Below are 57,671 nucleotides of genomic sequence, written 5' to 3' on the forward strand. Positions count from 1 at the left end.
TTTGCGCCTCTCTGCTGTTGTGCCCCATCTCCTCGTCGGCGGGTGTCCACTTTCAGGATGAACCATTGATGCTGCTGGCTGTAGGGGCGAGCGGCCTGTGTCAGAGGACCGAAGGTCCCAACAGCCCAGCGCTTATCCGGATCTGGAACATGCCTCTCCGATCTGCCGCACCCACGCGGGTATCAGGGCGTGAAGACGATCCGGGCCTTGACCGTGCCTCGCAGCACGTCCTGGATCGCATCGTTCACGGTGCTGAGCGGGCGGGTCTCGTAGATCACCCGCGTACGTCCGGCCGCGTGCAGGGCGAAGACCTCCGCCAGATCAGCGCGAGTGCCGACAATCGATCCGATCACCGACGTGCCGTTCAGAACGGTCTCGAACACCGGTATGTCGATGTTTGCCCTGCGCCGGAAGAGCGACGAGCACCAGGCGTCCGCCCCGGCGCAAGCTCGCGTATGCCGCGGCGTAGGATGCGTTGTCCACGGCCAGCCCGATCGCCGCGTCGGCGCCGCCATGCTCCCGCAGCACCTTGGCCGGATCTTCGGTGCGCGCATCGATGACGATGTCCGCCCCGAGCTCACGTGCCAGTTCGAGCTTCTCGTCGGTGATATCGATGGCGGCGACGGTGGCGCCGGCGATCTTGGCGTACTGCACCGCGAGATGCCCCAGTCCACCGACGCCGGAGATGGCCACCACGTCGGTAGGGCCGACATCGGCAACCTTGAGCGCCTTGTACGTGGTCACACCGGCGCAGGTCAGTGGTGCCGCTTCAGCCGCGGTGATACCTTCCGGGACCCGGGCGGCGAAGTCCGCCCAGGCGAGCATGGATCCGGCCCACCCGCCGTCGACCCCGTAACCGGTGTTCTGCTGCTGCAGGCACAACGTCTCCCAGCCAGTGAGGCAGTGCTGGCAGCGCCCGCACGCCCAGCCCAGCCACGGAACCGCCACCCGGTCGCCGATCGCCAGGTGATCGCGAGAGCGGGCAAGCCGAGCAGGGCCGAACGTCCTGGCTCCGGTCGCTTTGGCCCTCCACGTCGCCGGCCGGGAGCGGTCCGCGTCGTTGGGCCCTCGGGGTACTAGTCCGCGGATGAAGATGGCCGCGCCGCGTACTCGGCGCCGGCCCGGCGCGCAAGGAACTCCGACAGCGGGCCGGGGAGTTCGGCGACTCGTCCGCCCCAGTCGTACACCACCGCCGTGCCCGCGATCAGATCGTGCAACGCCCTGTGCTCCCGCTGGACCAGCGCCAGCGCGAACCCGAGTCCGGCCACCAGCCCGCTCAGCGGAAACACCAGAGTGCGCAGGAGAGCTCGCCCAGCTGACAATGTCGCCCCGTCGGCTTTGACCACCCGCAGGCCGACGATCCCTTTGCCCGGCGTGCGCCCAGCGATAGCCAGGCTCAAGTACACGTACAGGAATGCCCAGACCGCCAGCGCGACGGTCCACCCGGGCCCGGTCCGGTCATCCGCCAGTGCTCCACCGATCAGGGTTCTGGTGAGCAGATCGAAGCCGGCGAGCCCGGCGGTGAACGAGCCGAGCACGATGCCGACGTCCAGGAGGGCACCCGCCGCCCGGCTGACGACACCCGCGTAGTGTCCGGTGACACGGAGCCGGGGAACGACGACGCTCATGTGGCACGCTCCTCGATCAGTTTGGCCGGGCCGAGCGGCTGCTGAGCGGAGTCACGGCCAAAGAGGCGGTTCACGATCCGGTCGAGTACCACGTCGAGGCCGACAATTTGGCGCCGGGCGAGATCCAGCGCCGATCCGGCGACCCGCCCGGTGCTCTCGGCCACGATCTCCGGCACGCCCGCACGACGCACGGCCGCTTCGAGGTCGACGTTCTCCAGAGCCGCGTCGAAGTCGACCCGGGCGAGCAACCGGTTGACATCGACACGATCCATCAGCCGGTCGACGTCTACCCGATCGAGCAACGTATTGACGTCCACCCGGTCGAGGAGGTGGTTGATGTCCACCCGGTCGAGCAACCGGTCGATGTCAACACGATCGAGCAGTTCGTCGACGCCCACCCGGTCCAGAAGGTGGTCGACATCCACCCGGTCCAGCAACCGGTTGACGTCCACGTGGTCGATCACGGCATCCGGGCCGACGGTTTCCACGACCCGCCCGGTGACAGCTCCGGCCAGCCGTCCAAGACGCCCTTTCGGCTTGTGGTCAGAATCCGGTCCAACGCTCATGGGCCCGCCCAACGATCGAGATGCCGGTGTCGCGCGGACACCGGTGTCTTTACCGCCCAGACTCTACCGAGCCACGGCCCGGATACCCGGTACCTCAAGCGTTTCCTGCCGTGCCGACGGCTCCGGGTATCATCACCGCGTTGCCCAGCCGAAAGTGAGAACGTGCGTACGTTCACCGCCGTTGTGAATCCCGCCGCCGGGAACAGAAGACGCACAGCGGCCGGCCGCGTGCGCCACGTCGTTCAACGGTTACGCGAGGCCGGCGCCGCGGTGCGGGTGGAGACCACCCGAAGCCTGCAGCACTCGGACGAGATCGCCTCGGCTGCCGTCGCCCGCGGTGACGTGGTCCTGGCCGTGGGTGGCGACGGCACTGTGGGCCGGCTGGCCGGCACAGTGGTACGGACCGGTGGGGTGCTCGGCATTCTCCCCGCGGGCCGTGGAAACGACTTCGCCCGGCAGCTGGGCCTGCCGACGGATCCCGATGCCATCGCCAAGCTACTGCTCCGCGAGTCCGAGCCACAACTGGTCGACGTGATCGAAACCGCGGGGACGATCGTCGTCGGCAGTATCTACACCGGAATCGACGCGATCGCCAACCGCCATTTCAACCGGGTTCGCCCGCTCGGCGCGGCCGGTTATCACTACTCTGCTGGACGCGCGCTGCTGACCTGGCGAATGGCAACGTACCACGTGACCGTCGACGGCACCGAGCACAACGCCCGCGGCTACACCGTGGTGCTCGCCAACTCGGGTTTCTACGGAGACGGCCGGCACGCCGCGCCGGACGCGCGGGTCGACGACGGCCTGCTCGACATCGTCATCCTGCGCGACGTCTCCAGGTGGGGCTTCGTCTCCATCGCCATGAAGGAGCTGTACTCCGGGGCACACCTCAAGCGCCCGGAGGTGGAAGTGCTACGCGGCCGTGAGGTCCGGGTCGAGGCCGACCGTGAGCTTCCGTACGGCGGCGACGGCGAACTGCTGAGCACGCTGCCGGTCACCGCCCGCGTATTGCCGGGCGCGCTGCGCGTGCTAGCCAGCTAGGGGCTCCGGCATTGTGGAATCTCTCCATGGTGTGGCGGGCATCAGCGAGGCAGGCCGATGGCGAAGCCTCTCCGATTCGAGTCTGCTGGGCGAGGAGAGATTCCACAATGCCGGAGCCGCTCACACCTAGTCCACGTACGCGTATGCTGTACGGTTACGCCGTATGCCCCGGCCGAGATCGCTGACCTCTGCCGACATCGCCGCGGCCGCCCTGGCGGTAGTCGATCGCGGCGGGCTGTCCGCCTTGTCCATCCGCGCGGTCGCCGGTGAGCTGAACATGGGCACCATGTCTCTCTACCGCTATTTCGACGACCGCCATCAGCTCGAAGCTCTTCTGGTCGACCATGTCTTCGGCTCGCTCAGCCACGATGTCCAGCCCGGAGAACCATGGCGGCAACGCATCACCGAACTGCTCGAGCGGTTCCGGGCGACGGCGTCGTCACACCCGGCGGTGGTGCCTTTGCTCCTCATCCATCGTTCCACCGCTAAGAACGTGGCGCCGTGGGCAGAGGCGCTCCTCGCGGCCCTCGCCGACGCCGGGCTCAGCGGGCACCGCCGTTGCGTCGCCTTCCGGATGCTGACCAGCTACGTCATCGGCGTCATCCAGACCGAGCACCTGGGCCCGCTGCCCGGCTGGGGCGAAGCCGCGGGGCGCGAACTCTCCTGCGACGAGTATCCGTTGCTGGCGCAGAACGCGACGCCGGACCGAGACCAGCGCACCGACGAAGAATTCCGGGCAGGTTTGTCCATCATCTTGACCGGATTGGACACCACCGAGAACCGTTGAGTACCCACCCGAAGATCCCCTGATCACCCCGCCGACGCCACCCTTTCGCATCCAATATCGAACCGTCACAGTGAAGGTAGGAGTCTCGTATGGAAATCACCACTGACACCGTCGCCCTCGTGACCGGTGGCGCGTCCGGGCTCGGACGCGCCACCGCTCAACGACTGGCCGCTGGCGGCGCCAAGGTCGTCATCGCTGACCTCCCGTCGTCGCAGGGCGCCGCCGTCGCCGACGATCTCGGTGCGGGTGCCACGTTCGCCCCCACCGACGTCACCAATGAAGAGCATGTCACCGCTGCCCTGGATGCCGCCGCGGACCTCGGCACGCTGCGCATCGTCGTCAACTGTGCTGGAATCGGCACCGACGTCTTCCGGGTCGTCGGCAAGAAGGGGCCGTTCCCGTACGAGGCGTTCCGCCGCACCGTCGAGGTCAACCTGATGGGCACGTTCAACGTCATCCGACTCGCGGCAGAGCGCATCATGGCGCATGAGCCGGTCGGCGAGGAACGCGGCGTGATCATCAACACCGCCTCGGTCGCGGCGTTCGACGGCCAGATCGGCCAGGCCGCCTATTCCGCGTCGAAAGGCGGCGTCGCGAGCATGACCCTCCCCATCGCCCGCGATCTCGCCCAGCACCTGATCCGGGTGACCACCATCGCGCCGGGTCTGTTCAAGACCCCGATGCTGGAGGCGCTCCCGGAGGAAGCTCAGCGTTCGCTCGGCACCCAGGTACCACACCCGAGTAGGCTCGGTCGCCCGGACGAGTACGCGGCGCTCGTCGCTCACATCGTCGCCAACCCCATGCTGAACGGCGAGACCATCCGCCTCGATGGCGCCATCCGGATGGCGCCACGCTGAGCGCATGAGAGGAACGGTGCCACATGGCACGTCACCTGCTGGACACGGACCTGTACGACGACGATCACCGCGCCTTCCGCCAGATCGTGCGCGAGTACATCGCCCGGGCGGTGACCCCTCATCTCACGCGCTGGGAGCAGGAACGCCGGATCGACCGGAAGGCGTGGCAAGCGGCCGGTCAGCAGGGACTCCTGGGGCTGGCGGTCCCGGAGGAGTACGGCGGAGCAGGGCAACCCGACTACCGGTTCCGGGCGGTGATCGCCGAAGAGCTCGCCGACGTCGGGGCTTCGTCGCTGAACATCGGGCTTGCGCTCAATGAGGACATCGTCCTGCCGTACCTGCTGGACCTCTGCACGCCCGAGCAGAAGCAACGCTGGCTTCCGGGGTTCGCGAGCGGCGAGACCATCTCCGCGATCGCCATGACCGAGCCCGACGCCGGCAGCGACCTCCGGGCGATCCGCACCACCGCCACCCGGTCAGGCGACGAGTGGGTGATCAACGGCTCGAAGACGTTCATCACCAACGGCATCCAGTCGGATCTGGTGATCGTCGTCGCCCGGACGTCGGAGCGCTCACTCACGCTTTTTGTCGTCGAAGGCGACCGTTCGGGGTTCACCCGGGGCCGCCAGCTGGACAAGATGGGCCTGCACGCCCAGGACACCGCGGAGATCTTCTTCGACGACGTCCGGGTGCCGGCCGAGAACGTGCTCGGTGCGGAAGGGCGTGCCTTCGCCTACCTGATGGAGCGCCTGCCGAAGGAACGGATGCTCATCGCGGTCGGCGCCCAGGCGGCGTCCGAGGCGATGCTGCGCTGGACTACCGCGTTTGTGCGGGAGCGCAAGGCTTTCGGCCAGCGGCTGGTGGAGTTCCAGACGGTCGGGTTCACCCTCGCCGAGCTCCAGACCGAGATCGAGGTCACCCGGGCCTACATCGACAAGGCGATCCTGGCGCTCAACGCCGGCACCCTCGGCCCGGTGGACGCGGCCAAAGCCAAGTGGTGGGCATCGGAGATGCAGAACCGGGTGGCTGCCCGCTGTTTCCAGCTCCACGGCGGCTACGGATACATGATGGAGTACCCGATCGCCCGTGCCTTCGTCGACGCTCGAGTCCAGACCATCTACGGGGGCACCACCGAGATCATGAAGGAGATCATCAGCCGGGAGATCGTCGGCCCGCGAACCTCCCCATGATCATTGGCCTTTGTCCCCATGATCGTGGGGTCAGGCGTCAATGATCATGGGAGCGCCAGCGGGTGAGGACGGAATCCACGTCACCCGGCTCCGGCCGCCCGCTCCCCCACGGGTCGGGCGCCGGCAGATCCGCCGGAGTGCGGGAGAATCGCGGCGCCGGAGCGGCCTGCGTCACACCGTCCCGCTCGATCACACCGGCTCGAGCCGCGTTGTGCGGATGGGCGGCGACCTCGTCGAACCGCAGCACCGGTGTGACGCACGCGTCGGTTCCGTTGAAGGTGTCCGCCCACTCGTCCCTGGTGCGCGAGGCGAACACCGCGGCGAACCGTTCACGCAAGGCCGGCCAATTCTCCCGCTGACCTCGATCCGGTAGCTCGGCGGCGTCCAGCCCGAGTCCGTCCAGCAGCTGGGCGTAGAACTGTTGCTCCAACGCGCCGACGGCTACGTAGCGGCCGTCGGCGCACTCGTAGGTGTCGTAGAACGGTGCACCGCCGTCGAACAGGTTGCTTCCGCGCTCGTCGGTCCACATGCCGAGCCCGCGCATGCTCCAGGTCAGCTGAAGCAGCAGGCCGACGCCGTCGGTCATGGCGGCGTCGACCACCTGGCCGTGTCCAGATCGGGTCCGCTCCCACAGTGCGGCCAGCACACCGGTCAGCAGCAGCATCGAGCCGCCGCCGAAGTCCCCCGCCAGGTTGAGTGGCGGCGCCGGGCGCTCACCGGGACGACCCATGGCATGCAAAGCGCCGGTCAGCGCCAGATAGTTGATGTCGTGCCCAGCCCGCTGAGCGAACGGCCCGTCCTGGCCCCAGCCGGTCATCCGGCCGTAGATCAGCCGCGGATTGCGCTCCAGGCAGTCGGCTGGGCCCAAGCCCAGCCGGTCGGCCACCCCCGGCCGGAAGCCTTCGAGCAGAACGTCGGCGTGTGACACCAGCGCCAGCACGCCGCGCAGACCAGCCGGGTCTTTCAGATCCGCCCCGATGAGCAGTTTTCCGCGCTGCATCTGGTCGCGGCCGGCCGTCGCACCAGTCATCGCCTGCGCGACGTCTCCCATGGCGGAGGCCACGTCACCGGCCGAACGACGCTCGATCCGCACGACCTCCGCGCCGAGGTCGGCCAGGACCATCGCCGCGTGTGGCGCCGGCCCCAGCCCCGCCAGCTCCACCACCCGGAGGCCGGCCAGCGGACCTGTCATGCACAACCTCCCTCTGGCGACCGGCGGCGAATTCGCCTCGGAGCACCAGTATCTTGCGCCGGGAAGCCGCCTGCCGGACCCTGGTCCCGGCGACCTCACAACGCTAGGATAAGCGTACAGGCTACTCTTATCGTCGTGATCTCCGGACCGTGGTTCTGGGCACGTCACCTCAGGGAGTTGGAACCATGCGAAACGCCGTCATCGTGGACGTCGTCCGGACCCCGTCGGGCAAGGGCAAGCCCGGCGGCGCACTCTCCGGAGTCCACCCGGCTGACCTGCTGGCCGACGTGGTCCGGGCGCTGGTCGAGCGTAACGACCTCGATCCCACCACTGTCGACGACGTCATCGCCGGGTGCGTCAGCCAAAGCGGGGAACAAGCCGCCAACATCGCCCGCACCGCGGCACTCACGGCCGGCTTGCCCGAATCGGTTCCGGCCACCACCATCGACCGACAGTGCGGCTCGAGCCAGCAAGCGGCCCACTTCGCGGCCCAGGGCGTGCTGGCCGGTGCTTACGACGTGGTTATCGCCTGCGGTGTGGAGTCCATGAGCCGGGTGCCCATGTTCAGCAACACCCAGGGTGAAGATCCATTCGCCCCCCTCGCCGCGCGGTATCCCGACGGTCTCGTCCCGCAGGGCATCAGCGCCGAACTGATCACCGCGCGGTGGAAGCTCAGCCGCGAAGAACTCGACGCCTACGCCGCGCGATCCCACCAGCGGGCCGCCGCTTCGGCAGGCTCCGGGGGGTTCGGGGCAGAGATCATCCCGGTCGGCTCACACACGGTGGACGAGACCGTCCGGCCGGCCACCACACCTGAGGGCCTGGCCGGGCTCAAACCGTCGTTCGCCGATCCAGCGCTGAGCGAGCGGTTCCCGGAGATCTCCTGGTCCATCACCCCGGGCAACTCCTCGCCACTGTCGGACGGCGCGTCCGCCGCGCTGATCATGAGTGAGGAACGCGCCACCGAACTCGGGCTGCGCCCGCGCGCACGGTTCCATGCGTTCGCCGTCACGGGCAGCGATCCCCTGCTGATGCTCACCGGCATCATTCCGGCCACCAAGAAGATCCTCGCCCGCACTGGCATGCGGCTCCCCGACATCGACGCATACGAAGTCAACGAGGCATTCGCACCCATCCCGCTGATCTGGCAGCAGGAGTTCGACGCCGATCCCGAGCGGCTCAACCCGCGCGGCGGCGCCATCGCACTGGGCCATCCACTGGGCGCCTCGGGCACCAAGCTCCTGTGCACGCTGGTGAACCACCTCGAGGCCACCGGCGGCCGCTACGGCCTGCAGACCATGTGCGAGGGCGGCGGCATGGCCAACGCGCTGATCGTCGAGCGCCTCTGATCAGGAGCGGACGACGGCGCCGCGAGACGGCAACACGCGCTCATGCGGGCGAAGCGGGCTACTGCCGCTGCGCGGTGCTGCTGGTGGACGTCAGCCGCTCGAGAAGCTGAACCAGAGCGGCACGTTCTTTGGGCTCAAAAGCAGCAAGCATGGATTCCGTTTTCTCGAGCATCGCCTCGTCGACCTGCTTGAGCAGCTCTAGACCGGGCTCGGCCACATGGATGAGCACACGTCGCCGGTCGAATGGGTCGTTGCGGCGGTAGACAAGCATCTTCTGCACCAGAGAATCCACCACTCGAGTGGCGGTGGCGCCGGCCAGTCCGAGTACTTCGGAGATCTCCCCCATGGCGTGGCCGTTGCCGTCCGCCAGCAGGCGCAGCACCTGCCACGGCTCCCGGCTCAGGCCCACTCGCTTCAACGCGGGGTCCCGAACCCCTACCACGAGGCGATCCAGGTCTCCTACAATCTGGAGCACTCGCTGGGTTTCGGTGATCCTCATGAGCGCAATGTCCTCGAGTCTGCAGCATCACGACGACGTCTCCTGGCGCCCGGAACCGGGTGACGTGCCGACTGATCATTCAGTCTATCGCGCACCCATTCTACGGATCCGGCCGTCGGAGCACCCTCGTTCACGCTCAACGGCGGTCAACGTCGGCCTCGTGATTCCCATGCACGGCCCGGCCGGGATCTTTGGGTTGTCATGTATCGCCTGTTCGGTGCTGGCCGGCGAGGAGATCAATGCCGAAGGCGGTCTCCTCGGCCGCGAAGTCCGCCTGGTGCCCATCGACGGCGCCGGCAACCCCGAGGTGGTGGCCGGCCGGGTCGTGGAACTGGTCAGGGACGGCCAGGTCGACGCCATCACCGGCTGGCACCTGTCGCACGTGCGGCGTGCGCTGGCGGCGCACCTACACGGCGAAGTGCCGTATGTGTACAGCAGTTTGTACGAGGGCGGCGAACATGCGCCCGGCGTCTTCATGGCCGGCGAGACACCAGATCAGCAGATCGCCCCGGCTATGGCCTGGCTGGCCCGCGAGATGGGGGTCCGCCGGTGGGCCGTCGTCGGGGACGACTACCTCTGGCCCCGCGGCTCGGCCAGCGCGGTCAGGCGGTTCGTCGGCGACTTCGGCCTTCAGCTCACCGATGAGATATTCGTGCCCCTCGGGCAGCACAACTTCGATCGGGTGATCAGCAGACTGCGCAGCGGCAGCGCCCAAGGTGTGCTGATGCTCCTCGTGGGCCAGGACGCCGTCCACTTCAATCGTGCCTTCGCCGAAACCGACCTCGATGAACGATTGGTCCGCCTCAGCCCACTGATGGACGAGAACATGCTTCTGGCCAGCGGTCCCGAGGCCGGCCGCCAGCTGTACTCGGCCGCCGGCTATTTCGGTGCGCTGGCCACCGAGGACGCGCTGGACCTCCTGGGGCGCTACGTACGCCGCTTCGGCCCGGACGCGCCGGTACTCAACAGCATGGGCGAATCCTGCTACGAAGCGCTGCGACTACTGGCCACCCTCGTCCGGCAGGCGCGTTCCCTCGACGTGCGGAGCATGTCTCATACAGCCGAGTCGCCGGTCGGCTATCACGGTCCGAGAGGTTCGGTGCACCTGCGCGATCACCATTTGATGCAGCGGGTCTACCTCGCGCGCGCCGACGGAACGGTATACGACGTCGTCACCCAGCTCTAGAGCGGTCGGCACCAGCTTTGCATGCACCCTTGACGCGGCACTCATGCGTGGATACTGTTCCAATGTGGAAATATTCCACTTCAGCACTAACCGGGGATCCGAAGGGAGAGCCATGGCGCTCTACGAATACCGCTGTGCGGGTTGCGGAATCTTCGAAGTGGCCAGGGCGATGGGCTCCGCCCCGTCGTCGCACCCATGTGCTCGCTGTGGATCCGACGCTCGGCGTTCTTTCTCGATCCCCCATGTCAACCGTGCTCCCACTCCACTGCGCAAGGCGCTGGACCGGGCGGAGAAGTCGCGCGACGAGCCCGCCGTCGTGACCCGGGTCCCACCCCAGCGTGATCGGCAACCGGGCCGCCAAGATCCTCGACGCAAGCATCTGCCCACTCCCTGAGCAGCAAACCGCACGTCGTCACCATCATTCGCCGTCGATACGGAGGTATCGCCATGCCCGACGTCGCATTCTCCATCGATTACACCCGATCGATGTTCGACCAAGACATCCCCGGCCACAACCGCTGGCACCCGGATATCCCGATCGCCTCCGAGGTCTCGCCCGGTGACGAGTTCCGGATCGAATGCCTCGACTGGACCGACGGCCAGGTCAAGAACGACGACTCCGCGAACGACATCCGCGACATGGACCTCCTGCGATGCCACGTACTCAGCGGACCGGTCGGCATCCGCGGCGCCGAGCCCGGCGATCTGCTGGTGATCGACATCCTGGACCTCGGCCCCGTTCCGCAGTCGGTGGGCGACCTGCCCGGCCAGGGCTGGGGCTACACCGGAATCTTCTCCAAGGTCAACGGCGGCGGCTTCCTCACCGACTACTACCCCGACGCCTACAAGACGATCTGGGACTTCCGCGGCCAGCAGGCCTCGTCGCGACACATCCCCGGCGTGTCCTACACCGGGATCACCCACCCTGGCCTGTTCGGCACCGCGCCGTCGGCGGAACTGCTGGCCAAGTGGAATGAGCGTGAACGCGCCCTCATCGCCCGTGACCCGGACCGCGTTCCGCCGCTCGCGCTACCACCGGACGAGACCAACGCGCTGGCCGGCGCCCTCGACCGCGGCTCCGCGGAGTTCGCGAAGGTCGCCCGCGAAGGTGCCCGCACCATCCCGGCCCGGGAGAACGGCGGCAATCACGACATCAAGAACCTCACCCGTGGCTCGCGCATCTACTATCCGGTCCACGTGCCCGGCGCGAAGTTCTCCGGTGGCGACCTGCATTTCAGCCAGGGTGACGGAGAGATCACCTTCTGCGGCGCCATCGAGATGGGCGGTTTCATCGACTTCGGCGTCGATCTCATCAAGGGCGGCATGGAGAAGTACGGCGTCACCACCAACCCCGTCTTCATGCCCGGCAACGTCGAGCCACGCTACTCGGAGTTCGTCTGCTTCACCGGTGTGTCGGTCGAGCACTCCACGAACACCAACGAGTACATGGACGCCACCCTCGCCTACAAGAACGCCTGCCTGAATGCGATCGAGTACCTGAAGAAGTTCGGTTATACCGGTGAGCAGGCCTACATGATCATCGGCACCGCGCCGATCGAGGGCCGGGTCAGCGCCGTCGTGGACCTGCCGAACGCATGCTGCTCGCTGTACCTGCCCACCGAGATCTTCGACGTCGACATCCGTCCGTCGGCCGACGGCCCGGTCACCCAAGACCGCGGACAGGTCGCGATTACCTCTTAACAACGCATCCGTGATCGTGAGCCAATTTGCGCCCACTCCCCCTGTGATCGTGAGCGGATTCCGGTCGCTATAGCCGCGCTTTCCCGCTCACGATCACCGGTCGTGCGGGCGGAAATCCGCTCACGATCACTTGACCGGCACCGCGTGCCGAACTCGGAGGTGACCACCCATGCTCGGCCTCGTACTGCTCTACGTCGGTGCTGTGCTCTTCGTGAACGGCATCTGGCTTCTCGGCCGTATCACACCCCGGGAAGTCGCGATCATGAACGTGTTCACCGGTCTGGTGGGGCTCGTCGTCGCGATCTTCGCCGTTGCGGCACAAGACCTCGCATCCATCCAGCTGGCCGGCTATGTGCTGCTGTTCGCCTTCACCTACCTGTGGGTGGCGTACAACCAGTACATCGACGCCGACGGGTCCGGCCTGGGCTGGTACTGCTTGTTCGTCGCCATCACGGCGGTACCTGTCTCGATCATCACCCTCAGCGACACCGGTGGTGACACGTTCCTCGTCTGGCTCGGCCTCAGCTGGGCGGTGTGGGCCGTCCTCTGGTTCACGTATTTCTTGCTCCTGGCCGTCAAACGGCCGATTCAGCAGTTCGCCGCCTACCTGACCATCGCCGCCGGGATCGGCACCGCGTGGCTGCCCGGATTCCTCGTGCTCAACGACTACATCTGACCCATGATCATGAACACTTGACGACCATATTGGTCGTCAAGTGTTCATGATCATCGGGTGTTGTCGTCGTCGCGGATGACCTCCGCAATCATGTCGGCCACCGAATTCGCCGCAAGCGAGAACGGTGCCAACACCACGTCCACACCCGCGGCCCGCAGTTGATCGGCATCGCGCTCGTTGTGGGCGGTCAAGGCGGTCTTGCCCTCGAAATCGTGAGCCCGAAGACCATGCAGCAGCGCCTTGTTGGTCTCGAGCAACGGCACGGTGCTGATCACGTAGCGGGCCTGGCTCAGCGGCAGCGTCTCGAGGAAGTGCGTATCCTCGGCGCTGCCGAAGACCGCGCTCACCCCCGCCCGCCGGTTGTTCATCACCCGATGTGGATCGAAATCAACAGCGAGCACCTGGTAACCGGCGCTACCGAGCCGGTCGGCGACGTGGCCACCGAAACGGCCGAGCCCGTACAAGATCACGTCAACATCGGCGTCGGAGTCGCTGACGCCGGACTTGAGGGTGCCTTCGCGTTCGAATACCCGCAGCCAGCGTTTGATCCGGTCATAGATGTGATGCGAATACAAGATCAGGTAGGTGGAGCCGCCGATCGTCACCAAACCGACGACGGTGATCAAGCTGACGGTCGCGTTGGTGATATGGCCGAGACTCAGCCCGAGGGCGGCAAGAATCAGCGAGAACTCGGAGATCTGCGCCACCGTCAGCCCGGCGAGAAATCCGACCCGAACCGGATACCGCATCGCCGCCATGATGAGGATGACGATCAGCGGATTGCCCAACAGCACGAACACCGAGAGAATCAGCGCTTCGGAGATCTGCTGAGCGGTGTCGGTGAACTCCAGCTTGGCGCCCAGATCGAGGAAGAAGAACAGCAGCATGAAGTCGCGCAGGCTGACCAGCCGCGACCCCAGCGCATCCCGATAAGGAGTAGTGGCCAGGGAGACCCCGGCCAGGAAGGCTCCCACTTCGGAGCTGAAGCCGAGCCATTCGCTCAGCGCCGCGACAAGCACCGCGTAGGCCACTCCGAACAGAACCAGCAGCTCCTGGGATCTGGCGATGTAATGCAGCAACCGGGGCAGGACGAACCGCATCAGCAGGCCGATACCGCCCAGCAGCGCGGCTCCCTTGGCGAGCACGGTGAAGATGTCCGTGGTGAGGTCGCCGTCAGTGGGCTGCCCGAACGCCGTCAACCCGATCATGACCAGGACGACGACGATGTCCTGGACGATCAAGAAGCCGACGGCTATGCGTCCGTGAAGCTGCTCGAGTTCACGCTTGTCGGAGAGCAGCTTCACGATGATGATCGTCGACGAGAAGGTCAGCGCGATGGCGACGTACACGGCGGTGACCGTGTCCATGCCGAGGGCGGTCGCGATCACGAAGCCGACCACGGAGGTGAAGAGAACTTGCCCGAGCCCGGTGGCCAGCGCGATCGGACCGGTGTCCCGGATCAGGTGCAGGTCGAGCCGAAGCCCCACGAGAAACAGCAGGATCGCGATGCCCATGCTGGCCAGCAACTCGATGGTGCCGTCGGCGACGACCCAGCCGGTGCCGGCGGGCCCGACGAGGATGCCGACGCCGATGAAGGCGACGATCATCGGCTGCCGGAACAGATTCGCGAGCAGGCCGGCTGCTGCAGCGATCGCCAGGATGACTGCAACCAGCGCGAAGGTATCCAGTTCCATGAACCCCAACCCGATGACGATGCCCGGACCGAAACAATATCCAACCCGGCACAAATTCGCAGGACAGGACATCCGAACAGGAGGAGCCCGTCGCTGGCCGATCGGCTCTTCGCGCTGGCCCGGCCGCGGGCGGAGCATGAGATTTCGCGGGACAATCACGAGGTTTCTTACCGGTATCTCGCCAGCAGCCTGTTCGAGCGCCGCGCATGCTGGTACCGTCACGCAGCAGGGCGTGTAGTGGCGGAGGTGGACTGGATGGCTCATGTTCTGGTGCTCGGTGGGGGCTTTGGCGGGCTCGCTGCCGCGCACGAGCTGCGCCGGCGGTTGCCCCCTACCGATGAGGTCACCGTGGTGGCCATGAGCGACCGGTTCTTCGTCGGCTTCGCCAAACTCTGGGATGTCGCGGGGTTGCGTCCGTTGCTGGACGGCACCCGTCCGCTGGAGCGCCTACGTCGCCGCGGCATTCGCTTCCTGCAGGCCGAGATCACCTCGATCGACCCCGCCGCACGTCAGGTCGAGACCACGGCCGGAACGCTGAGTGCCGACGGCATCATCGTCGCGCTCGGAGCCACCTATCAGCCCACCAGCGCCGCGCTGCTGGAGAATGGCGCGTTCAACCTCTACCACGCCGAAGCTCTGCCCGGTATCCGCGCGGCGCTGGAAGAACTTACCGAGGGTACGCTGCTGGTCAGCATTCTGGGTGCACCGTATCTATGTCCGCCTGCGCCGTTCGAGGCCACACTGCTTCTCGAGGAGCGTCTGCGCAAAGAAGCCCGGCGCGAGCGGGTCAACGTCGTGGTGTCCACCCCGGCGCCGTTGACCCTCCCCGTGGCGGGAGCGGACGCCAGCCGCTACCTGGCCGACCGCCTGACCGAACGGGGCGTCACCGTGCTCACCGAGCATGCCGTCGAGACGATCGACCGCGAGACGCAGACAGTCCAGTTCGAAGGCGGGGACAGTCTCGAATGGCAGCTGCTGCTCGCTGTGCCAGCCGCCGCACCACCGCCAGTGGTGACCAAGAGCCCACTGGCCGGGCCGTCCGGGTGGATCGAACCGGATCGGCACACCTTCGCCACGCACACCGACCGCGTCTATGCCGTCGGCGACTGCACGCTGATTCCCACCTCCACCGCGCAGTTGCCGAAGGCTGGTGTGTTCGCGGAGGCGGCCGGCAAGATCTCGGCAGCCAATCTGGCCGCGGATCTCTACGGCGGCGACCACATCACCTTCGACGGGTACGGTTTCTGCTTCCTCGAACTCCCCGGCAAGCAGGTCGCGACCGTCACCGGCGACTTCTATGCCGAGCCCCGCCCCGATGTCCGGCTCACCCCGCCGGACGAAGCCAGCTTCCGCGCCAAGCAGCAGTGGGAGCAGGAACGGCTCACCGCCTGGCTCGGCTAAGCGGGCAAGGCTGTGGAAGGGGCGCCCACCAGCGCCCGGTGCGTGGAATCTCTCCATGGTGTGGGCGGGCATGTCGAGCGGCGAGACGGCGCCCAAGAGGCCCGGCCCATGAAATCTCTCCATGGTGTGGTGGGCATCAGCGAGGGAGGCCTACGGCGAAGCCCTCGCCGACCGAGTCTGCTGGGCAAGGAGAGATTTCATGGGCCAGGCCTCTTCCTAGGCGACGGACCGCACCAAGCCTTCCTGCGCCACCGTCGCCACCAACCGGCCGTCAGCGGCGAACACCCGCCCCAGAGCCAGGCCTCTGGCTCCATGGGCGATAGGTGACACCTGATCGTAGAGCAGCCATTCGTCGGCCCGGAACGGCTGATGGAACCACATCGTGTGATCCAGCGAAGCCGTCTGCAGGCCGGGCGCTCCGATATAGGTGTTGTGCGGGACCAGGGCCGCGCCGAGCAGCGTGAGATCGCTGGCGTAGGTCAGCACACACGCGTGTGTGGTCGGCTCGTCCGGCATCTGCCCGGCGGCGCGGAACCACAACCTCGCCAAGGCCGGATGGTCCGGCGACGTCACCTTCCCGCCCGGGCGGGAGTCTCCGACATAACGGACGTCGAGTGATGCCCACTCCTTGTCCCAGGCCCCAACCGGCAGCCCGGACATCTTCTCCAGCAGCTCGCTGAGCCGGGGGCAATCCTCGGGAGCCGGTACCTCGGGCATGACGTCCTGGTGCTCCATCCCTCCCTCCGACTTGTGAAACGATGCCGTGAGATAGAAGATCGACGTGCCGTGTTGCCGCGCCACGACCCGCCGGGTGGTGAACGAACGTCCGTCGCGTACCAGCTCTACGTCGTAGACGATCGGCACCGTGGTGTCACCTGCACGCAGGAAGTACGCGTGCAGCGAATGGACGGCCCGTTCTGGTGGCACCGTCCGCACCGCGGCCATCAGTGCCTGCCCGGCCACCTGACCACCGAAGACCCGTTGGAGCCGAGTCTCGGGCTGGCGGCCGCGGAACAGATTGTCCTCGATCGTCTCGAGATCCAGGACGGCGAGCAGATCATCAAGCGAATCAGGCACAAGATCCCCTCAGTAGTTCGGACGAGTATGCGGCAGCCTTCACACCGTGCGGGCAGTGGCAGGCCGCACGGAAGCGCGGTGTTCCCACCATCGCGCGACAGCACATACGAGAACGACATACAGCCAGCCGGCCAAGACGTCCACGACGTAGTGTTCGCCACCGTAGACGAGTGTGAACCCCATCGCCAGCGGGAACAGCGCCAGGACGACCCTCAGCCCTACTCCGAGAACCGTGCCGAGAGGCACCCGCCCAACCAGCCACCGTCCGTAGAGATGCCCCACGACCGGCCACAACGCCACGACCGAGAGCAGAGCGAAGGCCGAATGCAGTGAGGGCAGCGCCGCGACCTGATTGCTCTGTGCCTGCGCGTCCTTGAGCATCACGTCGGCGAAAGACAACCCCAGCTCCCACCAGCCGCGGGTGGAGATCCGGGCGACCTCGTCGGATATCTCGCCCACCCGGGCCGCATACCACGGCGGTGCGGCCGGAAGCAGAACATAGGTGAGCAGCCCGGTGTAAGTGAGCAGCAGCACCCGGCGGATGTATCGGATCCACAACGGGCGAGACCGGAAGTAGAACACTGCCGCGATGGCCCACGGCAGCACGAAATGGGTGAAGTAGACGATGGCGACCGGCACATCCCACCAGCGAACCTGGGCCGCGTCGTAAAGTCTCTCCTGCAGCCAGACGGTCGGCAGTTCCCCGAGGAACAGCCACTCCTCGACCCGTACGAGCTCACCGATGCGCACGGTCATGCCGAGGGTGTCGGCGATGCCGCGCGTGTGGTCGTAGAGCACCAGCGCGGCCACCAGCGGTATCCAGTCGAGAAACACCCGGACGTGCTGTTGCCAGGTCCGGCCCAGTCCGGCTGCGAGAATCCCCGCGACGATCCATACCGTCTGCCCGATCCGGTCGATCGGAACACCGACATTCAGGCAATACCACAGCAGCACGGCCAGATAGAGCGCGAATCCGATCCGCCCCGGTGTCATCCAGCTGGGCAGCACCCGGCCGGCAGGCGCCAGCCAGCCACGCCACCCGCCGGTCCGGGTGTTGTCGCCAGGCGAACCGTCGTCCGGTGCCGGCTCGCCGGCGGACGTGCCGGGGTCGCGGGCCTCCCATTGTTGGTCCAGGACGTCCTCGGACTTCAGCGCAGCCTCGTCCAGCGGCTCGGTCACCTCAGCTCGATCAGTCCCGCTGGACATGTGGGTCCGGTCCCATGCTGGTTTCGTGAGCAGGAACCATCAGTCATCGAACCGATCAGGATCAGGCTCGCGAGTGACATCGGCACCGAGCTGGTTGAGCTGACCGACGAAGTCCGGATACCCGCGGTCGATGTGGTGCACCGCCGAGACCAGAGTCTCGCCTTCTGCCACCAGCCCGGCCAGCACCAGCCCGGCACCGGCTCGAATGTCGGTGGCGATCACCGGGGCACCGGACAGTGTCTCCCGGCCCCGGACCACGGCATGATGACCGTCGATCCGGACGTCGGCACCGAGGCGGGCCAGCTCGTTGACGAACATGAATCGCGCCTCGTAGACGTTCTCGGTGATCATCGCAGTGCCGTCGGCAAGCGCGTTCAGCGCCACGACCATCGGCTGCAGGTCGGTGGGGAAACCCGGGTAGGGCAAGGTGACGACATCGATGGCGCGCGGACGGCCGGACATCGCCACCCGGAAGCCGCCCTGTCCGTGTGTCTCCACCACCGCGCCGGCCGCCATCAGCTTGTCCAGAACAAGTTCCAGATGCTCGGCCCGGCCGTTGGTGACGGTGACATCGCCGCGAGTCATCAACGCGGCCACCGCCCATGTTCCGGCGACGATCCGGTCCGGAACGGTGGTGTGCTGAACCGGCCGGAGCCGATCCACGCCCTGAACCCGCAGGGTCGAGGTCCCGGCGCCATCGATCTTGGCGCCCATGTTGGTCAGCATCTCGCAGATGTCGATGATCTCCGGCTCACGCGCGACGTTGTCGAGCACGGTCTCGCCGTCGGCCAGCACGGCGGCCATCAGGATGTTCTCAGTAGCGCCGACACTCGGGAAGTCGAGTCCGATCATCGCGCCCTTGAGACCACCCGGCGCCCGTGCTACGACGTATCCGTGCTGAACCTCCACATGAGCGCCCAGCCGTTCCAAACCGGCGATGTGCATGTCGAGGCCCCTGGAGCCGATCGCATCACCGCCAGGCAGCGCCACGTCGGCAGCACCGCAACGGGCCAGCAGCGGCCCCAGTACGCAGATCGAAGCCCGCAGCCTTCGCACTAGTTCGTAAGGGGCCTCGTGAGCCACCTTCTCCGGGACGTCCACCGTGACCGTGGTGCCTTGCCGGCTGACCTCCGCCCCCAGCCTGCTGAGCAGCTCGGACATATATTCGACATCGGTGATCGCCGGCACGTCGAGCAACGAGCTGCGCCCCTCGGCGAGCAACGTGGCGGCCATCAGCTTCAGTGAGCTGTTCTTGGCGCCGCTGACATGGACGGAGCCGCGCAAGGACGCACCGCCGACGACTCGTAGTCTCTCCACCGTCTCAGTATCTCCTGTTCAGCGGGCTCATCCCGGGTATCCCAGGAATCCGAGTGTCGTCGATGGCGCCCGGCCGGATCCCCGACACCCGCCCTCTAGCGGACCAGGTGTCCCCCGGGCGGCGCCGCTTCGAGCCAGGCAAGGAACGCCGTGGACGCCGGCTCCGTCATCGATATCTCCACGGTCGTCGGACCAACCGCACAGCTCAGCACCACGTGCCCGGCCGGCAGCTCGAAATCTTCCTCGGCATCCGGAGCCCGGCGCCCGCTGACGGCGAGCTGCCCACGGCGTACCGAGCGTTTCGCCCGCGGCGAGAAACTGAAGGTACGAAACCATTCCAGGCATTCCCCGCGGTAACGCCCGATGCCGAAGACCCACCCGCCAGCCCAGCCTTCTTGGCTGCCGACCCGCATGCACATGTCGAACCCGCCCTCGCGCTGCAGAACGCCACGGCGCAAGTAGAGCACCACCAGAGCGGCGGCCACCAACGCCGCAAGGGCGATGAGTATCACCGCCACCCACGTGATCAGTGCCACCAATCACCCCCGATGTGCTTCGTCGTGCTTCTCCCGGCCTATCTGTTTCCCGCTACCTGGAGCCGAGCCCGGGCCCAACGCTGAGCGGCCTGGTCCTCGCCAACAGCAGCAAGTTCTTCTTCCACACTAGCCGCATCGATCTCGTCCGCAAGCTGGGCCACCTCGGCCAGCACCGCGACGTGGTCCTCGGAGACCGAGAGAAAACCCCGGTCCACCGCTGCGACGATGGACTCACCGGACTCTGTGCGCACCGTGACGGCGCCGGTGACCAGCAGGCCGAGCACCGGTTCGTGCCCGGCCATGATGCCGATCTCGCCTTCGGTTGTCTTGGCGACAACGATGCTCGCCGTTCCCGACCACACCTTCCGGTCAGCCGCCACAACCTCGACGTTGAGCTCTCCAGCCACACCAGTTCCTTCCCTCGACCGGTCTTCTCGTCGACCAGCCTGCCCGTGTCCTACGAGGCCAGGGTGTTGGCCTTCTTCTCCGCGTCCTCGATGTTGCCGACGTAGCTGAACGCCTGCTCAGGCAGGTGATCGTACTCGCCCTTGCAGATCGCGTCGAACGATTCGAGCGTCTCCGACAGCGGCACGAACACACCGGGCTGACCGGTGAAGGCCTCGGCGACGAACATGTTCTGAGACAGGAACCGCTGCAACCGGCGGGCCCGGTTAACCGTGATCTTGTCCTCTTCGGACAGCTCGTCGATACCCATGATCGCGATGATGTCCTGCAGATCCTTGTACTTCTGCAGGATCTCCTTCACCCGGCTGGCGATCCGGTAGTGCTCCTCGCCGATGTACTGCGGGTCGAGGATCCGGCTCGACGAGTCGAGCGGGTCCACCGCCGGGTAGATGCCGAGCTGCGAAATGGGCCGCGACAGCACGGTCCGCGCGTCGAGGTGAGCGAAGGCCGTGTGCGGCGCGGGGTCGGTGATGTCGTCCGCGGGAACGTAGATCGCCTGCATCGAGGTGATGGAGTGACCCCGAGTGGAGGTGATGCGCTCCTGGAGCTCACCCATCTCGTCAGCCAGCGTCGGCTGGTAACCCACCGCCGAGGGCATCCGGCCCAGCAGGGTGGACACCTCCTGGCCGGCCTGGGTGAACCGGAAGATGTTGTCGATGAACAGCAGCACGTCCTGGTTCTTCACATCGCGGAAGTACTCCGCCATGGTCAGCGCCGACAACGCCACCCGCATCCGGGTGCCCGGAGGCTCGTCCATCTGACCGAAGACCAGCGCGGTGTCTTTCAGGACGTCGGCTTCGGCCATCTCGACCCAGAGGTCGTTACCCTCACGGGTACGTTCCCCGACCCCGGCGAAGACCGACGTACCACCGAAGTTCCGGGCCACTCGGGTGATCATCTCCTGGATCAGCACCGTCTTGCCCACACCGGCACCACCGAACAGGCCGATCTTTCCACCCTGGATGTACGGGGTGAGCAGATCAAGCACCTTGATGCCGGTCTCGAGCATCTGCGTGCTGCCCTCGAGCTGATCGAATGGCGGCGGCTTGCGGTGGATGACCCAGCGGTCATCCGCCTTGATCTCGGATTCGTCGACATCAAGCGGCTGGCCGAGGGCGTTGAACACGTGGCCCTTGACACCATCACCGACGGGCACGCTGATTCCCGTGCCGGTGTCCGTGACCGTCGCGCCGCGAACCAGCCCATCGGTCGGTTGCATCGAAATGGCCCGCACCAGGCCGTCGCCGATGTGCTGCTCGACCTCAAGGGTGAGCGTGCGGTTGCCGCCCGATGCCTCGGACAACTCGATGTTCGTGGTGAGCGCGTTGTAGATCTCCGGCATGTGACCTTCGCCGAATTCGACGTCGACGGTCGGCCCGATCACCCGCACCACGCGACCGGTCTTGACCGCGGTCTCCTCAACAGTGGCAGTCATATCTCCTACTCACTTCCTGCAGCCGCCAGCGCGTTCGCGCCACCGACGATTTCGCTGATCTCTTGGGTGATCTCGGCCTGACGGGCCGAGTTGGCCTGCCGAGTCAAGTTCTCTTGCAGCTCTCCTGCGTTGTCCGTCGCCGCCTTCATGGCCCTACGACGCGCCGCCCACTCGGAGGCCGCGGCGTCGAGCAACGTCGTATACACGAGATTACCCGCATAGGACGGGAGCAATGCGTCGAGGACCTCCTCCGCGGAGGGCTCGAAGTCGTACAACGGCAGCGCCTCGTCGTCGGCCGGCCGGGAACTCGGCGCCGGAGCCGCGGTTTCGGGCTCGGCCTGCTCTGGTCCACCGGCCGCCTCCACACGATGTAACGGCTCAGGCACGTCTTCCACCACGATCGGGAACAGCCGCCGGGCCCGGACCTCCTGGCTCACCATGTTCTTGAAGTGAGTGGAGACCACGTGGATCTCGTCGACCCCGCCGTCCTCGGTAGGCGTGTTGATGGCATCGAGCAGGTCGTCCGCGATCTGACGGGCCTGGGCGTATGTCGGCTTGCCGGTGAAATCGACGTACTCACCGAACAACTCACGGCCCCGGAAGCGGAACCAGTTGACGCCCTTCTTCCCAACCACGTAGGGGCGGACTTCCTGGCCCTGTTCGTGCAGCAGGCCGGTAAGCGCCTCAGCCTGCCGGATGACGTTGGCCGAGTACGCTCCGGCGAATCCACGGTCGGAGGTGACCACCAGCACCGCCGAGCGTTGCGGTGTGCCGGCGCCCTCCAGCAGGTGATGGTCGAGATTCGACCGCGCGGCGGCGGCCTCCAACGCACGCACCAGCGCCTGGCTGTACGGCTTGGCCGCGTCGGCCAGCTGCTGGGCCTTGACGATCCGCGAGGCGGCGATCAATTCCTGCGCCTTGGTGATCTTCTTCATGGACTCGGTGGAACGAATCCGCCGCTTGAGCTCACGAAGCTCTGCGCCCACTGATCAGCACCTCCTCTCGTTGTCCGATGTCGCCGTTGGCTCAAATCTGCCCGGACGTCGTTGGCTCACGGCGAGGGAGCCCCGGTTTCGCCCTGGGGACCGGCCACCTGCTGCACGTCCTGGGCGGAGCGCCGCCGACGACGCAGCGTGACCTGGTCTTCCTCGCCCTCTTCCATCGCCTCGACCGGCTCGTCCTTGATCAAGGGCTGACCGCTCGCGGTGACGAACTGCTGCTTGAAGGTGTCGATCGCCTGCTCGAGCAACGACGCGTCGTCGTCGGAGAGCTTTCCTGTGGAACGAATCGATTCCAGCACCGCGGAGTGCTCACGGCTCAGGTAGTCGAGGAACTCGGCCTCGAACCGGCGAATGTCCTCGACCGGAACCTCGTCGAGGCGCCCGGTCGTGGCAGCCCAGATGGAGGCCACTTGACGCTCGACGGGCACCGGCGCACCTTGGGGCTGCTTCAGCAGTTCAGTGACCCGCTCACCTCGGTCCAGCTGGGCACGGCTGGCCGGGTCCAGATCGGATGCGAACGCGGCGAACGCCTTCAGCTCGTTGTACTGGGCCAGATCGAGTCGCAGGGTACCCGAGACCTTCTTCATGGCCTTGATCTGTGCGTCACCACCGACGCGGGACACCGAGATACCGACGTTGACCGCCGGCCGGATACCCGAGTGGAACAGATCCGATTCCAGGAAGCACTGACCGTCGGTGATCGAGATCACGTTCGTGGGGATGTACGCGGAGACGTCGTTGGCCTTCGTCTCGATGATCGGCAGACCGGTCATCGAGCCGGCGCCGAGTTTGTCGGAGAGCTTCGCGCAGCGCTCCAGCAGGCGCGAGTGCAGGTAGAACACGTCCCCTGGGTAAGCTTCACGGCCCGGCGGGCGCCGCAGCAGCAGCGAGATCGCGCGGTAGGCCTCGGCCTGCTTGGTGAGGTCGTCGAAGACGATCAGTACGTGGTAGCCCTGGTACATCCAGTGCTGGCCGATGGCCGAGCCGGTGTAGGGCGACAGGTACTTGAAGCCGGCGGCGTCAGACGCGGGGGCGGCGACGATGGTCGTGTACTCGAGCGCACCAGACTCTTCGAGCTGCTTACGCACACCCGCGATGGTCGAGCCCTTCTGGCCGGTAGCGACGTAGATGCAGCGCACCTGCTGCTTCGGGTCGCCGCTCTTCCAGTTGTCGACCTGGTTGAGGATGGTGTCGACGGCGACCGTGGTCTTACCGGTCTGCCGGTCACCGATGATCAGCTGCCGCTGGCCCCGGCCGATCGGAGTCATCGCGTCGATCGCCTTGATACCGGTCTGCAACGGCTCGGAGACACTCTGCCGGTTGATGACCGACGGTGCCTGGAGCTCGAGGGCACGACGTCCTTCCGCCTCGATCTCGCCGAGCCCGTCCAGCGGGTTGCCCAGCGGGTCGACGGTACGGCCGAGGAAGCCGTCGCCGACCGGCACCGAAAGGACCTCACCGGTACGGCGAACCGTCTGTCCTTCTTCGATGCCTTGGTACTCACCGAGCACCACGACACCGATCTCGCGTATCTCGAGGTTGAGTGCGAGGCCAAGAGTGCCGTTCTCGAACTCCAGCAGCTCGTTGGCCATCGCCGAGTGCAGTCCTTCGACGTGAGCGATGCCGTCGCCGGCGTCCACAACCCGGCCGACCTCTTCGCGAGAGGCCTCCGGCGCGTACGACTGGACGTGTCGCTCGATCGCGTCCCGGATCTCTTCCGGCCGGATCGTCAGCTCCGCCATCTTTTGGTCCCTACTCTTTCGTCTTCGAACCCGGTGGGTTGTCCTGTCTCAAACCAGTGTGAACGGCACCTGAGCGCCGACAAAGTCACCTCGACACGCCGAATTTGCGGCGGATGTCCTCCAGCCGCTGTGCGACGCTTCCGTCGATCACCTCGTCGCCGACCCGGACCACGATTCCGCCCAGCACGTCCGGGTCGACTTCGATCTGCAGATCCACGTCCCGGTTATAGATACGGCCCAAGACCGCCACCAGACGTTGCTCCTGGTCAGCGCTTATTGGGGCCGCAACCTTGATTCTGGCCAGCAAGTGCTCGCGACGGCGGGCCGACTGGTCGACCAACGCGGCCAACGCTTCACTCAGCTGCCGCCCGCGCGGGTTGGTCACCAGCTGCCGCACGAACCCGGCGGTGGTTTCATCCACCTGGCCACCGATGAGCCCATCCAGCAGGTCGGCTCGTGCCTCGGCAGCCACCGACGGATCCGACAACGTCTGCCGTAGCTCGTCGTCACCGGCCACGAGTCGGTCGACCCGGAACAGCTCGTCCTCGACATCGTCGAGGCGGCCCGCCTGCTCGGCCGCGATCAAGCCGGCCTCGAAACCAAGTGCCTCGACAGCGTCGACAAGATCAGTGCTGCTGTTCCAGCGCCGTCCGGCCACATCCACGACCACCTCGAGCGCGGCGCTGCTGATCTTGCCATCGAAGACAGACCTGGCCAGCGCCACCCGAGCGGCGGTCTCAGTGCCGGAATCGGACAGTGCGCTGCGCAGTGCCGACGCGCTTGCCAACGCGTTGGACACCTGCAGCAGCTCACCCGACAGCCCGGCGTCGGAGGGCGCGCGCTCGGAGAGTGCGGTACGAGCGGCTTCGAACGAGGTCCGGCTGGAACCCAGCATCAGCGCGTCTCCTGCTCTTCCGCCGCCACGGATTCGAGGTCGGCGATGAAGCGATCGACAGTGGCGCTGACCTTCTGCTCGTCCAGCGTCTCGCCGACGATCTTCTCCGCCAGGTCGGTAGCGAGCCGGCCGACGTCACGGGCGAGCACGTTGCGTACCCGGTCCGCCTCGGCCGACAGCTGAACCTCGGCCCGCTCGGCCACCGCGGAGGCGGCCTCCTGAGCTTCGGTCCGCGCCTCGGTCACGATCGACTGCCGCTCTGCCTGGGCCTCGGCCCGGATCTGTGCGGCATCGGATCTGGCCTCGGCCAGCTGCTCGCGGTACTGCTCGAGCAGCACGTGAGCCTCGTTGCGCTCACGCTCGGCCTGTTCCAGCTTCTGCTCGATGCCCTCGGACCGGGCGTCGAGCGCGGTCTTCATCTTGGGCAGGACGTACTTCCAGAAGATCCAGAACAGGACCGCGAAACACACCGCCGACCAGAAGATGTCATAAAACGGAGGCAGGAACAGATCGATGCCCTCGGGGACACCGTCGTCCTCCGCCGCCTGCGGATTCGTTTCTCGAGTCATCTCTAGTACAAGAACCCGGCGATGATGCCCAGCAGCGCCAGCGCTTCGACGAGCGCGATGCCGATGAACATGTTGACTCGCAGCACCGCGGTGGCCTCGGGCTGGCGAGCCATACCCTCGAGCGCCTTGCCGATCAGCAGACCCAGACCGATACCCGGTCCCAGTGTCGCCAGACCGTAGCCGATGACAGCGAGGTTGCCCTCAACCTGAGCGAGAAGCTCCACGTTACTTATCCCTTTCTACTTGGCGACCGAGCGGTTGCTGCGGCCGTCGAGCGTCATGTCAGTGACTTTCACTCTCGGCACCGGCGATGTACAAGGCGGTCAGGAGAGTGAAGATGTAAGCCTGCAGCACCGAGATGAGGATCTCGAATGCGGTGACGCCGAGTCCCATCGCCGCTGCGCCCAAGCCGAGCGGCCGAAGAATCCAGTCGGCTTCCAGCAGCAGGTAATGGGCACCGGCGAAGAACAACACCAGCATCAGGTGTCCGGCCATCATGTTGGCCAGGAGACGGATGGTCAGCGTGATCGGGCGCAGGATGAAAGTCGAGAGGAACTCGATCGGTGTCAGGAGGATGTACACCGGTATCGGAACGCCGGGCGGAAACAGGTTCACCTTCATGTACTGGCCGAACCCGTGCTTACGGATCCCGGCGATGTTGAACACCAGCCACGAGATCACCGCGAGCATCGCCGGCACCGCCACCACGCTGGTACCCGCCAGGTTGAGCCCTGGCACGATGCCGGCGAGGTTCAGCGCAAGGATGAAGAAGAACAGAGTGACCAGGTACGGAAGGTACCGGCGCCCTTTCTCCCCCATGATCGAGTCGATGACATAGGTCTGGACGAAGTTGACCGCGAGTTCGCCGATGTTCTGCAGCCCGCGAGGCACCACCTGCGGCCGCCGGAAAGCGAGGATGAACAGCGTGGCGATCGCCACGGTCATGAGCACCTGGATCATGTTGACCCGGGTGAACTCGAACGGCGTTCCCTCGAACAAGATGGCCGGCGGGAAGAAATCGACCAGCGACGGGGTGTGGAACCCCTCGCCTTCAGCGATCAGGTCAGTCGTCGGCATGAGCGCGCTCAGGATCGTCTCCGTTGGCTTCAGGGCCCGGCGCATCGTCCCGGCCGTATCGCTTATAGATGATGTATCCCGACAGGACGAAACCCACGACGAGGCCCACGGGAAGCCCGGCGGACCAACCGGTGAGTTTGTCCACCCCGAACCCGATCAGGCCGTAGAGTGCGGGCCCGGCGAGCAGGGTACCCATGACATGCCAAACAACGGACTCCCCACCTTGCGGGAGATGTGTCCGGCTGCTCATGCGGCGCCCCGACCATACCAAGTGACAACCACTGCTCTGTCACACACCCCCGGGCACCTCCACGTAAGGAATCCGGCTACGCATCAAAACGATCATTTCAGCAGCGAGCCAGCCTGCGACACCGACAACCAGTGCCAGGAAGAAGGCCGTGCGATGGAAGAACTCGGCGTCGCGGATGGAGGCCATGATGACGATCAGCACAACCATCTTCACGAACCACGCTGCCATGACGACGCCGACGAACGGGGCGTTGTCGAGTCGGGCGGCGAGCACACCGGTGACAACCGTCAGGCCGAAGAACGCCACCGGAATCGCCAGCCCGAGCAAGATGCCGAAACCGACCTCAGAACCACCGAGCAGCCAGCCGGCGGCCGTGGCCACCGGCATCAGAACGGCTAGACCAAGTCCCGCGACGACGAGCACCCGGCGCATCGGTCCCGCGAACGACGAGGGCTTGTGGGGCGATCCGGGGACGCCGGCTGTCTCCGCGGCGGCCACGTCTTTTCCCGCGGCTTCCGTGCCGGCCGGCGAACCCGCGGTGGGTGGAGTCGAATCAGACACGGGTCCAGAGCCTACGTGGTCATCCCGCTTTTGCCCTAAACCGGCCCGGCCGGTGGTCGCTGATGTCGGGTGCCCTCAGTCGCTCGGCAATGCCGTGTCCCTCTGCAGAAGTCTCCGCGGGCGGCGGGTGGTGAAGGCGATCAGCACCAGGATCGCCACGCCGAGCAAGGCGTACGTCGTCCATCCGCCGACGAGCGCGATGACGACGACGCCACCGGAGACGAGGGCCGCCCACACCCACATGATGGCCGCTGCCCGCCCTTCGGAATGGCCGACCTCAAGCAAGCGGTGATGCAGGTGTTTCTTGTCCGGTGAGTTGAACATACGGCCCTCACGGGTGCGGCGCACTATCGCCAGCAGCATGTCGAGGAACGGCAACGCGATCACCGCCGCCGGGAGGATCAACGGCAGCAGGGTCAGCAAGAAGCTCGACTCGTCCACGTCCTGACTGGCTGAACGGCCGGTCAGGGTGATGGAGCCGGCAGCCAGAAGCAGCCCGATGAGCATCGCCCCGGAGTCGCCCATGAATATCTTGGCCGGCGAGACGTTATGAGGCAGGAAACCCGCGCACATCCCCATGAGCACCACCGCCACCAGCGCCGGAGTGGTCATCCGGGTGTCGCCCTGCTCCACAGCGAGCAGGTAGGTGTAGGAGAAGAACGCGGCCGCGCCGATGCCCACCACACCGGCGGCCAGACCGTCCAGCCCGTCGATGAAGTTGACCGCGTTCGCGGTACCCACCACCAGCAGCACCGTCAGCAAAGCCCGCTGGGAGGGATCGAGGGTGAACACGCCGTTCGGCAACGGCAGCCACAACAGCTCGACACCCTGGACAACGAGCAGTCCCGCGGCGAGCATCTGTCCGGCGAATTTCGCCAGCGCCGACAGGTCCCAGATGTCGTCGGCCACCCCGACCAGGCAGATGACGATCGCCGCTGTGATCAGCGCCTGCGCGTCCGTGGACTCGACGAACACGTCACGCATCCTGGGCAGATAGCTGGCCACCAGCATGGCGCCCAGGAGTCCGAGCAACATGGCCACGCCGCCCATCCGCGGGACCACGCCTTTGTGCACGTCACGCGCCCGTGGTGGCGGGATAGCTCCCACCCAGTGCGCGATCCGCCCGAACAGCGCCACCATCAGGTAGGTGATCGACGCGGCGACGAAGAACGTCAGTAAATACTCGCGCACCGGACAACAGCGCCTTTCAGCGGCCGGAAACCCGACACCTCGCGGGACACCAGTGGTTCCAGTCTTCCTCCACCTGGGTCAACTCTATTCGAGTGCGGGGCACTCGCTGATCCGGTCGCCCGAGCGCGGGGCGTCACTCCCGGGCCGCCTCTTCGGCTGCTTTGCGCGCGGCCGCCTCTGCCGCGGTCTCGCCTGCGTCGGGCCCCTCCGCGGCGCTGGTATCCGGTGTGTCGCCGGCCGCGGGGTCAGTCTGCCCGGCGTCGGCTGCGGCGTCAGGGGCAGCCTCTGCCTCCGGAGCACCGTCGGCCTCGGGGGCCAGGATCTCGGGCACTACCTCGCGCAACCGCTCGAGGCTGATCGCACCGGCACGGATCACCCGAGGCACCTCACCGGTGACGTCAACAATGGTGGACGGAACATCTGCACTGGTGAGTCCGGCCTCGAGGTACACCGCGACCGAGTTGCCCAGCTGGTCACGCGCCTCCTGCGCGGTCCGGGCAGGAGGCTGTCCCGACAGGTTGGCGCTGCTCACCCCCATGGGACCGGTCTCGCGCAGCAAATCGAGCGCTACCTCGTGTTCGGGCATGCGGACCACCACAGTGCCGCCCGTGTCTCCGAGGTTCCAGCTCAAGGAGGGCTGCTCGCGGCACAACAAGCTCAGCGCGCCGGGCCAGAACACCGCTGCCAGCGCCTCGGCGGCCTCATTGGAAACGGCCACACCCGTCCATGCTTCGCCGGTACCGACGAGCACCGGGACCGGCATGTCCGGGCCGCGGCCCTTGGCCTCCAGCAGCTTGGTGATGGCGTCGGGGGAGAATGCGTCGGCGCCGATCCCGTACACCGTGTCGGTGGGCAGGACGACGAGACGCCCGGCTCTAACCGTCCGGACCGCCACATTGATCCCACGCTTGCGTCGTGCCTCGTCCGCGCAGTCATAGAGCAAAGCCACGTCACGTATTTAACCGCTTCGGGCGGCTCCGTTCCCACCTGGGGTGAGGTTCGACACCCAATCCCGCGGCGTGAGTGGCCGCAACGGCTCAGCGACGAGTCGCCGTCAGGAATCGAGGCCGCCTGTTCAGGTCGAGATGATCGGCCACATCCGCCCACCGTCCCGTGGACCGGAACACCTCCGGAGCGGACGTGCCCTGTTCATCCGCGTGCTCGGCGATGACAACGCCTTCGGGGCGCAGCAGGCGGTATGCCACCGATTCGAGGACTCGCATCGCGTCCAGCCCGTCCGGTCCGGACCACAAAGCCACGGCGGGATCGTGCTCGGCCACCTCCGGGTCGCGGATCACGGCCCCGGTGGGCACATAAGGCGGGTTGGCGACCACCACGTCGACGGATCCGATGAGCATCGACATGCTCCGTTCGACGATGCCGCCGACGTCATCGCGATGTACAACAACTGAGGCTCCGGCAGCATTGCGCCGCAGCCACTCCACGGCGTCGTCATCGGACTCGACCGCGTGCACCACACACGGCCGGACCTCGCGCGCGACGGAGATGGCGATGGCACCGGAGCCGGCGAACATGTCCACCACGACCGGCACACGACCGGCACGTACTAAGGCTTTCGCCGCGTCGACCGCCGCGCCGGCCGTCAGCTCGGTTTCCGGGCGCGGAGAGAACACCCCTGGCCCCACCTGCAAGGTCAGGTACCGAAAATGAGCCACACCGGTCACGTGTTGAAGTGGTTCGCGGGCGGCGCGGCGCTCGACCAGCCGGCCGAAGTCCTCGGCGAACGACGCCGGCGGTTCCGGCGCCGTGATCAGTTCGGAGCGTTCGATACCCAGCACGTAGGCGGCCAGCACCTCGGCGTCGTGGCGAGGCGAAGGCACCCCCGCCTCGGCCAACCGCTGAGCGGCGAGCCGCACCTGTTCGGCGAGCGCGGTCACGGCTTGCCCATCGGCGCGACGGCTGCACCTCTTCGATACCAGGAACGTGCCTTGAATCGACTCAAAGGGCTTCTTCTTTCAGTTCTCGGTATCGAAGTGCGGGCGCCGGCGCGCTCACTCGCCGGACTCGGGGATTCGCGCATTTGTATCGGCATCGACCAGCGCCTGCACCACAGCTTCGAGGTCACCGTCGAGCACGGCGTCGAGATTGTGCGACTTGTAGCCGATACGGTGGTCGGAGATCCGGTTCTCCGGGAAGTTGTAGGTGCGGACTCGCTCGGAGCGGTCCACCGTGCGGATCTGGCTGCGCCGGGCGTCGGCGGCTTCTTTGTCGGCCTCTTCTTGCGCGGCGGCCAGCAGCCGGGCACGCAGCATCCGCATCGCCTGTTCCTTGTTCTGCAGCTGGCTCTTCTCATTTTGACAAGACACGACGATACCGCTGGGCAGATGCGTGATGCGCACCGCCGAATCGGTCGTGTTCACGCTCTGCCCGCCGGGACCGGAGGAACGGAACACATCGATCCGGATATCGTTGGCGTTGATCTCGACCTCGGTGTCGTCGTCTGCCTCGGGCAGCACCAGAACGCCGGCGGCGGAGGTGTGAATCCGGCCTTGGCTTTCGGTGACCGGCACCCGCTGTACTCGGTGGACACCGCCTTCGAACTTCAGCCGCGCATACGGAGCCATCCCCGGTTCGGGCACACCACGGGCTTTGACCGCGACGGAGACGTCCCGGTAGCCGCCGAGATCAGACTCTTCAGCGGCGATGATCTCGGTGCTCCAGCCGGAACGCTCCGCGAAGCGCAGATACATGCGGAGCAGGTCACCGGCGAACAGCGCCGACTCCTCGCCCCCAGCACCAGCCTTGACCTCGAGAATCGCATCACGGCCGTCGTTGGGATCACGAGGCAGCAGAAGCATGCGCAGTTCGTCGGCGAGCTGTTCCTCACGAGCGGCGAGCTCGTCCGCCTCAGCGCCGAACGTGGGATCGTCGTTGGCCAGCTCGCGCGCGGCCCGGCGGTCGTCGCCTACCTGCTGCCACAACCGATAGGTCTTAACGACGGCGGTGAGCTCGGCATAGCGGCGGCCCAGCCGCCGGGCTTGCCCTTGATCAGCATGAACCGAGGGGTCGGCCAGCTTGTGCTCGAGCTCCTCATACTCAGCCTCGAGCGCCTTGACACCCTCGAACATCGTCGGGTCCTCTCTTCGGTCCAGCCCCGGTGATCGTGACCAATCCACGCCTTCACCGGACGTGATCGTGAGCACGCATGTGTCGCTATAACGACCGGATCATGCACACGATCATGGATGAGGAGGGCAGATATCCGCCCACGGATCATCCTGTCATGAGACGACGATGGCGGGCGCACGCGGCTATCGCGTGCGCCCGCCATCAGTGAAGCTATTTGGAGTCTGACTTCTTGCCGTAACGGGACTGGAACCGCGCAACGCGCCCGCCGGTGTCGAGAATCTTCTGCTTACCGGTGTAGAACGGGTGGCAGTTGGAGCAGATGTCGGCGTGGATGTTGCCGTTCTCCGCTGTGCTCCGCGTGGTGAACGTATGACCGCAGGTACAGGTAACCGTGGTCTCCACGTACTGCGGGTGGATTTCGCTCTTCATCAATGCACTCCTGGATGTATGCGTGCACCGGGTCGATACAGCACGCTGCTGAACCGTGAACCGGCACCATCTGTCCCCTGAACCGGGACCACCGATTGATTATTCCAGACCACGCCACGCTGGCCAAACGAGCGATAAGCCGAGAGAAGGAGAAGGTGAGGGCCGGTCGGCGCCGTCAGGGTTCGGTCGGGCATCGGTGAGCTCCCTCTCCGCGATCTCCGCGACGTATCCGAGCTTGCGAGGAACATCGCGGAGAACGCGCGAAAGGAGCGAATCCGCGGGCGGGACGGCGTCGACCGGCCCTCACCTTCGGCTCAGTCCTCGTCCTTCGACCCGTTTCCGCCGGGCGCCGGCATGGTCTTCTGCACCGTCATGAGGAACTCGGCGTTGCTCTTGGTCTTCTTCAGCCGGTCCAGCATGAGCTCGACCGCCTGCTGGGAGTCAAGCGCTGAAAGCACTCGGCGCAGTTGCCACATGACGGCCAGCTCTTCCTTGCCGACCAGGATCTCCTCGCGCCGTGTGCTCGACGCGTCGACGTCGATGGCAGGGTAGATCCGCTTGTCCGCGAGGTCGCGGCGCAGCCGGATCTCCATGTTGCCGGTGCCCTTGAACTCCTCGAAGATGACCTCGTCCATCTTGGAGCCGGTCTCGATCAGCGCCGTTGCCAAGATGGTCAGCGAGCCGCCGTTCTCGATGTTGCGGGCGGCACCGAAGAACTTCTTGGGCGGGTACAGCGCCGCGGAGTCGACTCCACCGGACAGGATCCGGCCACTCGCCGGTGCGGCGAGGTTGTAGGCCCGGCCAAGCCGGGTGATGCCGTCCAGCAGGATGACGACGTCGTGGCCAAGCTCGACCAGACGCTTCGCGCGCTCGATCGCGAGTTCGGCGACCGTGGTGTGGTCTTCCGCCGGGCGGTCGAAGGTGGAGGCGATCACCTCACCCTTGACCGAGCGCTGGAAGTCGGTGACCTCTTCAGGGCGCTCGTCGACCAGCACCACCATGAGGTGGGCCTCGGGGTTGTTGGTGGTGACGGCGTTGGCCAGGGCCTGCATGATGAGCGTCTTACCCGCCTTGGGCGGCGAGACGATCAAACCACGCTGCCCCTTGCCGATCGGCGCGACGAGGTCGATGACCCGGGTAGACATGTTGCCCGCGTCGGTCTCGAGGCGGAGCCGGTCCTGCGGGTACAACGGCACCAGGCGGGCGAAGTCCGGGCGCTGTTTGGCCGCTTCCGGATCGGCGCCGTTGACGGTGTCGACCCGCACGAGGGCGTTGAACTTCTGCTGCTTCTCGCCTTCGCGGGGCTGACGGACAGCACCGGTAACGGCGTCCCCCTTGCGCAAACCGTGGCGCCGGACCAGCGCCAGCGAGACATAGACGTCGTTGGGGCCGGGCAGGTAACCCGACGTGCGCACGAACGCGTAGTTGTCCAGGATGTCGATGATGCCCGCGACCGGGATCAGGACATCGTCCTCTTGGATCTGCGGCTCGTCCATCCGCTGGTCGCGGCCACCGCTACGGCGGTCACGGCTGCTGCGGCCCCGGTCGCGGCGTCGGCGGCGTCCACGCCCGCCTTGATCGTCGTCGTCATCTTGGCGATCATTGCGCCGGTCGTCCCGACGGTTCTCCTGCCGGTCGCCGTCACGGTTCTCCTGACGGCGGTTGTCCTGCCGGTCATCCCGGCGGCTGTCCTGCCGGTCATCCCGGCGGCTGTCCTGCCGATCGTCCCGGCGGTTCTCCTGCCGGTCGCCGTCACGGCTCTCCTGACGACGGCTGTCCTGCCGGTCATCCCGGCGGCTGTCCTGCCGATCGTCCCGGCGGTTCTCCTGCCGGTCGCCGTCACGGCTCTCCTGACGACGGCTGTCCTGCCGGTCATCGCGGCGGCTGTCCTGCCGGCGATTGTCGCGGCGGCGGTTGTCCTGCCGGTCGCCGTCCTGCTCACCCGGGGCCGGCTCGGCCTTGCGGGCTTCCTGCTGAGTGGAGGCGGCCTGGGCGCCGACGTCCTGGGCAGCGTCACCAGTGTTGCGCTCGCCGTTCTTCTCCCGCTCCGGCGCCGAGGTGGTAGCGGCGGTGTCCGCAGCCGAAGCCTCGGGTGCGGCCTGAGGGCGGCTTGCCCTTCGCGAGCTTCGCCGGGCCGGCTTCTCGGCGGCGGCCGGCTTCTCGGTGGCGTCGGCCGACGTCTCACCCGACGGCGAAGACTGGCTGGCAGGCGCGTTGGTAGCGCTCTTGGACGCCGGAACGTCGGACTGAGTCGCCTTGATCGCGTCGATCAGCTGCGCCTTGCGCATCCTTCCGGAGCCCTTGATGCCCAGCTGGCCGGCGACCTGCTGAAGCTCGGCGAGCACCATGCCCTCGAGACCCGGAGCGCGGTTGCGCTGCCGCTTCGCGGGTGCGCCGGGTCCGGCAGTCGATGGTGCCGTGTTGGAATCCAGCGCCTCGGAGACGCCGGGGATCTCGGTGTTTGTCACTCAGGGTCCTTCCCTGGGCCAGCACCGACAAGATGGCCGGTGCGCCTAACACCTCGGGGATGTCCCCCGAGTACGTGATTGTGCACGATGCGACTGGTGGTCAACCCTGCTTCGGAACATTGCGCATGCAAGCCCTGGAAGAGGTTTCAGATCCACGGCCTACTGCAGAGATTCCGCTACGCCATGGTTACCGACCGTGCAGTGCGTCGGTGCGTTAAGAGCGTAGCACGTGATGGCCTATTTGACCCAGACGTGCCGGGCCGCTTTCATCCCGTGTTGAGCACGACGTTTGGAGGCGAAGACTCGAACGTAGCGCCCTCGGCGTCCACCGGCAACTCCCACACATCCCAGCCGGACGCTTCACGGCGCACCAACCCCACCCCGTCTTCGCTGGTCAGAACCAAAACAGTGGGCCCAGCGCCGGACACCATCGCAGGCAGGCCGCGCTCTCGAAGGCCGGCCATCAGGGCGATCGAGGCGGGCATTGCCGGCTCCCGGTACACCTGGTGCAGACGGTCCTCGGTAGCGTCGAACAGCAGCTCAGGCCGGCGTGTCATCGCTTCGACGAGCAACGCGGCACGCCCGGCATTGTGCACGGCGTCGCGGTGTGGAACCGACGACGGCAACAACCCTCGCGCCGTTTCAGTCGACACCGGGGCGGACGGCACACAGACCACCGCCCGGATATCTGGGTGCACATCCGTCCTGGCGACACGGACCTCCCCGGACTCGCTGGTCCAGGCAATGGTGAACCCGCCGGCCAGGCACGGTGCGACGTTGTCCGGGTGTCCTTCGAGCCGGGACGCCAGCGCCAGCACCTGGTGGTCGGTGAGCCTTTCCCCATCGGTTCCGGCGGCGTCGGCCAGTGCCCGCGCGGCGAGGATTCCGGCCACGATGGCCCCGGCCGACGATCCCAGGCCGCGGCCATGCGGCAGCGTGTTCCGGCAGGACAGCTCCAAATGGACAGGCGCGGCATCGAGTTCGGCGAAGCACGCACCCATGGCGCGGACCACGAGGTGGGAGTCGTCACGGGGCACTTCCGCCGCCGCTTCACCCTCAATGCTCACTGCGAGCGACGGCGGCCAGCTTTCCTCGTACCGGCCGCCACCCGCGCTGAACTCGGCCCGGACGTCGATGGTGTCGTACCGGCCGAGTGCCAGGCCGAACGTGTCGAAACCGGGTCCGAGGTTGGCACTGGTGGCCGGCACCCGCACCCGCACCGAGTGCGTGCTGGAGTTCAACGGTTCATCCGGTCAGGCCAAGCGCGGTGGCTGCCGCAGACGCGTCGGCGGCGATCGCGAACGGCCGGATCTCGCCGTAGAACGCACTGGCGGTGTCGACGTCCTTCAGCCCGTGACCGGTCACCGTGACGACGATCAGCTGGCCGGTGTCGAGCCGGCCGTCGCGGGCCCGCTCGAGTAGTCCGGCCACCCCGGCCGCCGACGCCGGCTCGACGAAGAGCCCTTCCCGGCCGGACAGCTCCTGTTGCGCGGCAAGAATCTGCTCGTCGGTCACCGCGTCGATGAGCCCTTGGGAGTTGTCCCGCGCCTGTACGGCGAGCTCCCACGATGCGGGATTGCCGATTCGGATCGCGCTGGCGACCGTCTCGGGATTGGCTACCGGGACCCCGTGCACCAGCGGCGCCGCTCCAGCCGCCTGGAAACCCCACATGCGAGGCAACCGGGTGGCGGGGCCGTCCGCGGAGTACTCGCGGTATCCCATCCAGTACGCGGAGATGTTCCCGGCGTTGCCGACGGGCAGCACGTGGATGTCCGGAGCATCGCCGAGATCGTCGACCACCTCGAAGGCCGCGGTCTTCTGACCGGCCAGCCGGTACGGGTTCACCGAGTTGACCAGCGCTACCGGGTAGGTATCGGCCAGTTCACGGGCCAACCGGAGGCAGTCGTCGAAGTTGCCGTCCACGGCGGCGATGACGCCACCGTGCACTACGGCCTGGGCGAGTTTGGGACCGGCGATCTTGCCGTCCGGCACGAGGACGACGGGGCGCATACCGGCCCGCACGGCATAGGCCGACATCGATGCGCTGGTGTTGCCGGTGGAGGCACACACGACGGCCTCGGCGCCTTCTTCGGCGGCCTTGGACATCGCGACCGTCATGCCCCGGTCTTTGAACGAACCGGTCGGGTTGACCCCCTCGACCTTGAGGTGGACCTCGCAGCCGGTCAGCTCGGACAGCCACGGCGAGGGCACCAGCGGGGTACCGCCCTCCCGCAGCGTGACCACAGGCGTCGACGGCGTGACCGGAAGCCGTTCACGGTATTCCTCGATCACACCGCGCCACAGCCGGGTCCGGGCCACGGCGTCAACCATTCCACCAGTCATGGGGCCCATTATTCACGACGCCGGTTATTCACCCTCGACGCGCATGACGGACATGACGTCGCGCACGGTGTCGAGTCTGCTCAGGTCCTCGACCGTTGCGCTGAGCGCCTGATCGGTGGCCTTGTGGGTGACCACCACCAGCTCGGCGTCAGTGGGGCCTTCAGCTCGCTGCCGGACGGTCTCGATCGATACATCGTGTTTGGCGAACACGTTGGCGACGTTCGCCAGCACACCCGCGCGGTCGTCCACGCCGAGGCTGATGTGATAGCGCGTCACCGTCTCGCCCATGGGCCGCACCGGACGGTCGGCGTACCACGACCCGCCCGGGCCCACGACGCCGCCGGCACGATTGCGGGCCACCGTCACGAGGTCGCCCAGCACGGCGCTGGCCGTCGGCGCCCCTCCGGCGCCGGGACCGTAGAACATCAACTGACCGGCGTACTCGGCTTCGACGAAGACGGCGTTGTAGGCGCCGCGGACTCCGGCCAGCGGATGTGTCCGGGGGATCATCGCGGGGTGCACCCGCACGCCGACCGTGCTACCACCGTTGGTCAGCTCGCAGATGGCGAGCAGCTTGACGACCGCCCCCATGGCCCGGGCGCTGGCGACGTCGGCCGACGTGACGTTGGCGATACCTTCGCGGTGCACGTCCGCCGAGGTGACTGGGGAGTGGAAGGCGATACCGGCCAGGATGGCAGCCTTTGCCGAGGCATCGAACCCCTCGACGTCGGCGGTGGGGTCGGCCTCGGCATAGCCGAGCGCCTGTGCCTCCTCCAGCGCCTCCGCGAAACCGGTGCCGTTGGAATCCATCTGGTCGAGGATGTAGTTGGTGGTCCCGTTGACGATGCCGAGAACCCGGGTGACGTGGTCGCCGGCCAGGGATTCCCGCAACGGGCGCAGCAACGGGATGGCACCGGCCACCGCTGCCTCGTAGTACAGGTCGACGCCGTGTTTGTCGGCCGCGGTATGCAGTGCGTGGCCGTCGTCGGCCAGCAGCGCCTTGTTGGCCGTGACCACGGACTTGCCCCGCTCCATCGCAGCAAGGATCAGCCCCCGCGCCGGCTCGATCCCGCCGACCACTTCCACCACCAAGTCGACGTCGGGTCTGCTCACGAGTCCAGCCGCATCGGTGGTGAACAGGCTGGGGTCGACTCCCGTCGCTGACCGGTCACGTTCCAGCCGCCGAACCGCCACACCGGCGAGCTCCAGCTGTGCTCCGGCCCTGGCCGCCAGATCAGCGGAGTGCTCCGTCAGCTGCCGGGCGACCTCCGACCCGACAACGCCACAGCCCAGGAGCGCCACTCGCAGAGTGTTCATCTGCGTCCTCCCTCATCTACGAGGTCCACCACAGGCCCCGCCTTCACACGCCGAACCGCTCCAGTCTCGGCGACCAGTGGAGGATCTGGCGTCATCCGTCCATGATGCGAGACATCCATCTCAGAATACGTAGTCAACGCCGTAGATCCTCCAGCGGCTCGATGCTCGGCTCAGAACTCCTATGCTTATCCACGGTCACCAGAGGTCGCGCTGCCCGTTTACACATGAAACGCTCTGCGGACACGGGGCACAAGCGATCGAAGCACGGAGGAGATAGTGGGTGGCGCGAGCCAAGACCCGTCCAGCCAGTTCTATGCAGGCCATGTACCTGAGTCGGGCGAACCACCCCGGGACGGCCGCGCCCCTGCCGTCATCCGGGTGGGCCGCGCTGCCGACAACGACATCGTCATCGACGATCTTCTCACTGCCCGCCACCACGCGCGGCTGACCGCTAACGGCGCCGGCTTCGACCTCGAGGACCTCAGCGGCCATCACCAGACTTTCGCCCGAGGCGAGTTGGTCACGCACCGGGCGCGCGTGCACCCGGACGACGTCGTCACCTTCGGCAAGGCTCGGTTCGTCATCGGGCCGGATGGTCTCACCGCGCTGCCCGACGCACCGGCTGACGGAGGGCTCGTCGTCCGTGACCTGCACTACACGCTGCCCAAGGGACCAACACTCACCGAGAACATCAACCTCGAGCTCACGGGGTCACGGCTGGTAGCGGTCATCGGCCCGTCCGGGGCCGGCAAGTCCACGCTGCTCCGTCTGCTCAACGGCGAGCTCGAGCCCACCCGCGGATCAGTGCACTATCAGGGCTTCGACACCCACCATAATCAGGAGGAGATCCACGGCCGTATCGGCGTGGTCCCGCAGCACACGATTGCCCATGATCAGCTGACTGCCCGCCGGGCGCTGCGCTACACCGCCGAGCTGCGTCTCTCGCACGACACCACCGCCAAAGAACGCAAGAAGCGGGTCGGCGACGTGCTCGCAGAACTCGGCCTCGCCGATCACGGCGGCACCAGGATCGAGCAACTCTCCGGCGGTCAGCAGCGCCGGCTGGCCATCGGCTTCGAGCTGATCACCCGGCCCTCGCTGCTGATCCTCGACGAACCGACATCCGGTCTCGACCCGGCGCTGGTCCGCCAGATCATGACCGGGCTGCGCACGCTGGCCGACGACGGCCGGCTCGTCGTCGTCACCACCCATGATCTCGCCCATCTCGACATCTGCGACGACGTGCTGATCATGTTGCCCGGTGGGCGCATCGAGTACTACGGTCCCCCGGACGGGATCGAGGATCATTTCGGGACCACCGACTGGGCCGACATCTTCGAGATGCTCAAGGACCCGGCGTCCCGCCCGTCAGCGCAGCCGCAGCCCGATGCGTCCATGGGGCAGCAGGCCACGAAGCCGCTGCCGCAGACACGCCTGTCCCCCGGGCCGAGCCCGGCGTCGGGCCGTGCGGCGCCGGCGCCAGCAACCAGGCAGAGCGCCACCCCGATCGCCAAGGGTCCGACCCGGCGGCTCGGCCGGCTGCCGGCCAAGCTGCTGCGCCGGGACCAAACCCCGGGCCCTGAACTGGTAGGCCCCAAGGCCGCCGCCGACGATCGCCGGACCCGGCAGCAGATGTGGGTCCTCTGCCGGCGGCAGCTCCGGCTCATCTTCGCCGACCGGCCGTTCGCCGTATTCATGCTGGCGCTACCGGTGGGGCTGGCGGTCCTCGGATTCGTCATCCCGAACGAGACCGGGCTCGGCCGCCCGCTGAGCCCGAGCAGCACCGAGGCCATGCGGCTGCTGATCATCATGGTGGTCGGTTCGGCCTTCATGGGTATGGCCGCGACCGTGCGCGACCTCGTCGCCGAGCGGCGGATCTACCGCCACGAACGAGCGGCCGGGCTGATACCCGATGCCTACCTCGGCTCGAAACTCGTCGTCTTCGGCTTCTTCGCCGTCCTCCAGGCGGTCATCCTGCTGACGTTGACCCTGTCGGTACGTGAGGGACCCGAGGACGGCGTCATCATCGGCACCGGCACGTTCGAACTCGGTGTGGCACTGGCATCGACGGCCGTTGTCTCGGCGATCCTCGGGCTGCTGATCTCCTCGCTGGTGTCCACGCCCGAGCAGACCATGCCACCGCTGGTGGTGGTCGTCATGACCCAGCTGGTGCTGTGTGGCGGGTTGATCGAGATCACCGGGCGAGCATTCGTCGACCAGCTGTCCTGGCTGACCCCCAGCCGCTGGGGCTACGCGATGGCCGCCTCGACGGTCGATATCACCGGCTTGGTCCCGCACGCACCGGACGACATCCTCTGGCGACACCACGGCGTCGCCTGGATCGGTGCGCTGCTGGCGCTCAGCGCGATCGGATTCGGTGCCGTCTACCTCACCCGGCTTCGTCTGCGCGCCCCCTGACCTGCGGCTCGCACTCACTACCCTCGGTGATCGTCAGCAGATCCCGGCCTTGTCCTCTCGGTGACGCGGCGATCATCAACGAGAGGGGCGAGCCAGGATGACTTTCTCCGGATCCAGGATGATCTTGTCGTGCCCGGACTTGGGACCACGGATGATCCGGCGGCGCACCGCACCGGAAATGGTGTCGATCAGGATGGTCACGAGAACCACCACGATCAGCGCCATGCCCGCGGTGCCCCAGTTCCGGAACTCGATGTTCTGCTGCAGCATCGTCCCGATGCCACCGGCACCCACCACACCCAGCACCGCCGAGGCGCGGATATTGATCTCGAAGCGGTACAGCCAGAACGCAATGATCTCAGGCATGACCTGTGGGATGACGGCCCAGCGCACTCGCTGCGCCTTCGATCCGCCTGCCGCGTCGGCGGCCTCGACCGGGCCACGGTCGCACCCCTCGATGATCTCGGCGGACAGTTTGCCGATGGTTCCGGTGGAGCTCAACCCGATGGCGATGGTCCCCGCAAGCGGACCGAGGCCGAAGATCGGGATCAACGCCACCGCGAAGATGATCTCCGGGATGGCCCGCGGGATGTTCAGCAGCTGGCGGGTGACAACGACGCTGCCCCGCCCGGAGATGTTCTGCGCCGCCAGGAAGGCCAGCGGGAATGACAGCACCGCCGCGATCATGGTGCCCAGCCAGGCGATCGCCACCGACTCCCACATGGACTCCAGCGCCTGTGGCAGGTCGGCGAGATCGAGGTCGGTGAACATCAACCGGGCGATGTTCCACAACTCACCGGGGGCATCCGGCAACCGGTCCCACCGGGCGTCCACGCTGACGGCCGCGCCAAGGAAACCACCGACCACCGCGACGGTGACGATCAGCCGGAACCAGTTGAACGGCTTCTCCGGGCGTACCGCGCGCTCGAAGCGGGCTTCGCTGGCCGTCTGGGTGCGTGTCCGGCTCACAGCAACCGCCTCCGCAACGCCATCGAGATCCTTTCCACGACGATCACCACGATGAGGAAGCCCACGACCACACCCCAGACCCGGTCCCACTGGCCGTGGCTGCGGTAGAAGTCGATAACGGAGCCGATCCCGCCGGCGCCGACAAATCCCAGGACCGCCGAAGCGCGCAGGTTCAGCTCGAAGCAGTACATCGAGAACGACGTGTAGGCGGGCAGGACCTGCGGAAGTACCGCGGTCCGGAGCATCTGCACGTGTGACGCTCCGCTTGCTCGGGCCGCCTCAACCGGTCCGTGATTGATCCCGTCGATCGTGTCCGACGTCAGCTTCGTGACGACACCGATCGAGAAGAAGAACAGGGCGAGCATGCCCGGCAGCGCACCGATGCCGACGGCGGCGACGAACAGCAGCGCCCACAACAGGTCCGGAATGGACCGGATGATGTTGTTGAACAGTTTGATCGCGGCATAGGCGACCCGGTTGGGCGCGCCGAGTTTGGAGTTGAACAACGCCAGCGGCAACGCCACCAGCGCCCCGCTGATGGTGCTCACCAGCGCCATCAGCAGGGTCTCGAGGAACCCGTCCCGGGCCCGCGCCCCGGTCAACGCTGCGAAGTCGATCTCACCGAGCCCGCGCATGGGCGCGTTGGGACGGGTCAGCCCGTCCCAGATGTCGGTGATGGAGAAGCCCACGCCGTATCGCCAGTCGGCGCCGGTGGCGATGGTCAAGGCGACCAGCACGACGAACCCGCCGGCCATGAACAAGCTCGGCCGCGGCTTCTTCGGCCGCTCGACGGGCGCGGTGGTACTGGACGCCGTTCCCCCGGTGGGGTGGGGATCGGTCTGGCTCACAGGGCGGCCTCGGCCTCGAGGACGTCGTCGGCGGTGAGGCTACGACCGTAGATCTGCTCGAAGACCTTCTCGTCGGCTTCGGCCCCGGGGCCGTCGAATACCAGCCGGCCACCGCGCAATCCGATGACGCGGTCGGCGTACTCGCGAGCCAGATCGAGGAAGTGCAGGTTCACCAGTGTGGTGATGCCCATCTCGCGGTTGATCTTCTGCAGGTAACGCATGACGGAGTGCGACGTGGGCGGGTCGAGCGAGGCGACGGGCTCGTCGGCCAGCAACACAGTGGGCTGCTGCGCGAGTGCTCTGGCGATGCCCACCCGCTGTTGCTGCCCGCCGGAGAGGTTCGATGCCCGCACGTAGGCTTTGTCGACGATCTCGACGACCTCGAGTGCCTGCATGGCGACCTCGATCTCCTCGGCGCCCCACATGCCGAGCATGGATCGCCAGCCAGGCACCCGGTTCAGCCGGCCCATGAGCACGTTGTTCAGCACCGTGGTGCGATTGACCAGGTTGAAATGCTGGAAGATCATCCCGACGTCGGCACGTAGCGAGCGCAGCTGCCGCTTGGAGAGCTGACCGACCTCGCGGTCGCCGACGTGGACCGCACCGCCGGTGGGCGGCACGAGGCCGTTCACCGTGCGGATCAATGTCGACTTACCTGCGCCCGACAGCCCGACGATCACCACGAACTCGCCGTCGGCGATCTCGAGATCGATGCCGTCGAGGGCTGTCACCCCGCCCGGATAGGTCACGGTCGCCTGCTCGAACCGGATCATGCCTGCACCTCTGCGGTCTCGACTCGTGTCACCCATGGCACCCGGTGACCGCGAGCGGCTTCAAGCGGCTCACGATCACCGGGCGAGGAACGCTATCCGTCAGTTTTCCAGCAATTCGCCGAGTTCGGACACCAGAGTCCGGATGGGATCGTATGCTGCCGAGTCGACCGGCACGAGGTCGTCGATGTTGTACAGGTCGTTCAGCAGCTGGTGCCCCTCGTCGGTGGCCGCGATGTCGATCAGCGCGTCGGCCAAGGCTTCCTTCAAGTCCTCCGGCAGATCGCCCGCCACGGCGAAACCGTCGTTCGGGATCGGCGGCGACCAGGCGAAGACGACAACTTCCTCGCCGACGTCCTCGAACTGGTCAACGACCTCACCGCGAGCGTCGTTGAAGGAGACACCCACCGCGGCGTCGCCCCGGTACACCGCGAGGACCGCGTTGTCGTGACCACCGGCGAAGATCGCCTCGACGCCGGTCTGCGGGTCGATGCCGGCCTCGAACAGCTGCAATGACGGCACCAGGTGCCCAGAAGCGGAGCCCTGGTCGACGAACGCGACCGGCTCGCCCTCGACCTGCGCGATGGCGGCCTCCCCGATCGGGCCGTCGCCGGGACCGGTCGCGTCTTCGACGCCGTTGCAGAACAAGAAGCCGTCGACGTCGACGGGGTCGGTCTCGCAATAGGTGTCGGGGTCGTTGGTGAACCACTGGGTGACGTACTGGACGTCGCCGAACCGTTCCGACTGAAGGATCAGATCGGCGCCGGCCTGTGCCTCGGCCTGCACCATCTGCTGCGGACCCAGCCCACCCGCGATGCCCGCCTGCCCGGCTTCGAGGGCCACGATCACGCCCGCGTAGTCGGTGGCCACGAACGGGTCCACGGAGATGTCGACACGTTCTTCGATCATCTCTGCCAGCGGTCCGGCGTCGTCGACGAGTTGCTGGGCCTCCCGCGAAGGGGTGAACACCAGGACGATCTCGTCCGGCCAGTCCGCTCCGGCTTCTGCCTCGCCATTGTCGTCCGTCGTGGCGCCGGCGTCGTCACCGTTGCCGTTGTCATCACCACCACAAGCGGCCACCAAGGCGACCGCGGCGAACACCGCGAGCCATTTCGTGATCTTCATAGACAAGCACTCCTTGCGACGAGGTCGAGATGAGCCATTACACAATATGTTCGATGCCGGGGCGAACACCGGCGAATGGCACTGCACTGGTGAATCCGACGTCCACGAGTCACGAGTCCACACCGGTGGCGGTGTCCCGCCGAGACGCCCGCGTAGCCGGTGTTTCCCTGCCCGCCAGGCTCCCACCTGCGCCGACGTCGGCCCAGCACGCGGCAAGGAAGCACCGGCGACACCGGACTCACCACACTCAGGCTTTCGCCCCTCAGGGCCGCGAACGCTACTCGGGCGCGAACAACGAGTAAACATACCGCCACAAATGTTCGTCGACCGCGACCAATTCGTTATGGACACACCTGTGAGCCTGTCGGATGACAACGCTCTGCCATCTCGGTCATCTGCTGCCGCACGGCAGTCGCGAGTACATCGTCGTTGGGCTCCGCCCGGGTCTCGTAGGCGGTCGCCAAAGCCCCGAGCGTCCGGATGAGGAACGGGTTCGCCTCCATCTGCCGATGTCGCCGCGCGGCAAGCTCGAGATCCGCCACCGCTTGATCGGTGTTTCCCGCGGCGAGACTGAGCAGACCGGTCGCATGGGAGACGGCGCCACGGAAAGCCGCCACCCGGCCAGCGACGGCGAAGCTCTCCCGGTACGGACGCAACGCCGCATCCAGCGTCGGCGCCAGTCCGGTGTCCGGCAGCCGCACCACAGCCTCGGCCAGCAAACATCCGGCAACCAGCCAATGCCCATCTCGCAACGGCTGATCCACCAGCATCTTCACCAGTGCCCGGACATGCTCTCCAGCAGCCCGGCGACGGCCCACGGCGACTTCGTCCAGCACAGCCAGACACCGCCACACCACCACCCCCGGGTAGCGGCGGGCCATCTCCGCAAGCCGCTGGCCGCGATGCCGCAGGCCCGACTCATCCAGCGTTCGAAGGTCCGTGATCGCTTCGGCGAAGAACAGATCGACGGAGAACTCGGGCACGTGCCGCCCGGAGGCCATCGTGTCCGACACAAGTTGGTCGGCTTCGTCGAACCGCCCTGCCAACAGGGCACGGACCAACCGGTACACCGCCGCGTACCACTGGAACTCGGGGTGGTGGAGGCGTCGCGCCGCGTCGCTCAGCTCGGTGACATCGGCGTCCATCGCCACGAGCTCTCCCAGCTCCAGCTGCCCGACCACCTGCGCGGCCAGGCCGGCCAGTTCGAGCTGACTCTCCCCGGCGCGCTGGGACAAGGTCATGATCTCCTCGGCGAGTTCAAGCCGCTCGACGGTGTTGTGCGGGCTGCGGCTGACGTAGAGCCGGGCGTACAGGGCGTGCGCCCGCGCACCGTCGTCGCCGGCCTCACCCGCGACCGCGACGGCGTCGTCGGCCAGATCGAGGCTCCGCTTCCGGTCGGCGGACCAATAGAGCTCGGTCGCCAGCCGGGCGAGCAGCCGGGCACGAGTGCCGGTGGCCTCCGTGCCGTGCATGCTGAGCGCTTCCTCCAGCAAGGCGACCCGCCCGGGCTGGGTCACCCCAAAGAGCATGCCGGCCATCGAAGCCCCGAGCGCCGCGGAAGCGAGCTGATTCGCGTCGCCGGTGGCGCGGGCCATCGAGACGACTTCCTCGTACGCGGACTGGGCCAGCGTAAACGCACCTCGGCGGGCGTCGAGACGAGCCAGTGACGTCGCTAGCGTCAGCCGCTGCTCGCGCGTTTCGCCAACCGGCGCCGATCCGGTCTCGTGCGCAGCGGCCACGTCGATGTCGGCCCCGCTCAAGGCGGCTCGCAGATCCGCCGATGAGGCGTCGAATTCCTCCCTCCACGGCTCGCCGGCATCGAGTCGATGCCCGAGCTCGGCCGCGCTCGCACTCGCCCATCGCAGGTAACGCTCCCACACGGTGGGGTACTCGCCGCAGGTCACCAGCTGGTCGCGGGCGTAACTACGCACGACCTCCAGCATCCGCCAGCGGCTGCGCGCCGGTCCGTTGTCATGACTGAGCAGGTGCTTGTCGGTCAGGCGCCCGACGACGTCGATCAGGTCGCTGGACGATGCCATGTGGTCCCCCGCCACCTCGGCGATGGCCGGCAGGTCGAATCCACCGGCGAAGATCCCCAGCCGGCGGAAGACGGCCTGTTCGGCCGGGCCGAGAAGATCGTGACTCCAGTCGAGCACTGCTCGCAACGAACGATGACGCCCGGCCGCGCCGCGCGCACCAACTAGCAGCCGCATTCGGTCGTCCAGACCGGCCAGCAGACCGTCGATCCCCAACGAAGGGCCACGCGCCGCAGCCAGCTCGATCGCGAGCGGTAACCCATCGCATCGCGCACACACCTCGGCGATCAGGTCCGGGTCGGCGTTGAAATCAGGATCCACGGACCGGGCCCGGTCGAGGAAGAGAGTCTCGGCATCGGATCCCTTCGGCCCGCCCGAGTCGGCCCCCACCATGGACAGGGGAGGCACACTGAACACGCGTTCCCCTGGAGCTCCCAGCCGCTCTCTGCTTGTGGCAAGGACGACAACATGCGGGCACGCGGCAATCAGCTGGTCGGCGAACGAGCAGACTTCCTCCACAAGACGGTCGCAGTTGTCCAGGAACAGAATCGCGCTGCGGGTGCCCAGGCTCTCGTAGATGGCTCTCTCGAGCGGCCGGCCGGGCTGTTCGACGATGCCCATGGCCGCCGCCACCGCCTCGACCATCAGGTCCTCGCACGTGGCGAGGTCGACGATATACACACCACCCGGGAACGGCGCCGACGCGCCGTCGATGGCCGAGATCGCAAGGCGGGTCTTCCCAGCCCCGCCCGGACCCACGACGGTCACCAACCGATGCCTGCGCAGCAGCTGGTCGAGCCGCGCCAGTTCCTCTCGGCGGCCCACGAACGTCGTGCGAGGCGACAGGCTGCTCAACGAGCCGTGACCGGCGAGCGCCTGGGTGACGGCCGGCCGGGCCGTAGCCGTTCGCACCATGGTCACGTCGAGTTCCTCGTCGTGGGCGAGCATGGCCGTTTCCAGCCGGCGCAGGTCCGGCCCCGGCTCGACACCGAGTTCGTCAATCAGTACGGCTCGGGCCCGCTGGTACGCTCCCAGCGCGTCAGCCTGGCGGCCCGCCCGGTACAACGCCAGGCACAGCTGCGCCCACCGGTGCTCCCGCAACGGAGACTCTGCGACGGCTGCCTCGAGTTCCCCGATCAACTCAGCTGCGTACCCGCTGGCCAGCAGCGCGTCCGCTCGGTCGTCCGCCACAGCCTCGCGGGTCTCAGCCCAGCGGATGGTCTCCGCCTCGCCACGAGGTGTCTCAGGTAGTTCGGGTACTCCTCGCCACAGCTCGAGGGCTTCGGTGAGACGTGCGACGGCATCCGGCAGGTCGCCTTCTTCGAGGGCGTGCCGGCCAGCACGAGACGCCGCGTCGAAGGCGACGGCGTCCGTGGTGGCGACGGCCAAGCTCCAGCCCGCGCCGCGGGTCAAGATGGCGTCCTCGCCCAGTACGCGACGCAACGTGGAGATATGCGTCTGCAGGGCCTTGTGCACCGTGCGCGGTATATCGTCACCCCACAGCAGGGCCCGCAGATAATCACCGGCGACGACCCGCCCGGCGTTCAGTCCGAGCATGATCAGCAAACTGCGTGGTTTGGAACCCGGGACAGCCACAGGTTGGCCCTCGGACCGCACATCGAGCGGCCCTAGCACCCGCAGATCGATAACCCGCGGAACCCCCACGTCCACCGCCAGATCTCGGCCTTTACCCCATCCTGACCGCTTCTTGACCGTTTGCCGCAACAGTACCGCAGGGGGCAAGAGAGCCTGTATGTGAACGGCTCTAAGGCTGACCGGCCGTGGCGTTCAACGTTCTGGGGGGATTCGAAACGGGACAGAACCGCCACGGCTGGCAGCGGTGCCCGGACAGTCCGTTGCGGCTGTGCTGCCTAGACGCCGCTGAATCTCGTCTTTGAAGCCCCGCCGCGACTACCGCGGTGCGGTTGGGTCCCGAGGGAGACACATGAAGTTCGCACAGATCATCGAGTACACGACACAACAACGCGACGCGGTCGAGGAACTCGAACGCGAGTGGATGGAAGGAACCGAAGGCGTCCGTCCGCGCAGCATAGGGTTCCTGGGTGTCGACCGGGACCGTCCGCACACGTATCTGGCCGTCGTCCAATGGGACTCCTATGAGCATGCTCAGCGAAACAACGAGCTTCCGGCCACTCATCAGTTCGCCACGAAGATCGCCGGCCTGTGCGACGGTCCCCCGATCTTCCGGAACCTCGACGTGATCGACGAACGAGTTGAGTGAGGCACGCGGGCTCTACCTTCGGGCATGTGACCTCTTTGATGCCCGAGTGCACGGCGTGGGCGCGGACCAGTGGGACGCGCCCACGCCGTGCACAGAGTGGGACGTCCGCCAACTGGTCAACCACGTGACGGTGGAAGACCTCTGGGTGCCGCCGCTCCTGTCGGGCCGGACCATGGCCGAAGTGGGCGATGCGTTCGACGGCGACCAGCTGGGCGCAGACCCGGTGGGCAGCTGGACGTCCGCCCTCGCCGTGGCCAGGGACGCCGTCAACGAGCCAGGGGCGGCGTCGCGGACCGTGCACCTGTCGTACGGTCGCGAACACGCCGCCGAATACCTGATGCAGCTGTTCGCTGACCATCTTGTGCACGCATGGGATCTCGCACAGGCGACCGGCGGGGATGTGGAGCTACCGGCGGACCTCGTCCAGGCATGTGCGACGTGGTTCGCAGCCCGGGAGTCGCTCTACCGGAAATTCGGCGTCGTCGGACCTCGGCCCTCCGAGTGGAGCGAGGGCGACGCTCAAACGCGCCTGCTGGCCGCATTCGGCCGGACAGCGGGCGGGTTGTGACCCAGCTCGCGGCCTCGCGATACGGTAGATGTCGTCTGCAGGAGGGCGGCTAGGGTTCCGCGGCTCGCGTATGGCGAGCCGGCCTGGTCCGAGCGCCGCAGAAAGCCGACATGTTGTGAGTGCCCGCTGTGGCGCCGGCTCCGGCGCACACCGCCCCACAAGGAGGGCACTCCAGCAGACGGCCCGCACCTTACTAGGACAAAAGCCTCGAGGGGAGACGTGGACGCGCGTAACAGCGTGCCCGCTACTCACTCGAAAGGTGTCCGTCCGTTGTCTGCTTCCGTGCCTTTGGTACCGCACCACGCCCCCTCACACGTCACCGCGATCCTGCAAGGCCTGCTGGTCACCTTCCTATGGTCGACCTCCTGGGTCCTGATCAAGACCGGCCTCGAGGAGATCCCCGCACTGACCTTCGCCGGGCTGCGCTATGTACTGGCATTCCTGTGCCTGCTGCCGTTCGTCCTCCGTGCTCGTCACCTGGATCAGATCCGGGTGCTCGGACGGCGCGACTGGGTCCGGCTCGTGGCCCTTGGCCTGGTCATGTACACCGCGACGCAGGGCGCCCAGTTCCTGGCCCTCGACCGGCTGCCGGCCACGACCACGAGCCTGCTGCTCAGCTTCACCCCCGTCGTCGTTGCCCTGCTCGGGATCGCGTTTCTCGCCGAGACCCCACGCGCCATGCAGTGGGTCGGTGTAGCCATGTACCTGGTCGGCGCTGCCCTGTTCCTCTACCCCGTCGACTTCCCCGCCCAGCAGCTGGTCGGCATCGGCATCGCCGTCGTGGGGCTCATAGCCAATGCCGCCGCGGCCGTGCTGGGCCGCTCCGCCAATCGGGGCGGCGCGCTCAGCCCGCTTGTTGTCACCGTCGTCAGCATGGGAATCGGCTCAGTGGTGTTGCTGGTGAGCGGGGTGGCCACCCAAGGCTTGCCGACGCTGAGCGCGAGCAGCTGGGCCATTGTGGGCTGGCTGGCCGTCGTGAACACGGCCTTCGCTTTCACTCTGTGGAACCTGACTCTGCGCACCTTGAGCGCGACCGAGTCCAGCATCGTCAACCAGACCATGCTGATCCAGATCGCGATCCTGGCCTGGATCTTCCTGGACGAGTCGCTCGGCGTCCGGCAGATCGCCGGCCTCGCCGTCGCCGCCTTGGGGATGCTCATCGTCCAGCTCCGCCACCTGCCCTCCGCCCGGAGCTTCGCCCCGCGCCGCTATACCCCCTAGCCCACATCTCCTCCAACCCACCGACACACCCACCGACCGCCCCTTTCCCGCCCACCCAACCCCTTCTCACCCACCCCCTTCTCACCCAACCCCTTCGGTGATCGTCAGTGGGTTGTGGCTGCTCTCTGGCGCAATTTGGTGTGATTTGTCCTGTCCACAACAACCACAACCCACTGACGATCACCGATGGGGGGGTGGGTGGGACAACGGGTGGGTGGGACAACGGGTGGGTGGGGCGGACCGGGCAGAGTGGGTGGGGCGGACCGGGCAGAGTGGGTGGGGCGGACTGGGCAGAGTGGGTGGGGCGGACCGGGCAGAGTGGGTGGGGCGGACCGCGCAGGGTCGGTGGGTGGATGCCTGTGGGCAGGTCGACGCGGGCGGGTGGTGAACCTCGCACCGGCGAGATGGGGCGCAACGACCTGTGGCGCGTAGCATCGGGGGTATGACTTCGCTGCCCACTGCCGAGCACGTCCACGAGGCGCTCTCGGGCGTCAAGGACCCCGAGATCAAACGCCCCATCACTGAGCTCGGCATGGTCAAATCCGTTGATGTCGGCGCGGACGGCACCGTGCGGGTCGAGGTCTATCTGACCATCGCGGGATGCCCGCTACGCGACACCATCACCCGCGACGTCACGGCCGCGGTTATGGCGCTGGATGGTGTCACCAGCGTCGATGTCGCCCTTGACGTCATGTCCGAAGAACAGCGCAAGGCACTGTCCGCACAGCTGCGCGGCGGGCGCCCGGAGAAAGAGATCCCGTTCACCCAGCCGGACTCGCTCACCCGCGTCTACGCCGTGGCGTCCGGCAAAGGCGGCGTCGGCAAGTCGTCGATCACCGCCAACCTCGCCGCGGCAATGGCCGCCGACGGCGTCACCGTCGGACTGATCGACGCCGACATCTACGGACATTCCGCGCCCCGCATGCTCGGGGCGGAGGGAGCGCGCCCCACCGTCGTCGACAACATGATCATGCCGATCCCAGCGCATCAGGTGAAGCTCATCTCCACGGAGATGTTCAAGCCCGACCGCGATACCCCGGTGGCGTGGCGGGGCCCCATGCTGCATCGTGCGCTGCAGCAGTTCCTCACCGACGTCTACTGGGGCGATCTCGACGTCCTCTTGCTCGATCTGCCGCCCGGCACCGGCGACGTCGCCATCTCCCTGGCGCAGCTCATGCCGAACGCGGAGATCGTCGTCGTCACCACTCCACAGCTCGCGGCGGCCGAGGTCGCCGAACGAGCCGGCTCCATCGCCCTGCAGACCCACCAGCAGGTCAACGGCGTCATCGAGAACATGTCGTACCTGCCCTGCCCCCACTGCGGGCCGGAGCACCGGCTCGAGCTGTTCGGCTCCGGCGGCGGGCAACAGGTGGCTGACGGTCTGAGCCGGCGGCTGGGCGCCAACGTTCCGCTGCTCGGCGAGGTGCCGATCGACATGGGGTTGCGCGAGAGCGGAGACGTGGGTCAGCCGTTCGTTTTGAAGGAACCGGACGCGCCCGCATCGGTGGCGCTACGCGAGATCGCCCGCCGGCTCTCGCACCGCGAACGCGGACTCGCCGGCATGTCCCTGAGCCTCAGCCCCAGCTGATCAGGTGGTATCGGGGTCGAAGCGGGCGCCGGTCGGCGTGGTCTTCGCGGTAGCCGCACCTTCGGCCGTACTGGCCGCGGCGTCGGCCGGCTCGGACGAACTGCCGGCGACGGAGCCCTGAGGACCGCGCGAGGCGGTGGTTCGGGCGGCACCGCTGTGTGAGGTACCGGCACCCGGCGTGCTGGCGCGCGTGCTGCCCGCCCGGTTGCTCGCGCCGTTGGTGGCCGGCTTCCGCTTCGCGGCCCCGTTGGTCGCCCGCGGCTGTTTCTTCTTGTTGGGGAGCTCGAGGCGTTCACCGAGGTCCTCGAACTCGTCGAGACCCAGCTCGCTCGGGTCCACCCCTTCGAGCACCTTCTGGCGAAGGTAGGACTTCGGGTTGCGCAGATCCGTCAGCGTCTTGAGGTCGTTCTCGTCGATCCCCAGATCACTGACACTCTCCGTGAGGTCGCGACGGGCGCTCGTGACCATCTTGCGGAGGTCATTGATGAATGCAGACGCCTGTTTGATCATGGTGGGCAGCCGGTCGGGACCGAAGACAATCAGAGCCACAACCAGAATCACAGCGATCTCGCCTATACCGATGTCGCTCACCTCGCTAGTGCCGGCCCGTGCAACCAGGGTACGTCTATGGTCAACCCACTGCAGAGCCGAGGGTCACCGAAACATCGCGAGAATTACCGTCGCGTTCGATGGTGAGCACGACATCCTGACCCGGTTCGCGGGCCCGCAGCATCACGATGAGCTCGCCCGGCCCTCGGACCGCCTCGCCGTCGAGCGCGGTGATGACGTCTCCCGGCCTGATACCGGCTTCGTCAGCTGGGCCGCCCGGCGTGATGCCGGGCTGTTCGTCGTCGTCCGGCGCCACCCGAGCGCCAGGTCCGGTGTGGCCGTTCTCCAGCAGCGCACCGATGATCGGATATACCGCCTCACCGTTGCTGATGAGCTGTTCGGCCGTCCGGCGGGCCTGATCGATCGGAATGGCGAACCCAAGGCCGATGCTGCCTACCTCAGAGCTGAAGCCGAGCGTGGCGATCGCGGAATTGACCCCCACCACGCGCCCCGCAGCGTCCACGAGCGGGCCTCCGGAGTTGCCCGGGTTGATAGCGGCGTCGGTTTGCAGCGCGTTGATGTAGGACTGGTCCGATCGCTCACCGGCCGTGACAGGGCGGTCCAGCGCAGAGACGATCCCGCTGGTGACCGTGCTGTCCAGACCGAGCGGACTGCCGATGGCGATCACCGGGTCACCCACCGCCACCGACGACGATTCGCCGAGTATCACCGGCTGCAACTCGTCGGCATCGATCCGCAGGACAGCGAGGTCGTAGCTAGGGCTGTTGCCGATGATGTCGGCGTCGAACTGGCGGCCGTCGAACAACTCGATCTCGATGGCTCCGCCACTCACGCTGGTACCGGCCGCGACGACGTGGTTGTTGGTGAGCACGTAGCCGTCGTCTGAGATGATGAAGCCGGAGCCGTGCCCGTCCGCAGCGGCGATGGACACCACGCTGGGAAGCACCGTGCTGGCCACTCCTGCCGTGGACGTGCTGGGCCGCTCCCGGACATTCGCCGGGTCGGAGCCGATCACGGTCACGGTCTCAGTGGGCCCGCCATTCGTCTCGACGAACTGGGCGCCGACCGCACCCCCGACGACACCCGCCAACAACGCCATGACGGTCACACCGACCGCGAACGGCCAGCGCCGGCGCGTGGTTCGTTGCCGAGGCGCGACGAGGCTGCCGTCCGGCAGCGAGTACGGATCGGCGTATGTAGCCGCCGTGCTGTTCACACCTGCCCACGAGTGGTCACGGGCGTCATCGAGGATCGAGTTGGCCTGCGGGGGCTGCCACCCGCGGGAACGCGCGGAAGCAGACCTGGATCGCGCCGACGCTTCCTCGCCCGGTTGTGCTGCTGCGGACGCCGGCTGCCCGGGGGTGACGAATGTCCATTCGCCGCCGGCCCACGGCTCCCGGCGGCGCTGCGAAGCGGCTGCCGAGCCGCCCGGCGCCGCGTCGTCGGGAGTGGACCATCCGCCCTTCACAAGGACCAATCATACGGGGTCGGGTCCGAGCGGCGTCATGAACGCAGTCGAGGATTCAGCCGAATCTTCCGGGACGAAACGACACCTCGGAATCAGCCGAACGGATTGAGCCAGGAGCCGACCTTCTGCGCGCCGCGGCCGACCCGAGCCAAGAGCCCGCTGTCTTCCTCAGGCAGCGGGCGATCCGGCGGCAAGGTGTCCAGGATGTCGTCGACCACCTCGAGCGGCGCATCGGCCACCACGGTGATCACCCGACCGTTCGACGACCACGTGAACCGCGCCGGCGGCCCAGGGATGGCATAAACCGTGCCCTCGCCGACCTCGTGTGCGGTGTAGGTGTGCAGCTGTTCTGGGTCGAGGCGGCCAGGCTGTTCGAAGACCGACACCGTCATGACCCCATCGGAATAGCTCAACTGGACGGCTTCGCCGAGGTGCCGGGCCTCGTAGAGGACGAAGCTGCCGGCCAGAGTCTCCGGGCAGTGATAGCCCTCCTTGCGCAGCTGTTCGATGTCGTCCCAGCGGAGCATCGATTGGTCGTGCACCTGGGTGGACGACAAGCCCACCGCATCCATCCCGCTTCGCAGGCAGCACGGTGGCACCTCGGCCAGGGAGATCTCGACGAACGCGCTGGCGCTGAGCAGATGCCCGTCCGGGGTGAAGGCTTCTCTCCGCAAGGACAACGTGGTCCGGCGGTCGAGCCATAGCCTGGCCGCCACCGAGCCGTCGGGCCGCAGCGCCTCGACAACGTCGGCCTGACGTCCGGCAACCTGGCCTTCGCCGGCCATCCGGACGTCGTATGACCCGATCAGCAGATCGACCGGGCCGCCGCTGTCAGCCAGCCAGGTGGTACCGGAATGCCCCTGCAGAATGGAGGTCTGGGTGTCCTGCAAGCTGATCTCGGTGGCGCCGGCAGCCTGATGGCGCACCTGAACCACCGCGCTCTTGGAGGCGCCGCTCTTGGCCAGCGTCGACCATGCCGACACATACTGGGTGCCCTCGTACGACGTGTAGTTCGGTGCATTGGCGGAACGGGTCAGCAGCTCCACCGCTTGGGGGTCGTCGGTACCGGCGAGACTATCCGGCGCCGCCGCCGACGTCGCCGGATACACCAGCAGGATCAGCGCGCCCAGCAGCACTGGTGCGGTGAGCAGCCCGAGCCCCGAGAACGGTCGCGACGCTCGGTAGTCACCCGCTGCCTTCGTGCTGTCTGTCACCGGCCGTCCCCGGATGTGCTGGCGTCATTTCCCGCCAACCCACCACCGCTGGTGGCCGGCCCCGACCCGAAGCCCGACGTGCCGAATCCGTGTGTGCCGGCACCGGGGGTCCCCAACCCTGGAGTGGAGCTGACGCCGTCGTCGATACTGCGCAATGCCGGCACGATGATCGACGCCGGTTCGCTGAACGGCAACCCGCCGGTGGAGCGGGCGTGTTCCAGAGTGAACTCTTCCATCGGCGGCACCACCGTGGCCGGCGTCTGGTCCCGGCTGGTGTTGGCCGGTGCGCCCAGCGAAGCGAGCAGCACTAGCAGAGCGCCGGTGGAGACCATTCCTCCGGCCGCTGCCCTGACGCCACGACGATGCTTGTCGACGAACTTGGTGCGAGAGTGGCGATGTTCGTGCCCGGTTCCGGACGAGTGTCGGTGCGCCGCCCCGGGGCGCATGGACCGGTCCGGCCCCCACGGCGCCACGTGTATCTGGGCATCCGCGGGTACGTCGTCGCGCGGCAACAGGCCAGCCGGCTCCGCCAGCGCGACGAGTTTGCTCATGAGCTGCTCGGGCATCTCGGCGTCGGGAAGTGACGTCATCACGCCCTTCGCGTAACGCTCCAGGTCGACGGCTTCGCGACAGTGATGGCAGCTAGCCAGATGGGCCAGCGCGCGGTCGCGCTCCTCATGATCGAGGCGGTCGTCGACGAGGTCACTTACTCTGTCGTCGAGGTGTTTCATGCTTGCTCCCCGGAACCATTCAGGTCCCCCGGCGAATCGTGTCCCACCCCCGTGTCCAGTGCCCGCGCATCGTCCGGCGCACGATGCTCCAGCGCCGCGCGCAGCTGAGCGCGCCCGCGGTGGATCCTGCTACGGACCGTGCCCAGCTTGATGTCGAGCGTGGCGGCGATCTCTTCGTAGGAGAGGCCTTCGATATCACACAGGACCACCGCTACCCGGAAGTCAGGTGCCATCGCGTCCAGGGCCGCCTGGATGTCAGCCTCCAGCATCCGGTCGGTGAGCACCCGCTCCGGAGTCGGCTCACGGCCGTGCAGGCGTTCACCGGCGTCGTCGCCCAGCGCATCGAACCGGATGCGCTGCTTGCGGCGTACGGAGTCCAGAAAGAGATTCGTCGTGATCCGGTGCAGCCAGCCCTCGAACGTTCCAGGCGTATACGAGGACAGTGATCTGAAGACCCGGACGAAGACGTCCTGGGTGAGGTCTTCCGCGTCGTGGGCGTTGCCGGTAAGCCGGAAGGCCAATCGATATACCCGCGCGGAATGCTGGCGAACGATCTCCTCCCAGCTCGGTGGAGTCCACGCCTCAACATCCGCCACCGGCTTACCTCCTTCGACCAGGCGCGTGAGCAATAACGTCATGGTGACTCATTGCCCCCTTTCCTGGCCAATCGATACGCGTATCTATGGTGCCAACGCGCCGCGGGGTGTCTGGGTTCCGGATCCGGCATCGTGAAACCGCGCACGATCCACTTCCAGCCCGCCATGCTCTAAGCTTCGACTGAAACATCACGCTTCGACCAGGGCACCTACCCGCAACCGGTGTACTAATCGCTTCCGAGGAGGCCGTCATCTCTACCGGCGACATCACACCGCCGACGCCCGACTCCTGGGCGTACACCGAGGCCTATCTCCAGGAGGACTCCGCGGTGGTCCGCGCCCGGCAGCGCGCCGCCGAGGTCGGCGCTGTTCCCATCGGCGCCGGCAGCGGATCGGTCCTGCGCCTGCTGGCAGCCGCCGTCGAAGCCCGGACAGTGGTGGAGATCGGAACCGGTGCCGGCGTGTCCGCGCTGTACCTGCTGGGTGGAATGCGCTCTGACGGGGTGCTGACCAGTGTCGACATCGAGTCTGAGCACCAGCGTCTGGCCCGCGAGGCCTTCTCCGAAGCCGG

Annotated in this window: 54 protein-coding genes and 1 pseudogene (1 of these 55 cut by a window edge); 16 read left to right on the top strand and 39 right to left on the bottom strand. The window is 67.0% G+C overall.

Annotated elements, in window-relative coordinates:
- Positions 1–182 precede the first annotated feature (182 nt).
- The 3 genes and pseudogenes from F7O44_RS29755 to F7O44_RS21690 all read right to left on the bottom strand — a co-directional run.
- Positions 183–969: pseudogene (locus F7O44_RS29755) on the bottom strand (zinc-binding dehydrogenase); the annotation flags it as partial.
- Positions 970–1,076: 107 nt separating this feature from the next.
- A complete protein-coding gene (locus F7O44_RS21685; RefSeq protein WP_162452374.1) occupies positions 1,077–1,628 on the bottom strand; it encodes an RDD family protein in 552 nt (183 codons plus the stop codon).
- Positions 1,625–2,194, bottom strand: a complete 570-nt coding sequence (locus F7O44_RS21690) for a hypothetical protein (protein ID WP_162452375.1) — start codon at positions 2,192–2,194, stop codon at positions 1,625–1,627. The genes F7O44_RS21685 and F7O44_RS21690 overlap by 4 nt, the downstream gene beginning before the upstream one ends.
- A gap of 162 nt (positions 2,195–2,356) precedes the next feature.
- Between F7O44_RS21690 and F7O44_RS21695 the strand changes: the two genes are divergently transcribed.
- From F7O44_RS21695 to F7O44_RS21710, 4 genes are all read left to right on the top strand, one after another.
- On the top strand, positions 2,357–3,235 hold the full coding sequence (locus F7O44_RS21695) for a diacylglycerol kinase family protein (RefSeq protein WP_162452376.1): 879 nt from the start codon (positions 2,357–2,359) through the stop codon (positions 3,233–3,235).
- A gap of 163 nt (positions 3,236–3,398) precedes the next feature.
- Entirely contained in the window at positions 3,399–4,022 is a 624-nt protein-coding gene (locus F7O44_RS21700; protein WP_162452377.1) for a TetR/AcrR family transcriptional regulator, read from the top strand.
- 89 nt (positions 4,023–4,111) lie between these two features.
- Positions 4,112–4,879, top strand: coding sequence for a 3-hydroxyacyl-CoA dehydrogenase (locus tag F7O44_RS21705; protein WP_162452378.1), 768 nt, complete (start codon positions 4,112–4,114; stop codon positions 4,877–4,879).
- Between the two features lie 38 nt (positions 4,880–4,917).
- The gene (locus tag F7O44_RS21710; RefSeq protein ID WP_162452560.1) at positions 4,918–6,069 is read left to right on the top strand and encodes an acyl-CoA dehydrogenase family protein; all 1,152 of its coding nucleotides are present in this window, start codon (positions 4,918–4,920) and stop codon (positions 6,067–6,069) included.
- 37 nt (positions 6,070–6,106) lie between these two features.
- Here the strand turns inward: F7O44_RS21710 and F7O44_RS21715 are convergent, their stop codons facing one another.
- On the bottom strand, positions 6,107–7,261 hold the full coding sequence (locus F7O44_RS21715; protein ID WP_174255968.1) for a CaiB/BaiF CoA transferase family protein: 1,155 nt from the start codon (positions 7,259–7,261) through the stop codon (positions 6,107–6,109).
- Positions 7,262–7,446: 185 nt separating this feature from the next.
- On the opposite strand from F7O44_RS21715, the gene F7O44_RS21720 reads away from it, so the two are divergent.
- On the top strand, positions 7,447–8,610 hold the full coding sequence (locus F7O44_RS21720; protein WP_162452380.1) for a thiolase family protein: 1,164 nt from the start codon (positions 7,447–7,449) through the stop codon (positions 8,608–8,610).
- A 58-nt stretch (positions 8,611–8,668) separates the two neighbouring features.
- Here the strand turns inward: F7O44_RS21720 and F7O44_RS21725 are convergent, their stop codons facing one another.
- Positions 8,669–9,109 (bottom strand): MarR family winged helix-turn-helix transcriptional regulator, encoded by a 441-nt coding sequence (locus F7O44_RS21725; protein WP_162452381.1) that lies wholly within the window; start codon positions 9,107–9,109, stop codon positions 8,669–8,671.
- A 7-nt stretch (positions 9,110–9,116) separates the two neighbouring features.
- On the opposite strand from F7O44_RS21725, the gene F7O44_RS21730 reads away from it, so the two are divergent.
- The 4 genes from F7O44_RS21730 to F7O44_RS21745 all read left to right on the top strand — a co-directional run bounded on the left by F7O44_RS21730 (position 9,117) and on the right by F7O44_RS21745 (position 12,672).
- The gene (locus F7O44_RS21730; RefSeq protein WP_162452561.1) at positions 9,117–10,295 is read left to right on the top strand and encodes a substrate-binding domain-containing protein; all 1,179 of its coding nucleotides are present in this window, start codon (positions 9,117–9,119) and stop codon (positions 10,293–10,295) included.
- Between the two features lie 112 nt (positions 10,296–10,407).
- Positions 10,408–10,689, top strand: coding sequence for an FmdB family zinc ribbon protein (locus F7O44_RS32025; protein WP_162452382.1), 282 nt, complete (start codon positions 10,408–10,410; stop codon positions 10,687–10,689).
- A gap of 53 nt (positions 10,690–10,742) precedes the next feature.
- Positions 10,743–11,996 (top strand): formamidase, encoded by a 1,254-nt coding sequence (fmdA, locus tag F7O44_RS21740; RefSeq protein ID WP_162452383.1) that lies wholly within the window; start codon positions 10,743–10,745, stop codon positions 11,994–11,996.
- A 169-nt stretch (positions 11,997–12,165) separates the two neighbouring features.
- Positions 12,166–12,672, top strand: a complete 507-nt coding sequence (locus tag F7O44_RS21745; RefSeq protein ID WP_162452384.1) for an AmiS/UreI family transporter — start codon at positions 12,166–12,168, stop codon at positions 12,670–12,672.
- A 50-nt stretch (positions 12,673–12,722) separates the two neighbouring features.
- Here F7O44_RS21745 and F7O44_RS21750 read toward each other — a convergent pair whose 3' ends face one another.
- Positions 12,723–14,366, bottom strand: a complete 1,644-nt coding sequence (locus F7O44_RS21750) for a cation:proton antiporter (protein WP_162452385.1) — start codon at positions 14,364–14,366, stop codon at positions 12,723–12,725.
- A 255-nt stretch (positions 14,367–14,621) separates the two neighbouring features.
- On the opposite strand from F7O44_RS21750, the gene F7O44_RS21755 reads away from it, so the two are divergent.
- A complete protein-coding gene (locus tag F7O44_RS21755) occupies positions 14,622–15,767 on the top strand; it encodes an FAD-dependent oxidoreductase (protein WP_162452386.1) in 1,146 nt (381 codons plus the stop codon).
- 216 nt (positions 15,768–15,983) lie between these two features.
- On the opposite strand, the gene tesB is transcribed toward F7O44_RS21755, so the two are convergent.
- The 23 genes from tesB to F7O44_RS21870 all read right to left on the bottom strand — a co-directional run bounded on the left by tesB (position 15,984) and on the right by F7O44_RS21870 (position 38,736).
- A complete protein-coding gene (gene tesB / locus F7O44_RS21760) occupies positions 15,984–16,844 on the bottom strand; it encodes an acyl-CoA thioesterase II (protein WP_162452387.1) in 861 nt (286 codons plus the stop codon).
- 39 nt (positions 16,845–16,883) lie between these two features.
- Positions 16,884–18,023 (bottom strand): phosphatase PAP2 family protein, encoded by a 1,140-nt coding sequence (locus F7O44_RS32030; RefSeq protein WP_222851585.1) that lies wholly within the window; start codon positions 18,021–18,023, stop codon positions 16,884–16,886.
- 66 nt (positions 18,024–18,089) lie between these two features.
- Positions 18,090–19,367, bottom strand: a complete 1,278-nt coding sequence (gene murA / locus F7O44_RS21770) for a UDP-N-acetylglucosamine 1-carboxyvinyltransferase (protein ID WP_162452388.1) — start codon at positions 19,365–19,367, stop codon at positions 18,090–18,092.
- A gap of 95 nt (positions 19,368–19,462) precedes the next feature.
- On the bottom strand, positions 19,463–19,903 hold the full coding sequence (locus F7O44_RS21775; protein WP_162452389.1) for a DUF2550 family protein: 441 nt from the start codon (positions 19,901–19,903) through the stop codon (positions 19,463–19,465).
- A gap of 38 nt (positions 19,904–19,941) precedes the next feature.
- On the bottom strand, positions 19,942–20,310 hold the full coding sequence (locus F7O44_RS21780; RefSeq protein ID WP_162452390.1) for a F0F1 ATP synthase subunit epsilon: 369 nt from the start codon (positions 20,308–20,310) through the stop codon (positions 19,942–19,944).
- A 50-nt stretch (positions 20,311–20,360) separates the two neighbouring features.
- Positions 20,361–21,803 (bottom strand): F0F1 ATP synthase subunit beta, encoded by a 1,443-nt coding sequence (gene atpD / locus F7O44_RS21785; RefSeq protein ID WP_162452391.1) that lies wholly within the window; start codon positions 21,801–21,803, stop codon positions 20,361–20,363.
- A gap of 5 nt (positions 21,804–21,808) precedes the next feature.
- Complete coding sequence (locus F7O44_RS21790; protein ID WP_162452392.1) at positions 21,809–22,789, bottom strand: F0F1 ATP synthase subunit gamma; 981 nt, start codon at positions 22,787–22,789, stop codon at positions 21,809–21,811.
- Between the two features lie 65 nt (positions 22,790–22,854).
- Positions 22,855–24,546, bottom strand: coding sequence for a F0F1 ATP synthase subunit alpha (gene atpA / locus F7O44_RS21795; protein ID WP_162452393.1), 1,692 nt, complete (start codon positions 24,544–24,546; stop codon positions 22,855–22,857).
- Positions 24,547–24,631: 85 nt separating this feature from the next.
- Positions 24,632–25,441, bottom strand: a complete 810-nt coding sequence (locus F7O44_RS21800) for a F0F1 ATP synthase subunit delta (RefSeq protein WP_162452394.1) — start codon at positions 25,439–25,441, stop codon at positions 24,632–24,634.
- Positions 25,441–26,010 (bottom strand): F0F1 ATP synthase subunit B, encoded by a 570-nt coding sequence (locus F7O44_RS21805; RefSeq protein ID WP_162452395.1) that lies wholly within the window; start codon positions 26,008–26,010, stop codon positions 25,441–25,443. The genes F7O44_RS21800 and F7O44_RS21805 overlap by 1 nt, the downstream gene beginning before the upstream one ends.
- A gap of 2 nt (positions 26,011–26,012) precedes the next feature.
- On the bottom strand, positions 26,013–26,234 hold the full coding sequence (gene atpE, locus F7O44_RS21810; protein ID WP_162452396.1) for an ATP synthase F0 subunit C: 222 nt from the start codon (positions 26,232–26,234) through the stop codon (positions 26,013–26,015).
- 58 nt (positions 26,235–26,292) lie between these two features.
- A complete protein-coding gene (gene atpB / locus F7O44_RS21815) occupies positions 26,293–27,087 on the bottom strand; it encodes a F0F1 ATP synthase subunit A (protein ID WP_222851586.1) in 795 nt (264 codons plus the stop codon).
- Positions 27,074–27,283, bottom strand: coding sequence for a hypothetical protein (locus tag F7O44_RS21820; RefSeq protein WP_162452398.1), 210 nt, complete (start codon positions 27,281–27,283; stop codon positions 27,074–27,076). The genes atpB and F7O44_RS21820 overlap by 14 nt, the downstream gene beginning before the upstream one ends.
- Positions 27,284–27,376: 93 nt before the next feature.
- Entirely contained in the window at positions 27,377–27,898 is a 522-nt protein-coding gene (locus F7O44_RS21825) for a Cg1360 family ATP-synthase-associated protein (protein WP_162452399.1), read from the bottom strand.
- A 75-nt stretch (positions 27,899–27,973) separates the two neighbouring features.
- On the bottom strand, positions 27,974–29,089 hold the full coding sequence (locus F7O44_RS21830) for an MraY family glycosyltransferase (RefSeq protein WP_162452400.1): 1,116 nt from the start codon (positions 29,087–29,089) through the stop codon (positions 27,974–27,976).
- Positions 29,090–29,222: 133 nt separating this feature from the next.
- Positions 29,223–30,038, bottom strand: a complete 816-nt coding sequence (locus tag F7O44_RS21835) for an L-threonylcarbamoyladenylate synthase (RefSeq protein ID WP_162452401.1) — start codon at positions 30,036–30,038, stop codon at positions 29,223–29,225.
- A gap of 88 nt (positions 30,039–30,126) precedes the next feature.
- Complete coding sequence (locus F7O44_RS21840; RefSeq protein WP_162452402.1) at positions 30,127–30,987, bottom strand: HemK family protein methyltransferase; 861 nt, start codon at positions 30,985–30,987, stop codon at positions 30,127–30,129.
- A gap of 114 nt (positions 30,988–31,101) precedes the next feature.
- The gene (gene prfA, locus F7O44_RS21845) at positions 31,102–32,178 is read right to left on the bottom strand and encodes a peptide chain release factor 1 (RefSeq protein ID WP_162452403.1); all 1,077 of its coding nucleotides are present in this window, start codon (positions 32,176–32,178) and stop codon (positions 31,102–31,104) included.
- Positions 32,179–32,389: 211 nt separating this feature from the next.
- Positions 32,390–32,608: a 50S ribosomal protein L31 gene (rpmE, locus tag F7O44_RS21850; protein ID WP_162452404.1), complete on the bottom strand. Its 219-nt coding sequence runs from the start codon at positions 32,606–32,608 to the stop codon at positions 32,390–32,392.
- Positions 32,609–32,922: 314 nt separating this feature from the next.
- Positions 32,923–35,076 (bottom strand): transcription termination factor Rho, encoded by a 2,154-nt coding sequence (gene rho / locus F7O44_RS21855; RefSeq protein ID WP_162452405.1) that lies wholly within the window; start codon positions 35,074–35,076, stop codon positions 32,923–32,925.
- 266 nt (positions 35,077–35,342) lie between these two features.
- Entirely contained in the window at positions 35,343–36,317 is a 975-nt protein-coding gene (gene thrB, locus F7O44_RS21860; protein ID WP_162452406.1) for a homoserine kinase, read from the bottom strand.
- Positions 36,318–36,321: 4 nt separating this feature from the next.
- Positions 36,322–37,419, bottom strand: coding sequence for a threonine synthase (gene thrC, locus F7O44_RS21865; RefSeq protein ID WP_162452407.1), 1,098 nt, complete (start codon positions 37,417–37,419; stop codon positions 36,322–36,324).
- A gap of 24 nt (positions 37,420–37,443) precedes the next feature.
- Positions 37,444–38,736 (bottom strand): homoserine dehydrogenase, encoded by a 1,293-nt coding sequence (locus F7O44_RS21870; protein WP_162452408.1) that lies wholly within the window; start codon positions 38,734–38,736, stop codon positions 37,444–37,446.
- Positions 38,737–39,012: 276 nt separating this feature from the next.
- Between F7O44_RS21870 and F7O44_RS21875 the strand changes: the two genes are divergently transcribed.
- Entirely contained in the window at positions 39,013–41,154 is a 2,142-nt protein-coding gene (locus tag F7O44_RS21875; protein WP_162452409.1) for an ATP-binding cassette domain-containing protein, read from the top strand.
- A gap of 75 nt (positions 41,155–41,229) precedes the next feature.
- Here the strand turns inward: F7O44_RS21875 and phnE (F7O44_RS21880) are convergent, their stop codons facing one another.
- The 5 genes from phnE (F7O44_RS21880) to F7O44_RS21900 all read right to left on the bottom strand — a co-directional run bounded on the left by phnE (F7O44_RS21880) (position 41,230) and on the right by F7O44_RS21900 (position 48,573).
- Positions 41,230–42,123 (bottom strand): phosphonate ABC transporter, permease protein PhnE, encoded by an 894-nt coding sequence (phnE, locus tag F7O44_RS21880; RefSeq protein WP_162452410.1) that lies wholly within the window; start codon positions 42,121–42,123, stop codon positions 41,230–41,232.
- Positions 42,120–42,971 (bottom strand): phosphonate ABC transporter, permease protein PhnE, encoded by an 852-nt coding sequence (gene phnE / locus F7O44_RS21885; protein WP_162452411.1) that lies wholly within the window; start codon positions 42,969–42,971, stop codon positions 42,120–42,122. Before phnE (F7O44_RS21885) ends, phnE (F7O44_RS21880) begins: the two co-directional genes overlap by 4 nt.
- Positions 42,968–43,744 (bottom strand): phosphonate ABC transporter ATP-binding protein, encoded by a 777-nt coding sequence (gene phnC / locus F7O44_RS21890; protein WP_162452412.1) that lies wholly within the window; start codon positions 43,742–43,744, stop codon positions 42,968–42,970. Before phnC ends, phnE (F7O44_RS21885) begins: the two co-directional genes overlap by 4 nt.
- A 99-nt stretch (positions 43,745–43,843) precedes the next feature.
- The gene (locus F7O44_RS21895) at positions 43,844–44,866 is read right to left on the bottom strand and encodes a phosphate/phosphite/phosphonate ABC transporter substrate-binding protein (RefSeq protein WP_162452413.1); all 1,023 of its coding nucleotides are present in this window, start codon (positions 44,864–44,866) and stop codon (positions 43,844–43,846) included.
- A 341-nt stretch (positions 44,867–45,207) separates the two neighbouring features.
- Entirely contained in the window at positions 45,208–48,573 is a 3,366-nt protein-coding gene (locus F7O44_RS21900) for an AfsR/SARP family transcriptional regulator (RefSeq protein ID WP_343073909.1), read from the bottom strand.
- A gap of 274 nt (positions 48,574–48,847) precedes the next feature.
- Between F7O44_RS21900 and F7O44_RS21905 the strand changes: the two genes are divergently transcribed.
- The 4 genes from F7O44_RS21905 (at position 48,848) to F7O44_RS21920 (ending at position 52,521) form a co-directional block, all read left to right on the top strand.
- Positions 48,848–49,144, top strand: a complete 297-nt coding sequence (locus F7O44_RS21905; RefSeq protein WP_162452250.1) for a hypothetical protein — start codon at positions 48,848–48,850, stop codon at positions 49,142–49,144.
- On the top strand, positions 49,137–49,712 hold the full coding sequence (locus F7O44_RS21910; protein ID WP_174255969.1) for a TIGR03086 family metal-binding protein: 576 nt from the start codon (positions 49,137–49,139) through the stop codon (positions 49,710–49,712). The genes F7O44_RS21905 and F7O44_RS21910 overlap by 8 nt, the downstream gene beginning before the upstream one ends.
- A 270-nt stretch (positions 49,713–49,982) precedes the next feature.
- The gene (locus F7O44_RS21915) at positions 49,983–50,933 is read left to right on the top strand and encodes a DMT family transporter (RefSeq protein ID WP_222851587.1); all 951 of its coding nucleotides are present in this window, start codon (positions 49,983–49,985) and stop codon (positions 50,931–50,933) included.
- A 442-nt stretch (positions 50,934–51,375) separates the two neighbouring features.
- The gene (locus F7O44_RS21920; protein ID WP_222851588.1) at positions 51,376–52,521 is read left to right on the top strand and encodes an Mrp/NBP35 family ATP-binding protein; all 1,146 of its coding nucleotides are present in this window, start codon (positions 51,376–51,378) and stop codon (positions 52,519–52,521) included.
- Here F7O44_RS21920 and tatB read toward each other — a convergent pair whose 3' ends face one another.
- The 5 genes from tatB to sigE form a co-directional block, all read right to left on the bottom strand.
- The gene (gene tatB / locus F7O44_RS21925; protein ID WP_162452416.1) at positions 52,522–53,112 is read right to left on the bottom strand and encodes a Sec-independent protein translocase protein TatB; all 591 of its coding nucleotides are present in this window, start codon (positions 53,110–53,112) and stop codon (positions 52,522–52,524) included.
- A gap of 40 nt (positions 53,113–53,152) precedes the next feature.
- On the bottom strand, positions 53,153–54,559 hold the full coding sequence (locus tag F7O44_RS21930) for a trypsin-like peptidase domain-containing protein (RefSeq protein ID WP_162452417.1): 1,407 nt from the start codon (positions 54,557–54,559) through the stop codon (positions 53,153–53,155).
- A gap of 92 nt (positions 54,560–54,651) precedes the next feature.
- Positions 54,652–55,773: a sigma-E factor regulatory protein RseB domain-containing protein gene (locus tag F7O44_RS21935; RefSeq protein WP_162452418.1), complete on the bottom strand. Its 1,122-nt coding sequence runs from the start codon at positions 55,771–55,773 to the stop codon at positions 54,652–54,654.
- Positions 55,770–56,504 (bottom strand): zf-HC2 domain-containing protein, encoded by a 735-nt coding sequence (locus F7O44_RS29470; RefSeq protein WP_162452419.1) that lies wholly within the window; start codon positions 56,502–56,504, stop codon positions 55,770–55,772. The genes F7O44_RS21935 and F7O44_RS29470 overlap by 4 nt, the downstream gene beginning before the upstream one ends.
- Positions 56,501–57,142 (bottom strand): RNA polymerase sigma factor SigE, encoded by a 642-nt coding sequence (sigE, locus tag F7O44_RS21945; RefSeq protein WP_162452420.1) that lies wholly within the window; start codon positions 57,140–57,142, stop codon positions 56,501–56,503. The genes F7O44_RS29470 and sigE overlap by 4 nt, the downstream gene beginning before the upstream one ends.
- 287 nt (positions 57,143–57,429) lie before the next feature.
- On the opposite strand from sigE, the gene F7O44_RS21950 reads away from it, so the two are divergent.
- Positions 57,430–57,671, top strand: the 5' end (the start) of a protein-coding gene (locus tag F7O44_RS21950) for an O-methyltransferase (RefSeq protein ID WP_343073906.1). Its footprint extends 331 nt past the window's final position; the window shows 242 of its 573 coding nt (coding positions 1–242); its start codon is at positions 57,430–57,432; its stop codon lies off the right edge, out of view.

Origin of the sequence: Phytoactinopolyspora mesophila (assembly GCF_010122465.1) — a bacterium.
GTDB lineage: Bacteria > Actinomycetota > Actinomycetes > Jiangellales > Jiangellaceae > Phytoactinopolyspora > Phytoactinopolyspora mesophila.

Coding starts and splice junctions, on each gene's coding strand:
- sigE (WP_162452420.1), bottom strand. CDS start 57,142: ATGACGTTATTGCTCACGCGCCTGGTCGAAGGAGGTAAGCCGGTGGCG.
- F7O44_RS21685 (WP_162452374.1), bottom strand. CDS start 1,628: ATGAGCGTCGTCGTTCCCCGGCTCCGTGTCACCGGACACTACGCGGGT.
- F7O44_RS21805 (WP_162452395.1), bottom strand. CDS start 26,010: ATGACTCGAGAAACGAATCCGCAGGCGGCGGAGGACGACGGTGTCCCC.
- F7O44_RS21690 (WP_162452375.1), bottom strand. CDS start 2,194: ATGAGCGTTGGACCGGATTCTGACCACAAGCCGAAAGGGCGTCTTGGA.
- F7O44_RS21715 (WP_174255968.1), bottom strand. CDS start 7,261: ATGACAGGTCCGCTGGCCGGCCTCCGGGTGGTGGAGCTGGCGGGGCTG.
- F7O44_RS21745 (WP_162452384.1), top strand. CDS start 12,166: ATGCTCGGCCTCGTACTGCTCTACGTCGGTGCTGTGCTCTTCGTGAAC.
- atpD (WP_162452391.1), bottom strand. CDS start 21,803: ATGACTGCCACTGTTGAGGAGACCGCGGTCAAGACCGGTCGCGTGGTG.
- F7O44_RS21870 (WP_162452408.1), bottom strand. CDS start 38,736: ATGAACACTCTGCGAGTGGCGCTCCTGGGCTGTGGCGTTGTCGGGTCG.
- atpB (WP_222851586.1), bottom strand. CDS start 27,087: ATGCCGACGACTGACCTGATCGCTGAAGGCGAGGGGTTCCACACCCCG.
- F7O44_RS21720 (WP_162452380.1), top strand. CDS start 7,447: ATGCGAAACGCCGTCATCGTGGACGTCGTCCGGACCCCGTCGGGCAAG.
- F7O44_RS29470 (WP_162452419.1), bottom strand. CDS start 56,504: ATGAAACACCTCGACGACAGAGTAAGTGACCTCGTCGACGACCGCCTC.
- F7O44_RS21920 (WP_222851588.1), top strand. CDS start 51,376: ATGACTTCGCTGCCCACTGCCGAGCACGTCCACGAGGCGCTCTCGGGC.
- F7O44_RS21820 (WP_162452398.1), bottom strand. CDS start 27,283: ATGGGTACCCTGCTCGCCGGGCCCGCACTCTACGGCCTGATCGGGTTC.
- F7O44_RS21800 (WP_162452394.1), bottom strand. CDS start 25,441: ATGCTGGGTTCCAGCCGGACCTCGTTCGAAGCCGCTCGTACCGCACTC.
- rpmE (WP_162452404.1), bottom strand. CDS start 32,608: ATGAAGAGCGAAATCCACCCGCAGTACGTGGAGACCACGGTTACCTGT.
- atpA (WP_162452393.1), bottom strand. CDS start 24,546: ATGGCGGAGCTGACGATCCGGCCGGAAGAGATCCGGGACGCGATCGAG.
- F7O44_RS21730 (WP_162452561.1), top strand. CDS start 9,117: ATGTCCTCGAGTCTGCAGCATCACGACGACGTCTCCTGGCGCCCGGAA.
- prfA (WP_162452403.1), bottom strand. CDS start 32,178: ATGTTCGAGGGTGTCAAGGCGCTCGAGGCTGAGTATGAGGAGCTCGAG.
- phnC (WP_162452412.1), bottom strand. CDS start 43,744: ATGATCCGGTTCGAGCAGGCGACCGTGACCTATCCGGGCGGGGTGACA.
- thrC (WP_162452407.1), bottom strand. CDS start 37,419: ATGACTGGTGGAATGGTTGACGCCGTGGCCCGGACCCGGCTGTGGCGC.
- F7O44_RS21895 (WP_162452413.1), bottom strand. CDS start 44,866: ATGAAGATCACGAAATGGCTCGCGGTGTTCGCCGCGGTCGCCTTGGTG.
- F7O44_RS21905 (WP_162452250.1), top strand. CDS start 48,848: ATGAAGTTCGCACAGATCATCGAGTACACGACACAACAACGCGACGCG.
- F7O44_RS21705 (WP_162452378.1), top strand. CDS start 4,112: ATGGAAATCACCACTGACACCGTCGCCCTCGTGACCGGTGGCGCGTCC.
- F7O44_RS32025 (WP_162452382.1), top strand. CDS start 10,408: ATGGCGCTCTACGAATACCGCTGTGCGGGTTGCGGAATCTTCGAAGTG.
- F7O44_RS21725 (WP_162452381.1), bottom strand. CDS start 9,109: ATGAGGATCACCGAAACCCAGCGAGTGCTCCAGATTGTAGGAGACCTG.
- F7O44_RS21750 (WP_162452385.1), bottom strand. CDS start 14,366: ATGGAACTGGATACCTTCGCGCTGGTTGCAGTCATCCTGGCGATCGCT.
- fmdA (WP_162452383.1), top strand. CDS start 10,743: ATGCCCGACGTCGCATTCTCCATCGATTACACCCGATCGATGTTCGAC.
- F7O44_RS21700 (WP_162452377.1), top strand. CDS start 3,399: ATGCCCCGGCCGAGATCGCTGACCTCTGCCGACATCGCCGCGGCCGCC.
- F7O44_RS21755 (WP_162452386.1), top strand. CDS start 14,622: ATGGCTCATGTTCTGGTGCTCGGTGGGGGCTTTGGCGGGCTCGCTGCC.